This window comes from Cedecea davisae DSM 4568 (assembly GCF_000412335.2).
Lineage (GTDB): Bacteria > Pseudomonadota > Gammaproteobacteria > Enterobacterales > Enterobacteriaceae > Cedecea > Cedecea davisae.
In genome coordinates, this window is sequence record NZ_KE161030.1 from 4,731,725 (window position 1) to 4,787,674 (window position 55,950).

The 55,950-nt window shown below is 55.0% G+C and carries 52 protein-coding genes and 1 riboswitch (1 of these 53 running past the window's edge); of the genes, 27 read left to right on the forward strand and 25 right to left on the reverse strand.

The window, feature by feature from the left end; all coding sequences use genetic code 11:
- Window positions 1–846, forward strand: the 3' portion of a protein-coding gene (gene tdh / locus HMPREF0201_RS21565; RefSeq protein ID WP_016538899.1) for an L-threonine 3-dehydrogenase. 180 nt of this gene lie to the left of the window's left edge; 846 of the gene's 1,026 nt are visible here — the last part of the coding sequence; the start codon falls outside the window, past its left edge; its stop codon occupies window positions 844–846.
- Between the two features lie 42 nt (window positions 847–888).
- On the opposite strand, the gene HMPREF0201_RS21570 is transcribed toward tdh, so the two are convergent.
- Genes HMPREF0201_RS21570 through gpmM form a run of 3 tightly spaced genes read right to left on the reverse strand, consistent with a single transcriptional unit; the run spans window position 889 to window position 4,647 of the window.
- The gene (locus HMPREF0201_RS21570) at window positions 889–1,779 is read right to left on the reverse strand and encodes a divergent polysaccharide deacetylase family protein (protein WP_016538900.1); all 891 of its coding nucleotides are present in this window, start codon (window positions 1,777–1,779) and stop codon (window positions 889–891) included.
- Between the two features lie 48 nt (window positions 1,780–1,827).
- The gene (gene envC, locus HMPREF0201_RS21575) at window positions 1,828–3,090 is read right to left on the reverse strand and encodes a murein hydrolase activator EnvC (protein ID WP_016538901.1); all 1,263 of its coding nucleotides are present in this window, start codon (window positions 3,088–3,090) and stop codon (window positions 1,828–1,830) included.
- A gap of 9 nt (window positions 3,091–3,099) precedes the next feature.
- The gene (gpmM, locus tag HMPREF0201_RS21580) at window positions 3,100–4,647 is read right to left on the reverse strand and encodes a 2,3-bisphosphoglycerate-independent phosphoglycerate mutase (protein ID WP_016538902.1); all 1,548 of its coding nucleotides are present in this window, start codon (window positions 4,645–4,647) and stop codon (window positions 3,100–3,102) included.
- Window positions 4,648–4,896: 249 nt separating this feature from the next.
- Between gpmM and HMPREF0201_RS21585 the strand changes: the two genes are divergently transcribed.
- The 5 genes from HMPREF0201_RS21585 to cysE all read left to right on the forward strand — a co-directional run bounded on the left by HMPREF0201_RS21585 (window position 4,897) and on the right by cysE (window position 8,041).
- Window positions 4,897–5,328, forward strand: a complete 432-nt coding sequence (locus HMPREF0201_RS21585) for a rhodanese-like domain-containing protein (RefSeq protein WP_016538904.1) — start codon at window positions 4,897–4,899, stop codon at window positions 5,326–5,328.
- Window positions 5,329–5,351: 23 nt separating this feature from the next.
- A complete protein-coding gene (gene grxC / locus HMPREF0201_RS21590) occupies window positions 5,352–5,603 on the forward strand; it encodes a glutaredoxin 3 (protein WP_016538905.1) in 252 nt (83 codons plus the stop codon).
- A gap of 57 nt (window positions 5,604–5,660) precedes the next feature.
- Window positions 5,661–6,128 (forward strand): protein-export chaperone SecB, encoded by a 468-nt coding sequence (secB, locus tag HMPREF0201_RS21595; RefSeq protein ID WP_016538906.1) that lies wholly within the window; start codon window positions 5,661–5,663, stop codon window positions 6,126–6,128.
- Window positions 6,128–7,147, forward strand: coding sequence for an NAD(P)H-dependent glycerol-3-phosphate dehydrogenase (gpsA, locus tag HMPREF0201_RS21600; protein WP_016538907.1), 1,020 nt, complete (start codon window positions 6,128–6,130; stop codon window positions 7,145–7,147). Before secB ends, gpsA begins: the two co-directional genes overlap by 1 nt.
- Before the next feature lie 78 nt (window positions 7,148–7,225).
- Entirely contained in the window at window positions 7,226–8,041 is an 816-nt protein-coding gene (cysE, locus tag HMPREF0201_RS21605) for a serine O-acetyltransferase (RefSeq protein ID WP_016538908.1), read from the forward strand.
- On the opposite strand, the gene trmL is transcribed toward cysE, so the two are convergent.
- The 3 genes from trmL to cpxR all read right to left on the reverse strand — a co-directional run bounded on the left by trmL (window position 8,038) and on the right by cpxR (window position 10,658).
- Window positions 8,038–8,511, reverse strand: coding sequence for a tRNA (uridine(34)/cytosine(34)/5-carboxymethylaminomethyluridine(34)-2'-O)-methyltransferase TrmL (trmL, locus tag HMPREF0201_RS21610; protein WP_016538909.1), 474 nt, complete (start codon window positions 8,509–8,511; stop codon window positions 8,038–8,040). The two genes, cysE and trmL, sit on opposite strands and share 4 nt — an antisense overlap.
- Before the next feature lie 81 nt (window positions 8,512–8,592).
- Window positions 8,593–9,963: an envelope stress sensor histidine kinase CpxA gene (cpxA, locus tag HMPREF0201_RS21615; protein WP_016538910.1), complete on the reverse strand. Its 1,371-nt coding sequence runs from the start codon at window positions 9,961–9,963 to the stop codon at window positions 8,593–8,595.
- On the reverse strand, window positions 9,960–10,658 hold the full coding sequence (gene cpxR, locus HMPREF0201_RS21620; RefSeq protein WP_016538911.1) for an envelope stress response regulator transcription factor CpxR: 699 nt from the start codon (window positions 10,656–10,658) through the stop codon (window positions 9,960–9,962). Before cpxR ends, cpxA begins: the two co-directional genes overlap by 4 nt.
- A gap of 150 nt (window positions 10,659–10,808) precedes the next feature.
- Between cpxR and cpxP the strand changes: the two genes are divergently transcribed.
- From cpxP to HMPREF0201_RS21645, 5 genes are all read left to right on the forward strand, one after another.
- Window positions 10,809–11,318: a cell-envelope stress modulator CpxP gene (cpxP, locus tag HMPREF0201_RS21625; protein WP_016538912.1), complete on the forward strand. Its 510-nt coding sequence runs from the start codon at window positions 10,809–10,811 to the stop codon at window positions 11,316–11,318.
- A gap of 124 nt (window positions 11,319–11,442) precedes the next feature.
- Window positions 11,443–12,345 carry a CDF family cation-efflux transporter FieF gene (fieF, locus tag HMPREF0201_RS21630; protein WP_016538913.1) on the forward strand — a complete coding sequence of 301 codons (903 nt, stop codon included), beginning with the start codon at window positions 11,443–11,445 and terminating at the stop codon, window positions 12,343–12,345.
- Window positions 12,346–12,528: 183 nt separating this feature from the next.
- A complete protein-coding gene (pfkA, locus tag HMPREF0201_RS21635; RefSeq protein WP_016538914.1) occupies window positions 12,529–13,491 on the forward strand; it encodes a 6-phosphofructokinase in 963 nt (320 codons plus the stop codon).
- Window positions 13,492–13,639: 148 nt separating this feature from the next.
- Complete coding sequence (locus HMPREF0201_RS21640; protein ID WP_016538916.1) at window positions 13,640–14,629, forward strand: sulfate ABC transporter substrate-binding protein; 990 nt, start codon at window positions 13,640–13,642, stop codon at window positions 14,627–14,629.
- Window positions 14,630–14,728: 99 nt separating this feature from the next.
- The gene (locus HMPREF0201_RS21645) at window positions 14,729–16,033 is read left to right on the forward strand and encodes an SLC13 family permease (protein WP_016538918.1); all 1,305 of its coding nucleotides are present in this window, start codon (window positions 14,729–14,731) and stop codon (window positions 16,031–16,033) included.
- A gap of 47 nt (window positions 16,034–16,080) precedes the next feature.
- On the opposite strand, the gene tpiA is transcribed toward HMPREF0201_RS21645, so the two are convergent.
- The gene (gene tpiA / locus HMPREF0201_RS21650) at window positions 16,081–16,848 is read right to left on the reverse strand and encodes a triose-phosphate isomerase (RefSeq protein ID WP_039899006.1); all 768 of its coding nucleotides are present in this window, start codon (window positions 16,846–16,848) and stop codon (window positions 16,081–16,083) included.
- Window positions 16,849–16,956: 108 nt separating this feature from the next.
- Window positions 16,957–17,556 carry a YiiQ family protein gene (locus tag HMPREF0201_RS21655; protein WP_039899007.1) on the reverse strand — a complete coding sequence of 200 codons (600 nt, stop codon included), beginning with the start codon at window positions 17,554–17,556 and terminating at the stop codon, window positions 16,957–16,959.
- A 115-nt stretch (window positions 17,557–17,671) separates the two neighbouring features.
- Here HMPREF0201_RS21655 and HMPREF0201_RS21660 point away from each other — a divergent pair, with 115 nt between their 5' ends.
- Window positions 17,672–18,091 carry a DUF805 domain-containing protein gene (locus HMPREF0201_RS21660; RefSeq protein WP_016538921.1) on the forward strand — a complete coding sequence of 140 codons (420 nt, stop codon included), beginning with the start codon at window positions 17,672–17,674 and terminating at the stop codon, window positions 18,089–18,091.
- 1 nt (window position 18,092) lies between these two features.
- On the opposite strand, the gene fpr is transcribed toward HMPREF0201_RS21660, so the two are convergent.
- The 4 genes from fpr to HMPREF0201_RS21680 all read right to left on the reverse strand — a co-directional run bounded on the left by fpr (window position 18,093) and on the right by HMPREF0201_RS21680 (window position 22,459).
- Window positions 18,093–18,839, reverse strand: coding sequence for a ferredoxin--NADP(+) reductase (fpr, locus tag HMPREF0201_RS21665; protein ID WP_039899009.1), 747 nt, complete (start codon window positions 18,837–18,839; stop codon window positions 18,093–18,095).
- A 99-nt stretch (window positions 18,840–18,938) separates the two neighbouring features.
- Complete coding sequence (gene glpX / locus HMPREF0201_RS21670; RefSeq protein ID WP_016538923.1) at window positions 18,939–19,949, reverse strand: class II fructose-bisphosphatase; 1,011 nt, start codon at window positions 19,947–19,949, stop codon at window positions 18,939–18,941.
- A 119-nt stretch (window positions 19,950–20,068) separates the two neighbouring features.
- Window positions 20,069–21,583: a glycerol kinase GlpK gene (gene glpK / locus HMPREF0201_RS21675; protein ID WP_039899011.1), complete on the reverse strand. Its 1,515-nt coding sequence runs from the start codon at window positions 21,581–21,583 to the stop codon at window positions 20,069–20,071.
- 21 nt (window positions 21,584–21,604) lie between these two features.
- Window positions 21,605–22,459: an MIP/aquaporin family protein gene (locus tag HMPREF0201_RS21680; RefSeq protein ID WP_016538925.1), complete on the reverse strand. Its 855-nt coding sequence runs from the start codon at window positions 22,457–22,459 to the stop codon at window positions 21,605–21,607.
- Between the two features lie 436 nt (window positions 22,460–22,895).
- On the opposite strand from HMPREF0201_RS21680, the gene zapB reads away from it, so the two are divergent.
- On the forward strand, window positions 22,896–23,135 hold the full coding sequence (gene zapB, locus HMPREF0201_RS21685) for a septal ring assembly protein ZapB (RefSeq protein WP_016538926.1): 240 nt from the start codon (window positions 22,896–22,898) through the stop codon (window positions 23,133–23,135).
- Between the two features lie 64 nt (window positions 23,136–23,199).
- Here the strand turns inward: zapB and rraA are convergent, their stop codons facing one another.
- The 7 genes from rraA to priA form a co-directional block, all read right to left on the reverse strand.
- Window positions 23,200–23,685 carry a ribonuclease E activity regulator RraA gene (gene rraA / locus HMPREF0201_RS21690; protein WP_008457535.1) on the reverse strand — a complete coding sequence of 162 codons (486 nt, stop codon included), beginning with the start codon at window positions 23,683–23,685 and terminating at the stop codon, window positions 23,200–23,202.
- Between the two features lie 95 nt (window positions 23,686–23,780).
- A complete protein-coding gene (menA, locus tag HMPREF0201_RS21695) occupies window positions 23,781–24,707 on the reverse strand; it encodes a 1,4-dihydroxy-2-naphthoate polyprenyltransferase (protein WP_039899481.1) in 927 nt (308 codons plus the stop codon).
- A 78-nt stretch (window positions 24,708–24,785) separates the two neighbouring features.
- Window positions 24,786–26,120, reverse strand: a complete 1,335-nt coding sequence (hslU, locus tag HMPREF0201_RS21700) for an ATP-dependent protease ATPase subunit HslU (protein WP_016538928.1) — start codon at window positions 26,118–26,120, stop codon at window positions 24,786–24,788.
- A 9-nt stretch (window positions 26,121–26,129) separates the two neighbouring features.
- Window positions 26,130–26,660 (reverse strand): ATP-dependent protease subunit HslV, encoded by a 531-nt coding sequence (hslV, locus tag HMPREF0201_RS21705; RefSeq protein ID WP_039899013.1) that lies wholly within the window; start codon window positions 26,658–26,660, stop codon window positions 26,130–26,132.
- Window positions 26,661–26,749: 89 nt separating this feature from the next.
- Window positions 26,750–27,799: a cell division protein FtsN gene (ftsN, locus tag HMPREF0201_RS21710; RefSeq protein ID WP_071704123.1), complete on the reverse strand. Its 1,050-nt coding sequence runs from the start codon at window positions 27,797–27,799 to the stop codon at window positions 26,750–26,752.
- An 88-nt stretch (window positions 27,800–27,887) separates the two neighbouring features.
- Window positions 27,888–28,922 carry a DNA-binding transcriptional regulator CytR gene (cytR, locus tag HMPREF0201_RS21715; RefSeq protein ID WP_016538931.1) on the reverse strand — a complete coding sequence of 345 codons (1,035 nt, stop codon included), beginning with the start codon at window positions 28,920–28,922 and terminating at the stop codon, window positions 27,888–27,890.
- A gap of 148 nt (window positions 28,923–29,070) precedes the next feature.
- Window positions 29,071–31,269 (reverse strand): primosomal protein N', encoded by a 2,199-nt coding sequence (gene priA / locus HMPREF0201_RS21720; RefSeq protein ID WP_039899015.1) that lies wholly within the window; start codon window positions 31,267–31,269, stop codon window positions 29,071–29,073.
- Window positions 31,270–31,475: 206 nt separating this feature from the next.
- On the opposite strand from priA, the gene rpmE reads away from it, so the two are divergent.
- Window positions 31,476–31,691, forward strand: a complete 216-nt coding sequence (gene rpmE / locus HMPREF0201_RS21725) for a 50S ribosomal protein L31 (protein WP_016538934.1) — start codon at window positions 31,476–31,478, stop codon at window positions 31,689–31,691.
- Between the two features lie 106 nt (window positions 31,692–31,797).
- Here the strand turns inward: rpmE and metJ are convergent, their stop codons facing one another.
- Complete coding sequence (gene metJ, locus HMPREF0201_RS21730; RefSeq protein ID WP_008457553.1) at window positions 31,798–32,115, reverse strand: met regulon transcriptional regulator MetJ; 318 nt, start codon at window positions 32,113–32,115, stop codon at window positions 31,798–31,800.
- Between the two features lie 275 nt (window positions 32,116–32,390).
- On the opposite strand from metJ, the gene metB reads away from it, so the two are divergent.
- The 3 genes from metB (at window position 32,391) to metF (ending at window position 37,110) form a co-directional block, all read left to right on the forward strand.
- Window positions 32,391–33,551, forward strand: a complete 1,161-nt coding sequence (gene metB, locus HMPREF0201_RS21735) for a cystathionine gamma-synthase (RefSeq protein ID WP_016538935.1) — start codon at window positions 32,391–32,393, stop codon at window positions 33,549–33,551.
- A 2-nt stretch (window positions 33,552–33,553) separates the two neighbouring features.
- A complete protein-coding gene (locus HMPREF0201_RS21740; protein ID WP_016538936.1) occupies window positions 33,554–35,986 on the forward strand; it encodes a bifunctional aspartate kinase/homoserine dehydrogenase II in 2,433 nt (810 codons plus the stop codon).
- A gap of 233 nt (window positions 35,987–36,219) precedes the next feature.
- A complete protein-coding gene (gene metF, locus HMPREF0201_RS21745) occupies window positions 36,220–37,110 on the forward strand; it encodes a methylenetetrahydrofolate reductase (protein WP_016538937.1) in 891 nt (296 codons plus the stop codon).
- A gap of 64 nt (window positions 37,111–37,174) precedes the next feature.
- Here the strand turns inward: metF and HMPREF0201_RS21750 are convergent, their stop codons facing one another.
- The 3 genes from HMPREF0201_RS21750 to argE all read right to left on the reverse strand — a co-directional run bounded on the left by HMPREF0201_RS21750 (window position 37,175) and on the right by argE (window position 43,279).
- Window positions 37,175–38,908 (reverse strand): phosphoethanolamine transferase CptA, encoded by a 1,734-nt coding sequence (locus tag HMPREF0201_RS21750; RefSeq protein ID WP_016538938.1) that lies wholly within the window; start codon window positions 38,906–38,908, stop codon window positions 37,175–37,177.
- Window positions 38,909–39,241: 333 nt separating this feature from the next.
- Complete coding sequence (ppc, locus tag HMPREF0201_RS21755; RefSeq protein ID WP_039899018.1) at window positions 39,242–41,893, reverse strand: phosphoenolpyruvate carboxylase; 2,652 nt, start codon at window positions 41,891–41,893, stop codon at window positions 39,242–39,244.
- Between the two features lie 234 nt (window positions 41,894–42,127).
- On the reverse strand, window positions 42,128–43,279 hold the full coding sequence (gene argE / locus HMPREF0201_RS21760; protein WP_039899019.1) for an acetylornithine deacetylase: 1,152 nt from the start codon (window positions 43,277–43,279) through the stop codon (window positions 42,128–42,130).
- A 48-nt stretch (window positions 43,280–43,327) separates the two neighbouring features.
- Between argE and HMPREF0201_RS23475 the strand changes: the two genes are divergently transcribed.
- The 6 genes from HMPREF0201_RS23475 (at window position 43,328) to oxyR (ending at window position 49,134) form a co-directional block, all read left to right on the forward strand.
- Entirely contained in the window at window positions 43,328–43,453 is a 126-nt protein-coding gene (locus tag HMPREF0201_RS23475; protein WP_016538941.1) for a hypothetical protein, read from the forward strand.
- Window positions 43,454–43,462: 9 nt separating this feature from the next.
- The gene (gene argC, locus HMPREF0201_RS21765; RefSeq protein WP_016538942.1) at window positions 43,463–44,467 is read left to right on the forward strand and encodes an N-acetyl-gamma-glutamyl-phosphate reductase; all 1,005 of its coding nucleotides are present in this window, start codon (window positions 43,463–43,465) and stop codon (window positions 44,465–44,467) included.
- 16 nt (window positions 44,468–44,483) lie between these two features.
- On the forward strand, window positions 44,484–45,260 hold the full coding sequence (argB, locus tag HMPREF0201_RS21770; protein WP_016538943.1) for an acetylglutamate kinase: 777 nt from the start codon (window positions 44,484–44,486) through the stop codon (window positions 45,258–45,260).
- Between the two features lie 30 nt (window positions 45,261–45,290).
- Window positions 45,291–46,508: an argininosuccinate synthase gene (locus HMPREF0201_RS21775; RefSeq protein WP_016538944.1), complete on the forward strand. Its 1,218-nt coding sequence runs from the start codon at window positions 45,291–45,293 to the stop codon at window positions 46,506–46,508.
- 78 nt (window positions 46,509–46,586) lie between these two features.
- Window positions 46,587–47,960 (forward strand): argininosuccinate lyase, encoded by a 1,374-nt coding sequence (argH, locus tag HMPREF0201_RS21780; protein ID WP_039899024.1) that lies wholly within the window; start codon window positions 46,587–46,589, stop codon window positions 47,958–47,960.
- A 256-nt stretch (window positions 47,961–48,216) separates the two neighbouring features.
- The gene (oxyR, locus tag HMPREF0201_RS21785; RefSeq protein WP_039899026.1) at window positions 48,217–49,134 is read left to right on the forward strand and encodes a DNA-binding transcriptional regulator OxyR; all 918 of its coding nucleotides are present in this window, start codon (window positions 48,217–48,219) and stop codon (window positions 49,132–49,134) included.
- Here the strand turns inward: oxyR and sthA are convergent.
- A complete protein-coding gene (gene sthA / locus HMPREF0201_RS21790) occupies window positions 49,117–50,517 on the reverse strand; it encodes a Si-specific NAD(P)(+) transhydrogenase (protein ID WP_016538947.1) in 1,401 nt (466 codons plus the stop codon). The genes oxyR and sthA overlap by 18 nt on opposite strands.
- Before the next feature lie 196 nt (window positions 50,518–50,713).
- Here sthA and fabR point away from each other — a divergent pair, with 196 nt between their 5' ends.
- Both fabR and HMPREF0201_RS21800 read left to right on the forward strand, forming a co-directional pair.
- Window positions 50,714–51,355 carry an HTH-type transcriptional repressor FabR gene (gene fabR, locus HMPREF0201_RS21795; protein WP_039899028.1) on the forward strand — a complete coding sequence of 214 codons (642 nt, stop codon included), beginning with the start codon at window positions 50,714–50,716 and terminating at the stop codon, window positions 51,353–51,355.
- Between the two features lie 10 nt (window positions 51,356–51,365).
- Window positions 51,366–51,722, forward strand: coding sequence for a YijD family membrane protein (locus tag HMPREF0201_RS21800; protein WP_016538949.1), 357 nt, complete (start codon window positions 51,366–51,368; stop codon window positions 51,720–51,722).
- A 42-nt stretch (window positions 51,723–51,764) separates the two neighbouring features.
- Here HMPREF0201_RS21800 and trmA read toward each other — a convergent pair whose 3' ends face one another.
- Window positions 51,765–52,865, reverse strand: a complete 1,101-nt coding sequence (trmA, locus tag HMPREF0201_RS21805; RefSeq protein WP_016538950.1) for a tRNA (uridine(54)-C5)-methyltransferase TrmA — start codon at window positions 52,863–52,865, stop codon at window positions 51,765–51,767.
- Between the two features lie 132 nt (window positions 52,866–52,997).
- Window positions 52,998–53,186: riboswitch (cobalamin riboswitch) on the forward strand.
- 69 nt (window positions 53,187–53,255) lie between these two features.
- On the opposite strand from trmA, the gene btuB reads away from it, so the two are divergent.
- Window positions 53,256–55,103 carry a TonB-dependent vitamin B12 receptor BtuB gene (gene btuB / locus HMPREF0201_RS21810; protein WP_039899482.1) on the forward strand — a complete coding sequence of 616 codons (1,848 nt, stop codon included), beginning with the start codon at window positions 53,256–53,258 and terminating at the stop codon, window positions 55,101–55,103.
- Entirely contained in the window at window positions 55,048–55,929 is an 882-nt protein-coding gene (murI, locus tag HMPREF0201_RS21815) for a glutamate racemase (protein ID WP_071704125.1), read from the forward strand. The genes btuB and murI overlap by 56 nt, the downstream gene beginning before the upstream one ends.
- The last annotated feature ends 21 nt before the right edge of the window (window positions 55,930–55,950 follow it).

The window sequence follows — 55,950 nt, forward strand, 5'->3', positions numbered from 1 at the left end:
GTCGGCCACGAATACGTGGGCGAAGTGGTGGGTATTGGCCAGGAAGTGAAAGGTTTTAAAATTGGCGACCGCGTTTCTGGCGAAGGGCACATCACCTGCGGCCACTGCCGTAACTGCCGCGGCGGGCGTACCCACCTGTGCCGCAACACCACTGGCGTTGGCGTCAACCGCCCTGGCTGTTTTGCCGAGTATTTGGTTATCCCGGCGTTTAATGCGTTCAAAATTCCGGACAATATCTCCGATGACCTGGCCTCTATCTTTGACCCATTCGGCAACGCAGTGCATACCGCACTTTCGTTCGATCTGGTGGGCGAAGATGTGCTGGTGTCCGGAGCTGGCCCAATTGGTATCATGGCGGCTGCGGTAGCAAAACACGTTGGGGCGCGTAACGTTGTCATTACCGACGTGAACGAATATCGCCTGGAGCTGGCTCGTGAGATGGGTATTACCCGCGCGGTTAACGTCAGCAAAGAAAGCCTGCAGGACGTGATGAGCGAGCTGGGGATGACCGAAGGATTTGACGTCGGTCTGGAGATGTCCGGTGCACCTCCTGCGTTCCGCGCCATGCTGGACACTATGAACCACGGCGGCCGCATTGCGATGCTGGGTATTCCGCCGTCCGATATGTCTATCGACTGGACAAAAGTTATCTTTAAAGGGCTGTTTATTAAAGGTATCTACGGGCGGGAAATGTTTGAAACCTGGTATAAAATGGCGGCTCTGATTCAGTCCGGTCTGGATCTTTCGCCAATCATTACCCACCGCTTCTCAATTGATGAGTTCCAGAAAGGCTTTGATGCGATGCGTTCCGGGCAATCCGGTAAAGTCATCCTGAGCTGGGATTAATCGTGCAGCCAGAGGACATAAGTCCTCTGGCTTCTTCCGCAATCAGACCTGCTTTCCCCAGCCCTGCCACTGATGCTGTAAATACTTCACCAGCGAACTTTCGCTAATACTCTCGCTCAATACTTTGAAGTAGGTCGTCGCATACACCGGCTCAAGCGGCTTTTTCGGCTTACAAATTTTCACGCCCCGGAACGGGTTACGTGGTGGCTGTTGCTTGCCCGGCTGCGCGGTATTCGGCGTGGAGGTGTCAATTTGAGGCTCGTTCAGCAGGCTGCTCGGCCGCACCAGAGTGATGTCCGGCGGCAGGTTATAAATCATCTGCTGCAATACACGAACGGTCGCTGGATGCGGGTGGCCGATAGCAATGGCCGAGCCGGTTTTACGGGCCAGCTGAATCGCCCGATTAAACTGGAAGCGAATATCCGCTTCGTTCTGGGTATCGTCGAGAAACACTTTACGCTTAATCACTTTCACCCGGGTTCCGGCCGCGGCGCGCGTGGCCTGGCTGTTGCCGATGGTCATGCTATCGAGGAAGTAGAGATTATATTGCTCCAGGGACTGCATGACCTTTTGCATGCCGAACAGGCTGGAGGTCATAGCGCTGCCCATATGGTTGTTCATCCCGACCGCGTAAGGCACTTTATTCACCGCATCACGAATAATGCGTTCTATCTCCTCGCTGCTCATATCCGGGCGCAGCGTATCTTTCTCCAGAGGCTGCTTGCTCAGCGGAGCCATTGGCAGATGGATAAGCACTTCATGACCGGCATTATGAGCTTTGGTGGCCATTTCACGGGAGTGAGGAGCGTTGGGCAGGACGGCGACGGAGACATTGGTCGGCAGAGCCAGAACCAGATTTTCCTGCTGAGGGCGATAGCCAAAATCATCGATAACTATCGAGAGCTTACCGGCCCAGGCGGTTGTTGCCAGCATTAGCCCGCTGGCGGCGGCGAAAAAAAAGGTGCGAAACTGAGGCAAAACTTATCTTCCCAACCACGGTTGTGGATTCACTGCCTGGCCCTGGCGACGAATTTCGAAATAGAGTGACGGACGGCCCTGGCCGCCACTGCTACCCACGAGCGCGATAGCCTGGCCCGCGCGCACCTGGGTGCCCACGCTGACCAATGCGCTCTGGTTGTAGCCGTAGAGACTCATATCGCCTTTACCATGCTCGATTACCACCACAAGGCCGTAGCCCTGCAGCCAGTCGGCAAGAATAACGCGCCCGTCAGCAATGGCTTTAACTTCCGTTCCCTCTGACGCGCCGATAACGATACCTTTCCAACGTAGTTCACCTTGCAGCTGTTCGCCATAACGATGAAGTAACGAACCGCGAACCGGCCAGTACGCCTGGCCGCGAGGGGAGCCCAGCCCGCCGGTTCTGGACATCAGCGAACGCTCGCTTTCGGTCGGCTTGTAGGTGGTGCCTTTGTTCGACGCCTGCTGCTGTTTGTCGCGAACCTGCTCTGCTTCTCGCGCTTCGCGTTCGGCACGTGCTTTGGCTGCGGCTTCCGCGCGGGCAATCTGGTTTTGCAGGCGGCTCTGGTTTTGGCGCATCTCGCTCAGTTTCTGCTGATCTTGCTGGATGGATGACTCCAGCCCGGCGAGGGTTTTCTTGCGTTCGTTGCGTGCGCTTTCTAGTTTGGCCTGCTGCGCCTGTTGCTCATAAAGCAGCGTTTGCTGTTCGCTTTGTTTGCCTTCCAGCTCGGACTTTTGCTGCGCAGCTTCCGCTTTGGTTTGCTTTAACTCTTCGATTGTCTGCTGGCGTGCGGCATTGAGATAGCCAAAATAGGCCTGCAGGCGCTGGCCACGCTGGCTTTCCTCACCGCTGAGGATCAGTTGAAGACCGGTATGCTGTCCCTGACGGAATGCGGCATCCAGCTGGGCCGCCAGGTTGCGTTCCTGGGTTGCCTGCTGTTTTTGCAGCTTTGCGAGAGAGTTATTCAGGGTGGCAATTTGATTATTTAAATCAGCGAGCGTGTTTTGCGTCTCGCGCAGCTTACGGCTGGCGGCAGAAATCGCTTCTTCCTGAGTCTTCAACTGAGCCAGCAGAACCGATCGCTGTTGCTGCTGCTGGCGTACCGCGCGCTCTTTGGCGGCGATATCCTGCTGAATAGACTGTAGCTGCTGTTTGTCATCGGCGTGACTGGAAAAAGAGCATAACAAGACGCCAGCGCTGAGCACGCTGGCGTAGATAACGGGCTTCACAGCCCAGGTGTTTGAAAAAATCGCCTTTCCCCTCATGGGGAGGGATTATTCCACGATGAACAGCGGCTTGCCAGTCATCTCTTGCGGGATTTCCATGCCCATCAGGCTCAGCATGGTTGGCGCGATGTCGGACAGCTTGCCGCCTTCTACCGCTTTCAGATTTTTCTCGCCAATATAAATCAGCGGAACCGGCAGGCTGGTGTGGGCGGTGTGCGCCTGGCCGGTAGCCGGATCGCGCATTTGTTCGGCGTTGCCGTGGTCTGCGGTGATCAGCAACTGGCCGCCAACGGCTTCAACGGCTTTAACCACCTGAGCAACGCAGTTATCCAGCGCTTCGACCGCAGAAATAGCCGCTTCATAAACGCCGGTGTGGCCAACCATATCGCCATTCGGGTAGTTACAGATGATGGTATCGTACTTACCGCTGTTGATGGCGCTAAGCAGCTTGTCGGTCAGTTCTACCGAGCTCATTTCCGGCTGCAAATCGTAGGTTGCTACTTTCGGTGAGTTCACCAGCACGCGGTCTTCACCGGCAAACGGCTCTTCCACACCGCCGTTATAGAAGAAGGTAACGTGAGCATATTTCTCGGTTTCGGAAATACGCAGCTGGGTTTTGTTGTGCTTCGCCATCCACTCGCCGAAGGTATTGCTCAGGGAGGCTGGTGGATAAGCACAGGCAGTTTTAATATCCGCAGCGTATTCAGTCAGCATCACGAAATCACCAAACTGAACGACTTTTTTACGGCTGAAGCCGTCAAAGTCGGTGTTAACGAAGGCGCGGGTAATCTGGCGGGCGCGGTCGGCACGGAAGTTCATGAAGATCAGTGCATCGCCGTCGTTCATGATGGACTCGGCTTCACCGGCGGCGCGGATAACGGTTGGTTTGACGAATTCGTCATTCTCATCACGCGCGTAGGCGGCTTCCAGAGCGGCGACCGCCGTTTCGGCCTGGTATTCACCTTTGGCCTGAGTCATCAGGTCATAAGCCAGCTCAACACGATCCCAGCGGTTATCCCTGTCCATCGCGTAGTAGCGGCCAATCACGGTGGCGACACGGCCTTTGCCCAGAGCGGCAAATTTATCAGCAAATTTTTTCAGCGAAGATTCAGCGCTGCGCGGCGGCGTATCGCGGCCGTCGAGGAAAGCGTGCAGATAGATAGCTTCGGCCCCGCGCTCGGCCGCCAGCTCGATCATCGCAAGGATGTGATCTTCGTGGCTATGAACGCCGCCTGCGGAAGTCAGCCCCATAATGTGAACGGCTTTTCCTGCGGCAACTGCTTTGTCTACGGCAGCGGTAAGCACCTGATTAGCAAAGAAAGTACGTTCTTTAATTTCAACGTCCAGGCGAGTCAGGTCCTGGTAAACAATACGCCCTGCGCCCAGGTTTACGTGGCCAACTTCGGAGTTACCCATTTGCCCGTCAGGCAGGCCAACTTCAAGCCCTGAAGCGTTGATCAGGGTATGCGGGCGTTGAGCCCACAGGCTATCCATCACCGGAGTTTTAGCATTAAGAATGGCATTATCCTGCTGCTCTTCACGGTGGCCGTAGCCATCGAGAATCACCAGAACCATAGGTTTTTTAGTAACCGACATTGCAACAACCTCTGAGTCAAAGACAAAAAATTTGCGTAATTTTACTACAGGCGATCCCGGCAAATAGCCGCAGAAGATCAAAGAAAGGGGTTGGATGGCGATCGGATTGCTTCAGTCCGGTTCTTTTTTTCCGTAACAGCACGCAGAATCCACATAACATTATTCAGACTGGCTGTAATTGCCACAACGCGAAGGTATACTCCCCACCTGGTTTTCTCATCATTACTTAGTCGGGAGTTACTACCCCCCATGCAAGAAATTATGCAATTCGTTGGCCGTCACCCCATACTTAGTCTGGCGTGGGTCGGTTTGCTGGCCGCGGTACTTTTCATGACCTTTAAGGGGTTAACCTCCAAAGTTAAAGTCATTACCCGTGGTGAAGCTACCCGCTTAATTAACAAAGAAGACGCGGTAGTTGTTGATGTGCGCCAGCGTGACGATTTCCGTAAAGGCCACATTGCTAACTCGCTGAACGTGCTGCCAACTGAAATCAAAAGCGGCAATTTCGGTGAGCTGGAAAAACACAAAGCGAAGCCGGTGATTGTGGTGTGCGCCAACGGCGTCTCTTCACAAGAGTCTGCCGCACTGTTAAATAAAGCAGGTTTTGAGCAGGTATCACTGCTGAAAGAAGGCATCGCCGGCTGGAGCGGGGAAAACCTGCCGCTGGTTCGCGGTAAATAATCTGGAACAGACTGAGGTAAACCATGGCGAATATTGAACTCTACACTAAAGCGACCTGCCCGTTTTGCCACCGCGCAAAAGCCCTGCTCAATAGCAAAGGGGTGACGTTCCAGGAATTGCCTATCGACGGCGATGCCGCTAAGCGTGAAGAGATGATCAAGCGCAGTGGCCGCACCACGGTTCCGCAGATTTTTATTGATGCACAGCACATTGGCGGTTGCGATGACTTGTACGCACTGGATGCGCGTGGTGGACTCGATCCCCTGCTGAGCTAGTGCGGTTTGTCTGCCGTGTATCGCAGATTAAGGACGTTTAAATTTTAAGGGTTAACAATGTCAGAACAAAATAATGCAGAAATGGCTTTCCAGATTCAGCGTGTTTACACCAAGGATGTTTCTTTTGAAGCACCAAATGCGCCGCACGTTTTCCAAAAAGACTGGCAGCCGGAAGTTAAACTGGATCTCGATACCGCGTCCAGCCAGCTGGCTGATAACGTGTATGAAGTGGTGCTGCGCGTAACCGTGACCGCAACGCTTGGCGAAGACACCGCTTTCCTGTGCGAAGTGCAGCAGGCCGGTATTTTCTCTGTTGAAGGTATCGACGGGAATCAGCTGGCGCATTGCCTGGGTGCATACTGCCCGAACATCCTGTTCCCGTATGCGCGTGAATGTATCACTAGCCTGGTTTCTCGCGGTACTTTCCCTCAGCTGAACCTTGCACCGGTTAACTTTGATGCGCTGTTCATGAGCTATCTGCAGCAGCAAGCTGGCGAAGGTGCTGAAAACCATCAGGATGCCTGATGAACAGCCTTAATGCTTCAATGACTGTGATCGGTGCCGGTTCTTACGGCACCGCTCTCGCCATCACCCTGGCGAGAAACGGCCACCACGTTGTGTTGTGGGGGCACGATGCTCAACATATCGCAACGCTGCAGGCCGATCGCTGTAATGTTGCGTTCCTGCCGGATGTTCCTTTCCCCGATACGCTCCATCTGGAGAGTGATTTAGCCACTGCCCTGGCGGCCAGCCGCAATATTCTGGTTGTTGTCCCGAGTCATGTGTTCGGGCAGGTGCTGCGCCAAATCAAACCTCTGATGCGCCACGATGCGCGTATTGTCTGGGCAACTAAAGGCCTTGAGGCAGAAACGGGCCGCTTATTGCAGGATGTTGCTCGCGAAGCGCTGGGCGATGATGTGCCACTGGCCGTTATCTCCGGGCCGACTTTTGCTAAAGAGCTGGCCGCAGGTTTGCCGACGGCTATTGCTCTTGCGGCGACAGACGACCAGTTTGCCGACGACCTCCAGCATCTGCTGCACTGTGGTAAAAGCTTCCGCGTCTACAGCAATCCCGATTTTATCGGCGTACAGCTGGGCGGGGCGGTGAAGAACGTTATTGCCATCGGCGCAGGGATGTCTGACGGCATCGGCTTTGGCGCTAACGCTCGTACCGCGCTCATTACCCGTGGTCTTGCAGAGATGACGCGTCTGGGCAGCGCGCTTGGCGCTTCGCCTGAAACCTTTATGGGGATGGCGGGCCTGGGTGACCTGGTGTTGACCTGTACCGATAACCAATCCCGCAACCGTCGCTTTGGCATGATGCTGGGTCAGGGTATGGATGTGGACGGTGCGCAGCAGAAAATCGGCCAGGTGGTTGAAGGGTATCGCAACACCAAAGAAGTTCGCGAGCTGGCAGCGCGGGTAGGTGTTGAAATGCCAATAACCGAGGAAATTTATCAGGTATTGTATTGCGGAAAAAACGCGCGCGAGGCAGCATTAACGTTGCTTGGTCGTACCCGTAAGGATGAACGAAGCGGCAACTGACGGATCGTTTAATTCACCGCAATAACTGAAACGTCCCGACCCTGGTGTCGGGCGTTGTTTTTCTGTCTGGAGAGAGCAATGTCATCTGAAGAACTGGATTTGGTGTGGAGCAATATTAAAGCCGAAGCGCGCGCGCTAGCGGATTGTGAACCCATGTTGGCCAGTTTTTATCACGCGACGCTGCTCAAGCATGAAAATCTCGGGAATGCGCTGAGCTATATGCTTGCCAACAAACTGGCTTCGCCCATCATGCCGGCGATTGCGATTCGTGAAGTGGTTGAAGAGGCTTATGCGGCCGACCCGCAAATGATAGCCTCTGCGGCCTGTGATATTCAGGCGGTGCGCACCCGTGACCCGGCGGTGGATAAATACTCCACGCCGCTGCTTTACCTCAAAGGCTTCCATGCGCTGCAGGCTTACCGCATCGGGCACTGGCTCTGGCTGGAAGGGCGCCAGGCGCTGGCGATTTTCTTGCAGAATCAGGTTTCCGTCTCTTTCCAGGTGGATATTCATCCGGCGGCAAAAATTGGCTGCGGGATTATGCTCGACCACGCTACCGGCATTGTGATCGGTGAAACGGCGGTAGTAGAAAATGACGTCTCGATTCTGCAATCTGTGACGCTGGGCGGCACCGGGAAAACCAGCGGCGACCGCCATCCGAAGATCCGTGAAGGCGTGATGATTGGCGCCGGGGCGAAGATCCTCGGCAATATTGAAGTGGGAACGGGCGCTAAAATTGGCGCGGGTTCCGTCGTGTTACAGCCGGTTCCACCGCATACCACTGCCGCTGGCGTACCGGCAAGAATCGTCGGCACGCCGGAAAGCGACAAGCCGTCGATGGATATGGATCAGCACTTCAACAGCATCGGCTTCGAGTTCGGAGACGGTATCTAGCTTCTGAGAACGGCGCCGCGGTATCCCAGCTGGCGCCAGGCTTCATACACTACAACAGAAACCGAGTTCGACAGGTTCATGCTGCGGCTGTCGGGCATCATCGGGATGCGAATTTTTTGCTCCGGCGGCATCGCATTCAGGATCTCGGCAGGTAGCCCGCGGGTTTCCGGGCCAAACATCAGATAATCCCCTTCTTGATAACTCACCGCGCTGTGGGCTGGCGTTCCCTTGGTGGTTAAAGCAAACAGGCGCTGGGGCTTTTCTGCCTCCAGAAACGCGCTGTAGTCGCGATGGCGCAGAACGGTAGTAAATTCGTGGTAATCCAGTCCGGCGCGACGCAGGCGCTTATCATCCCAGGGAAATCCCATTGGCTCAATGATGTGCAACCGAAACCCGGTATTTGCGCACAGGCGAATAATGTTCCCGGTATTGGGCGGAATTTCTGGCTCAAACAAAACGATATTTAACATACAACCCCCATCGACAAGGGGCGCAGAATAGCAAAATTGCTGCTAAGCAGAAATGAAAACAGGCTCCGTAGAGCCTGCTTGTTAACGGTGATAAAGCGGCAGCCAGAGCGTCAGGCGCAGGCCGCCTAGCGGGCTGTCATCTGCTTTGACCCAGCCGCGATGCTGCTGTACCGCAGTCTCAACGATAGCGAGGCCAAGGCCGGTGCCGCCGGATTCGCGGTCGCGTGCTTCATCGGTGCGGTAGAACGGGCGGAAAATTTGCTCGCGATCTTCCGGGCTGACGCCCGGGCCATCATCGTCAACCGTCACCGTAATGCCCTGGTTATCCACGGAGAAGTTAACGGCAATTTTAGTATGCGAGTAGCGCAGCGCGTTGCGAATGATATTCTCAAGCGCACTTTCCAGCGCATTTGGGTTGCCGTACATCAGCCACGGACCGGGTGGATAGGTAATTTCCAGAGATTTACCCATCTGTTCGGCTTCGAAAGCGGCGTTATCCAGCATTTCCGTCCAGATCTGGTTTGCCTTCATGGTTTCGCTAACCAGCGCATTTTTCTGCTGATTACGCGACATAACCAGTAAATCGTTGATCATGCCATCCAGCCGCTGAGCTTCGGTTTCTATACGCCCCAGCTCCTTACTCTCACCGCTGCGGCGGCGAAGCAGGGCAGTACCAAGCTGCAGTCGAGTGAGCGGAGTACGAAGCTCATGAGAGATGTCGGACAGCAGCCGCTGCTGCGCCGTCATCATTCTTTCCAGCGCGGTCACCATCTGGTTAAAGCTGGCGCCTGCGGCCTGGAACTCCTGCGGCCCGGCTTCCAGCTCAGGATGCTGACGCAAATTCCCCTGCGCAACCTCATCCGCCGCGTTTTTCAGCTTACGAGCCGGTTTTGCCAGGCTCCATGCCAGCCACAGCAGCAGCGGAGAGCTCACCAGCATGGTGACAATCAGCAACAGCAGAGGCCGGTCGAACAGCAGGTTGATAAAGTCGGACTGTGAGCTGCTGGCGGGGCGAATTAGATAAAGTTGGTAGTTATCTTCGCCATCTCGTACCGAAAATGGGCCAACAAGCTCAACCCGGCCATATTTCTTTTTCTGGGGATGATCGGCGTTATCGGACTGGCCGATAAAGTTACGGATGATCTGCATTTCGTTGCGTTGGGCGCCAATGACTCGCCCTTCGCTGGTGACCAGCAGCAGGCGCTGGCCAGGAGGTGCCCATTTGTCGATGGCGCGAAACAGACGCCGCCACCACATTAAATCATTGGGCGGATCGGTCGCCAGCTCGGCTTCGACGTGCTGCTCAATCATGTAGCCCTGACGTTGCTCATTCTCCATCAGCTCGGTCATCTGGCGTGAATCCAGCTTTGGCAGCATTAAAACTAACATCAGTACCAGAGCCAGCGTCAGCCAGAAGATGGCAAAAATGCGCGCGGTAAGGCTACTTATCATGAAGCGGAAACCATCAGATAGCCGCGACCACGTAATGTTTTAAACCACGGGTGACCGTCTTTGCGATCCGGCAATTTGCGGCGCAGGTTGGAAATATGCATATCGATTGCGCGATCGAATGGCGTCAGGCGTTTACCGAGGACTTCCTGGCTAAGATGTTCACGTGAAACTACCTGACCAAGATGCTGGGCCAGAAGATAGAGCAGGGTGAACTCGGTGCCGGTTAAATCCAGCGCCTGGCCATCGAAGCTCGCTTCCTGACGGCCCGGGTTCAGGCTCAGCCCGTCCACCTCTACCGTTGGAGAACTGCTGTCGCTGTTTTGTTGTTGCTCGCTCCAGTGTGAGCGACGCAGGATGGCGCGAATACGCGCAACCAGCTCGCGGTCGTTAAAGGGTTTTGGCAAATAGTCATCGGCACCCAGCTCAAGGCCGAGTACGCGGTCAAGTTCGCTCCCGCGTGCGGTAAGCATAATGACTGGTGTCTGGTGTGTCTGGCGAAGCTCTTTCAAGGTATCGATACCGTTTTTCTTCGGCATCATTACGTCGAGCAATAACAGGTCGATGCTGTCGTCCAGAAGGGCCAACGCTTGCTCGCCGTCGTGGGCGACAGTTACGTCAAAACCTTCCATGTCGAGCAATTCCTTTAGCAGGGAAGTCAGCTCTCGGTCATCATCAACTAACAGGATTTTATTCATTGTGAAATTACCTCCGAGGCAGAAATTACGTCATCAAGCGGCGCTAATCCATGACTTTACGTTGTTTTACACCCCCTGACGCTAGTTTGCAGCGGGAATCGTAGACTGGCTCTCGTTGAATCGCAGCACAAAAGATTTTGGGAGCAAGTGATGCGCAATGTTACCGCTGCCGTCATGGCCTCAACGCTGGCGTTTATCTCTTTAGCCAGCCAGGCCGCTGATTTACAGACCGGCGTTAACTGGCCGCAAAGCGACAATCTGGCAAAGCGCAGTAACGCTCAGAATCATATGTTTGACGGCATAAGTTTGACCGAACAGCAGCGCCAACAGATGCGCGATCTTATGCAACGGGCAAGGCATGATAGCCCACCCGTTAATGTTAGCGAAATGGAGATCATGCATAGGCTGATCACCGCAGATAAATTTGATGAAGCGGCAGTAAAAGCCCAGGCTGAAAAAATGGCACAAGAACAGGTTGCCCGCCAGGTAGAGATGGCAAAAGTACGCAACCAAATGTACCACTTGTTAAGCCCGGAACAGCAGTCCGCTTTAAATGAGAAACACCAGCAGCGCATGGATAATCTCCGTGAACTGTCGGACCAGCAGCAGGGCATTTCGCTGCAGGCAATGAGTAGTAGCAGTAACCGTAGTAACCAGTAACAAACCCTGTTTTCCTTGCCATAGACACCATCCCTGTCTTCCCCGCCTACCCAGGCGGGTTTTTTTTGCCCAAAGCCCAGAGCGGGATCCGCTATACTAGCCGCATTCACCTGCGGGAGCCTCCATGAATCAACAATATGGGCAGTTGGTTAGCCGGGCCGCGATAGCAGCGACCGCCATGGCCTTGCTGCTGCTGATCATTAAAATTTTTGCCTGGTGGTACACCGGTTCGGTCAGTATTCTGGCGGCGCTGGTGGACTCGCTGGTCGATATTGCCGCCTCGCTGACCAATCTGCTGGTGGTGCGCTATTCGCTGCAACCGGCAGATGAAGAACACACGTTCGGTCATGGCAAAGCAGAGTCGCTTGCCGCGCTTGCGCAAAGCATGTTTATCTCAGGGTCGGCATTATTCCTGTTTTTGACAGGTATTCAGCATCTTGCCGACCCTTCCCCAATGAAGGATCCCGGTATCGGCATCGCCGTGACGGTCGTTGCGCTGTTAAGTACCTTAATTCTGGTGACCTTTCAGCGCTGGGTGGTGCGAAAAACTCAAAGCCAGGCCGTCCGGGCAGATATGCTTCATTATCAGTCTGATGTTATGATGAATGGCGCAATTCTTATTGCGCTGGCTCTGTCCTGGTACGGCTGGCACCGCGCGGATTCGCTGTTTGCATTGGGCATTGGCGTCTACATTTTATATAGCGCGTTGCAAATGGGTTATGAAGCCGTGCAATCGCTGCTTGATCGGGCGTTACCGGATGAGGAGCGCCAGGCTATTATCGATATCGTGAATACGTGGCCCGGGGTAAGAGGGGCACACGATCTTCGAACGCGGCAGTCAGGGCCGACCCGCTTTATACAGCTTCATATTGAAATGGAAGATAATTTGCCGCTGGTTCAGGCGCATATTATCGCCGAACAGGTGGAACAGGCGATCCTTCATCATTTTCCGGGGTCGGATGTCATTATCCACCAGGATCCTTGCTCGGTCGTACCGACCGGGCGACAGGGACATTTCGAGCTTTAGTTTTACGTTGGAAGGTTGGTGCTAACGGGCAGTTTTTGCACAAAGTACCGCCAGTTGGCCTGACCTGAATCAATTCAGCAGGAAGCCGTTGTTATACTATTTGCTGCAGAGTCGAGGCTTCGGATTGCCCGCAGCGGTTTCCGGCACCAGGATTAATTTTGCTTTCAAAGTTCAGAGGTAGTCATGATCAAAAAAATTGGTGTGTTGACGAGTGGCGGTGATGCGCCGGGCATGAATGCGGCAATTCGCGGCGTAGTGCGTGCGGCATTGTCAGAAGGTCTGGAAGTCATGGGCGTCTATGACGGCTACCTGGGCCTGTATGAAGACCGTATGGTGCAGCTGGACCGCTATAGCGTGTCCGACATGATCAACCGTGGCGGCACATTCCTGGGTTCAGCTCGCTTCCCGGAATTCCGCGACGAAAATGTTCGTGCAGTGGCTATCGATAACCTGAAAAAGCGCGGTATCGATGCGTTGGTTGTTATCGGCGGCGACGGTTCCTACCTGGGCGCGATGCGCCTGACCGAAATGGGCTTCCCGTGCATCGGCTTACCTGGCACCATTGATAACGATATCAAAGGCACCGACTACACCATCGGCTACTTCACCGCGCTGGAAACCGTCGTTGAAGCCATTGACCGCCTGCGTGACACCTCTTCTTCCCACCAGCGTATCTCCATTGTGGAAGTGATGGGCCGTTATTGTGGCGACCTGACTCTGGCTGCGGCTATCGCCGGTGGCTGCGAGTTTGTGGTACTGCCAGAAGTAGAATTCAGCCGTGAAGATCTGGTGGCAGAAATTAAAGCCGGGATTGCCAAAGGTAAGAAACACGCGATTGTGGCTATCACCGAGCACATCTGCGACGTGGACGAGCTGGCGAAATATATCGAAACCGAAACCAAGCGTGAAACCCGCGCGACCGTTCTGGGCCACATTCAGCGTGGCGGTTCTCCGGTAGCTTACGATCGCATTCTGGCTTCCCGCATGGGTGCCTACTCTATCGAGCTGCTTTTGCAGGGCTTCGGTGGTCGTTGCGTCGGCATCCAGAATGAAAAACTGGTTCACCATGACATTATTGACGCCATCGAAAATATGAAGCGTCCATTCAAAGGTGACTGGCTGGACTGCGCTAAGAAGCTGTACTAAGAGTATTTTTCTCAGAAACCGGGCCTGGCCCGGTTTTTTTATGGGTTGTTATATCTCCAAAAGTTATAGCCAATCTTTTTTTATTCTTTAATGTCAGAAATAGTTTCTGGCACGCTGGGTTCATCAAACTTCATAAAGAGAACGAGCGATGAATAAGTGGGGCGTGGGTTTAACATTACTTTTGGCTTCTGGCGGCGTGCTGGCAAAGGATATTCAGCTACTTAACGTGTCTTACGATCCGACTCGTGAACTGTATGAAGAATATAACAAAGCGTTTAGCGCTCACTGGAAGCAGCAGACCGGCGATACCGTGACCGTGCGCCAGTCTCACGGCGGCTCCGGCAAGCAGGCGACTTCGGTTATCAACGGCATTGAGGCGGACGTTGTCACCCTCGCGCTGGCCTATGATGTTGATGCGATTGCCGAGCGTGGCCGTATCGACAAAAATTGGATCAAGCGGCTGCCGGACAACTCCGCGCCGTACACTTCCACCATCGTTTTCCTGGTGCGTAAAGGCAACCCGAAACAAATCCATGACTGGAACGACCTGATAAAACCGGGCGTCTCGGTTATTACGCCTAACCCGAAAAGCTCCGGTGGCGCACGCTGGAACTATTTAGCCGCATGGGGTTACGCCTTGCATCACAACAATAACGATCAGGCAAAGGCTCAGGACTTCGTAAAAGCGCTGTTTAAGAACGTTGAGGTGCTGGACTCCGGCGCCCGTGGCTCGACCAATACCTTTGTAGAACGCGGGATTGGCGACGTGCTGATTGCGTGGGAAAACGAAGCGCTGTTGGCAACCAATGAACTGGGCAAAGATAAATTCGAAATCGTGACGCCAAGTGAATCGATTCTGGCGGAGCCGACCGTCTCGGTAGTTGATAAAGTGGTTGAGAAGAAAGGCACTCAGGCGGTGGCGGAAGCCTACCTGAAGTATCTCTACTCTCCGGAAGGGCAGGAAATTGCCGCGAAAAACTACTATCGCCCGCGCGATCCTGATGTAGCGAAGAAATACGAAAAAGCGTTCCCTAAACTCAAGCTGTATACCATCGACGAAGAGTTCGGCGGCTGGACTAAGGCCCAGCAGGAACACTTCTCCAACGGCGGCAGCTTCGACCAAATCAGTAAACGTTAATCAGAATGGCCCTGCGGGGCCATTTTTGTTTCCATCGCCTTACATTTACTCGCTGAATATCTTCCCGTAGAGTGCTGAAAAACTCTACAGGAGACAGGTATGTCACTCTGGTTTTCAGACCCACTTTTCCTGCCCGGAATGATTGTGCTGGTGACTATCATCCTTTGGGCGACATCGGCCCTGCCTGAATACCTCACTGCTCTGCTGTTTTTTGCCGCCGCGATGGTGGCAAAGATTGCTCCTGCCGGGGTTATCTTTAGCGGCTTTGCCTCTTCCGCTTTCTGGCTGGTATTCAGCGGTTTTGTGTTGGGAATTGCGATTCGTAAAACCGGCCTTGCCGACAGGGTCGCCCGTGCGCTTTCCGCCCGGCTTACCGACTCCTGGCTCCATATGGTTGGCAGCGTGGTACTGCTTAGCTACGCGCTGGCTTTTGTCATGCCTTCTAATATGGGGCGAATTGCCCTGCTGATGCCGATTGTTGCCGCCATGGCCAGGCGAGCCGCTATTGGTGAGGGGACCCGAGCCTGGTACGGTCTGGCGCTGGCCGTGGGGTTTGGGACATTCCAGCTTTCAGCAACGATTTTGCCCGCTAACGTCCCTAATCTGGTAATGAGCGGCGCCGCAGAGGGCTCTTACGGTCTGCATCTCAATTATCTGCCTTACCTGCTGCTGCATACGCCGGTGCTGGGCATTATTAAAGGACTAATACTGATTGGCCTTATCTGCTGGCTATTTCCCGGCAGGCCTCAGCCGCCGCAGCATATTGAGCATCCGGAGCCGATGAGCTTTGATGAGAAGCGTCTGGCGTGGCTGCTCGCCATAGTTCTTGGTCTGTGGGTAACGGAAAGCTGGCACGGCATTGGTCCGGCATGGATAGGGCTGGTGGCCGCCTGTATTACCCTGCTGCCGCGTATCGGGTTTATTACAAGTGAGGAGTTTGCCAGCGGGGTAAATGTGCGGACCTGTTTCTATGTGGCGGGCATTCTGGCTCTGGCAACTACGGTTACGCATATCGGGCTTGGCGCTATCGTGGGTGAAAAACTGATGGCGATAATGCCGCTGGATGCGGATAAACCTTTTACCAGTTTTGCCGCGCTGACCGGCATTACCAGCCTGCTCAACTTTATCGTTACCGCCAACGGGGTGCCTGCGCTGTACACCACTTTTGCCGAAAGTTTCTCTCAGGCAACCGGGTTCCCGCTGCTGTCGGTCATTATGATTCAGGTTCTGGGATATTCCACGCCGCTGCTGCCGTATATGGCCTCGCCGATTGTGGTGGCGATGGGGCTGGGGAAGGTTCCTGCGAAAGAGGGAATGAAGCTGTGCCTGGCGCTGGCCGTCGTGACATTTCTGCTGCTTTTGCCGCTGGACTACGGTTGGTTCCGGCTGTTGCATAAGCTATAAAAAAACGGCTCCGCAAGCGGAGCCGTTTCGTTTAATCGAGTGCGGGATTACGCTTTTTTCGCTTCAGCCGCAGCTTTAACGATAACGGCGAAGGCGTCGGCTTTCAGAGAAGCACCGCCAACCAGCGCGCCGTCGATATCCGGCTGAGCGAACAGCTCGGCTGCGTTTTTATCGTTAACGGAACCGCCGTACTGGATGATCACTTGCTCAGCCACTTTAGCGTCAGCTTTAGCAATGTGGTCACGAATGAATTTGTGTACCGCCTGAGCCTGAGCTGGGGTAGCAGATTTGCCGGTACCGATTGCCCAAATTGGTTCGTAAGCGATAACCGCGCCTTCGAAAGCAGCCGCGCCCTGAGTCTTCAGAACGGCGTCAATCTGGCGAGCACAAACTTCTTCAGTTTTGCCGGCTTCGTTTTCTGCTTCGGTTTCACCGATGCACAGAACCGGAGTCAGGCCAGCTTCTTTCAGCACGGCGAATTTCTTCGCGATGAACTCATCAGACTCTGCGTGGTAAGTACGACGCTCGGAGTGGCCGATGATGATGTATTTAGCGCCGATATCTTTCAGCATTTCTGCGGAAACTTCACCGGTGAACGCGCCGGACAGGTTCACGTCAACGTTCTGCGCGCCAAGAATGATGTGGCTACCGGAAGCAGCGTGTTTTGCCAGGTCCAGATACATAGTTGGTGGGGCAATAGCTACGCCACAGCCGTCAACGCCGGACAGCTCTTTACGCAGGTTGGCGATAAGCTCGTGAACCATGTGTTTGCTGCCGTTCAGTTTCCAGTTACCCATCACTAAAGGATGTCGCATTTTAATTCTCCACGCGGTAAGCAATAAAAAGAATCACTGCCCTATGGGCAGCTTGGTCTGTGAAACAGTATAGAGATCCAACGGGCGAAAGGCTTTGCTTTTTGTCATTTATTCGCCGTTGTTTAGCGCCTCAGATAGCGCCAGCTTAATCGGTTCAACCGCGAAGGTAAGCCCCTTTTCGCCGTTATCCGCTACAACATAGCGAATGGCGCCGTCGTTCTGCGAAAAATAGCGTTTATTCTTGCCGTCGCTCAGTAATTTGGTCAGTTTTTGCTGGCTCTGTGCTTTTGAAAGCGAAGGCGTGAAGCTACGAATAATCGCGGCCATATACTCCAGCGCTTTGCCGCGAGCGGCCTTTTGTTCCGGGCCCTGAATCGGCAGCCAGGTTATCTGTATCGATTTAACCTTAAGCGTTCCGCGCTCCAGCGCCGCCGAGGCGTAGAGGTTTTCGTTGATCTTGGTCGCGGCTCGCGTCAGGTTAGCTTTATCGCGGCTGTTTTCAACGGCGCGAAACTCGTTTAACGGCAACGAAGGATTATCGATATTGAATTTGCCGCGAAACTGGGTAATGGTCAGATCGAACGTTGGGGCGCCCGGCAGCAGGTAAGGCGCGGCCGGGAGCTGAGAAGCCGTATCTGACGGAGGATCCGCCCGGCTCACCGCCAGAGGCAGCGCCAGCAGCACGAGGGCAGGTAGCAGATATTTCATCGACACACTTCTCCTGTAATTTGTCTTCCCGATTAAATCGGCAATCCGTTGGCTTGTCAAAACGGGTCGCGACCAGGGTACACTACGCCGCGATAAAATAATAAGGACCTTACCCATGACCATACAGCAATGGTTGTTCTCTTTTAAAGGGCGCATTGGGCGCCGCGATTTTTGGATCTGGATTGGGGCCTGGATTATCGGCCTGATTATTCTGTTTACCCTGGCAGGGGCGGAAATCATGCCTTACTCCACGGCGGGCTTCTTCCTCACCGGTTCGCTTATTCCGACTGCCGCGGTTATCGTCAAGCGGCTGCACGACAGGGATAAAAAAGGCTGGTGGGCGCTGCTGTTCATTCCTGCGTGGCTTCTGCTGGCAGGGAACTGGGAGACCTTTGGTACTTTGTGGCAGTGGGGGCTTGGGCGCTTCATCCCGACGTTGATTCTGGTGATGGTCATCATGGACCTGGGCGCGTTTATTGGCACCCAGGGCGAGAATCGCTTTGGTAAAGAGACCAGCGAAGTTAAATTCCGCTGAATTACCAGTAATGCTCCGCAGTCATATGGCCCGGTCGGCGACGCAGATGTTTGCTCATCTGCCGGGTATCTTTCAGTAGTTGCTGGGTATCACGCACCATCTGCGGGTTACCGCACAGCATCACATGGCTGGTTTCGGTATCCATCGGCAGGCCGACAGCCTTTTCAAGCTCCCCGCTTTCAATCAGCGCCGGTACGCGTCCGGTGAGAGAGCCGGATACCGTTTCGCGGCTAACCACGGTCTGAACACGTACTTTGCCCTGATAACGTTCCTGTAGCTCCAGCATTAGCGGCAGATAGCTTAAATCGCTGGCGTAGCGCACGGCGTGAAGCAGCACGATATTTTCAAAGCGCTCAAGGTCTTTGCCTTCCTGGAGAATAGACAGATAGGGGCCGAGCGCGGTGCCGGTCGCCAGCATCCACAGCGTTTTGCAGTCGGGAATTTCTTCGAGGACGAAGAACCCGGCGGCCTCGCTTACCAGCTGAACTTCATCGCCGGGCCGCAGGGCGTGCAGGCGTGGGCTGAGTTTACCCTCCGGCACGGTGACCAGATAGAATTCGAGGTCGGGATTACTCGGGGCGTTGACGTAGGAGTAGGCACGCTGCACGCGCTCGCCGTCTATCTCTAACCCAAGCTTGGTAAACTGCCCGGCCGTAAACGGGGGGACCGGGGCGTGAACCGTCAGGCTAAAGAGAGAATCTGTCCAGTTTTGAACCCGGGTGACTTTACCTGTAACCCAATCCGCCATGTTGCTCTCCAGTCGTTGCTTTTTGCCTATCTTCACCAGGTTGCAGAGACATTTCCAGCCCAAACGAGCCGGAAAGCTCGAACCAACAAATGAGAAGCGTTACAGAATATGCTTCTGTACTTCGGTATCTTTACGATCGAGATAATGAATCGACTGAATGCGGCGGATGGTACGGGATTTGCCGCGGATCAGCAGGGTTTCGGTGGTTGCCATGTTGCCTTTGCGGGTGATCCCGTCCAGCAGGTCGCCTTTGGTGATACCGGTGGCGGAGAAGATAACGTTGTCATTGCGAGCCATTTCGTCGAGCGCTAATACCCGTCCGGCCTCAATGCCCATTGCTTTGCAGCGCGCCAGCTCCTTTTCGCCGATGCGGCGATTCTCTTCGCTGTCGCCTTTTACGTGATGGCGAGCCAGCAGGCGGCCCTGCATGTCGCCGTCCAGCGCGCGGATCACCGCCGCGGAAACAACACCTTCCGGTGCGCCGCCGACGCCATACAGCACGTCCACTTCGCTATCCGGCATGCAGGTCAAAATGGATGCGGCTACGTCGCCGTCGGGAATGGCAAATACGCGCACGCCCAGTTGCTGCATTTCTTTAATCGTCGCATCGTGGCGAGGTTTAGCCAGAATGGTGACCGTCAGTTCGCTAAGCGGCTTGTTCAGCGCGGCGGCAATATTGCGCAGGTTGTCGCTAAGGCTGAGATTAAGGTCGATAGCGCCTTTGGCTCCCGGGCCGACAATCAGCTTCTCCATATACATATCGGGCGCGTTGAGGAAGGTGCCCTTATCGCCGACGGCTAGTACGGCCAGAGCGTTGGCCTGGCCCATTGCCGTCATGCGTGTGCCTTCAATTGGGTCTACGGCAATATCTACCGCGTCGCCTTTTCCGGTGCCGACTTTCTCGCCGATGTAGAGCATTGGCGCTTCGTCGATTTCCCCTTCGCCGATGACAATCTCACCGTCGATATTGATTTGGTTTAACACGATACGCATTGCTTTTACGGCCGCGCCGTCGGCGACGTTTTTATCGCCCCGGCCAAGCCATTTGTAGCCAGCAAGCGCTGCGGCTTCGGTCACGCGGGAAAATTCGATGGCAAGTTCTCGTTTCATAGCAGACTCATTTAGCAAACAGAATTGCCGGGGAGTTTAGCACAGGCGGGGAAGGGGGCGGGAAACCGCCGGGCAGGGCAGCTAATGAAAAAGGCCCCTGAGAGGGGCCTTTTGAGAGATTACTGTTCTTCGTGATCTTCCCAGGCAAGGGCGCGTTTAACCGCTTTTTTCCAGCCTGCATAGCGATAGTTACGCTCGGTAGTTTCAATCCCCGGACGGAACTCTTTCTCGATGACCGATTTTTCCTGCAGTTCGTCGAGATTCTGCCAGAAACCGACTGCCAGACCGGCGAGGTAGGCCGCACCCAGGGCGGTAACTTCGCGTACTTCAGGGCGCTCAACACGCGTGCCGAGAATATCGGACTGGAACTGCATCAGGAAGTTGTTTGCTACCGCACCGCCGTCCACGCGCAGGGCGTGCAGACGAATACCGGAGTCAGCCTGCATGGCTTCCAGCACATCGCGGGTTTGGTAAGCGATAGACTCAAGCGTTGCGCGAATGATGTGGTTGGAGTTCACGCCACGGGTCAGGCCGAAAATCGCGCCGCGGGCATACGGGTCCCAGTAAGGTGCGCCGAGGCCGGTAAACGCGGGAACCACGTACACGCCGTTAGTATCTTTCACCTTGTTAGCGAAATATTCGGAGTCAAATGCATCGCCAATCAGTTTCATCTCATCACGCAGCCACTGAATTGACGCCCCGGCCATAAACACCGCGCCTTCCAGCGCATAGTTCACTTCGCCTTTAGGGCCGCAGGCGATGGTAGTCAGCAGGCCGTTGGTGGAGGCTACCGCTTTTTCACCGGTGTTCATCAGCATGAAGCAGCCGGTGCCGTAGGTGTTCTTCGCCATACCTTCTTTGACACACAGCTGGCCAAACAGGGCCGCCTGTTGGTCACCGGCGATACCGGCGATAGGAATACGCGTGCCGCCTTTACCGCCGATGTTGGTCTGGCCATAAACTTCTGACGACTTACGGACTTCAGGCAGCATTTCGCGCGGGATATCCAGCGCTTCCAGCATACGGTCGTCCCAGTCCAGCTCGTGAATGTTGAACAGCATAGTACGAGAGGCATTCGTGTAGTCGGTAACGTGAACGCGTCCCTGGGTCATTTTCCAGATAAGCCAGGTATCCACGGTACCGAACAGCAGTTCGCCGCGGCGAGCGCGCTCGCGTGAACCTTCTACGTGGTCGAGGATCCACTTCACCTTGGTGCCGGAGAAATACGGGTCAACGACCAGGCCGGTATTGTGGCGAACATACTCTTCCATGCCGTTGCGCTTCAGCTCTTCACAGATATCTGCGGTACGGCGGCACTGCCAGACAATCGCATTGTAAATCGGCTTACCTGTTTCACGCTCCCAGACCACGGTCGTTTCGCGCTGGTTAGTGATACCGATAGCGGCAATTTCGTCAGAGTTAATATCGGCTTTGGCCAACACTTCTACCAGCGTGGAGCTTTGGGTGGCCCAGATTTCCATCGGGTCATGCTCTACCCAGCCTGGCTTAGGATAGATTTGCTCAAATTCACGCTGCGCAACGCTGATGATGTTGGCGTCATGATCCAGGACAACGGCACGCGAGCTGGTGGTTCCCTGGTCGAGAGCGACGATGTATTTTTTCTCTGTAGTCATAATCATGTCCTGAAGTCAGTATTACAGTGCTTTTTGCTGAGTGGTCGCCTTGCTGTCCGGTTTATCTTCTTCGACAACGCAGACATCGCAAGGAAGGTGGCGGCCAATCAATTTACGGTAACCGAATGCGCCAAGCGACGCGCCGACGATTGGAGCAAACAGCGGCACCAGGAAGTAAGGAATATCTTTCCCGCCGGTGAAGGCTACGTCGCCCCAGCCTGCCAGCCATGCGAAGGTTTTCGGCCCAAGGTCACGAGCCGGGTTCATCGCAAACCCCGTCAGTGGCCCCATAGAGGCGCCGATAACCGCAATCAGCAGGCCAATCAGTAGCGGAGCCAGCGGGCCACGCGGCACGCCGTTGCCGTCATCGGTCAGGGCGAGGATCACGCCCATCAGAATAGCGGTAATCACCATCTCTACGGCAAACGCCTGCACAAAGTTAATGTGCGGGTTTGGATAGGTGGAGAAGATACCGGCTAAATCCAGGCTTTCTACGCTGCCGCGAACCATATGATGCGTCTGCTCATAATCGAAGAACAGATTGTAATACAAGCCATAAACCAACGCTGCGGCGCAAAACGCGCCAAGGAATTGTGAAATAATAAACGGCACGACTTTGCGTCCGTCAAAACAGGCGAACAGCCATAGTGCAATCGTCACCGCCGGGTTAAGATGTGCGCCAGATACCCCTGCGGTCATATAGATAGCCATCGCTACCCCTAAGCCCCAGATGATACTGATTTCCCACTGCCCGAAGGTGGCTCCTGCCACTTTCAATGCAGCAACACATCCCACACCGAAGAAAATCAACAACGCGGTACCCATGAATTCGGCGATGCACTGGCCTTTTAAGGTTGTTGTAGCTGTCTGACTCATAGTCGGGTCCTGAAGGCAAATTGATGATTATTGTTAGTCGAGCGTCCTTGCCACCCTTTATGCCATGTAGGCACGGTGTTAATTTATCGTTAACGAACACAAACGAGAAATATCGAACTTAAAATGTGCGTGGTGCGTCAAGAAAATGAGCGTTTTCGCGCTAAAAAGTGAGCACATCCTCACGTGTGACGGGCCGAAATTCCCCGTGAGCACAACGATTTTTTTAACAATTCAGGCTAGCAACCCGGCCATGCTTTCGGCATAGACTGAAAAACGTCATGTTACGCAAAGAGCGCCGTAAGCCGCTGGACACGGGCATCCGCGCTACTTACAATCGAGTTACGCTACGTGTGCGCATACGTTCATAAAGGCGTCGCCGAAGAATCGGGACGAGGATAGCCATCCATCTACGCCTTGCAATTCAGGAGAGTTCGAAATGTCATTTGAAGTGTTTGAGAAACTGGAAGCAAAAGTTCAGCAGGCGGTTGACACGATTACGCTGTTACAGATGGAAATCGAAGAGCTGAAAGAGAAAAATAACAGCCTGGCTCAGGAAGTACAGCAGGCGCAGAGCAATCAGGAAGAGCTGGTGCGTGAAAACGGCAGCCTGAAAGAACAACAGCACGTCTGGCAGGAGCGTTTGCATGCGCTGCTGGGCAAAATGGAAGAAGTGTAATTACTCCCTGCGGGTAAAAAAGAACGGGCGCCTCAGGCGCCCGTTTTGCTATGCATCAGCTGGACTATTCGATATCCAGCGGATCTTCGGAGAGAATAATTCCGGTGTTGTCGGCATACAGATGGTCGCCGGAGAAGAAGGTTACGCCGCCGAAATTAACGCGTACGTCACTCTCGCCGATGCCTTCGCCAGCGGAACCCGCCGGAATAGCCGCAATGGCCTGAATGCCAATATCCAGCTCTTCAAGGTCGTCCACCTGGCGTACCGCGCCGTAAACCACAATGCCTTCCCACTCGTTTTGCAGGGCAAGGCGAGCCAGTTCAGCATCGATCAGCGCGCGACGTACTGAACCGCCGCCGTCTACCAGCAATACGCGTCCACGGCCATTCTCTTCGAGCAGATCGTACAGCAACCCGTTGTCCTCGAAACATTTCACCGTGATGATTTGCCCACCGAATGACGAGCGGCCACCAAAATTGGAGAACAACGGCTCAACGACGTTGACCTCTTCCTGGTAGATGTCACAAAGCTCAGAAGTATCGTATTTCATAGGATTAAGGTTCTTTTGCTGCAGGAGCTGTCAGTATATCGCGTTCTGTTAACTGTTGGCAAAATCATCAATTGTTAATTGATATTTGTCAGTCATCAGCCAAAGGTGCTGAGCACCACGCCAAGCGCGAACAGCAGGTTAGTCAGCAGCGCCGCTTTGACGGTACGTTCCAGCATCGGGCGCATTGCAACGGGTTCCCGCTCGCGCAGCACGTAGGCGACTTGTTTTATCAGCAGCGGTGCCGCCAGCACAAACAGCCAGCCCCACAGGCTTTTGAGCCAGATGAGGTTAAACAATGCGAGGCAGACCAGCGCGCCAACCAGCAGGCAGGCATGGTAGCGGCGGGCGATAACCGGACCAAGGCGAACCGCCAGCGTGTTTTTACCGTTCTCACGGTCGCTGTCGATATCGCGCAGGTTATTAATATTCAGCACCGCCGTTGCCAGCAGGCCGCACGCGGTTGCGGGCAGAATAACTAAAGGTGCCAGCGAATGAGCCTGCAAATACCAGGTCCCGGCCACGCTAATCCAGCCGAAGAATACCAGCACTGAAATATCCCCCAGGCCCATATAGCCATAAGGGCGGGTGCCAACGGTATAGCTGATGGCGGCAACGATAGACAGCACGCCGAGCAGCAAGAAGCCCATAAAATCAGCAAAGGTGTTGCAGGCAAGCGCCACCAGAGACAGACCGGAGAGGCAAATAAGCACCACCGTTATCACCAGCGCGCGTTTCATCTGGGCCTGGGTAATCACTCCTTTCTGCATGCCGCGCAGAGGCCCGATGCGGTCTTCGGTGTCGCTACCCTTAACGGCATCGCCATAGTCGTTGGCGAGGTTTGACAGAATTTGCAGCAGCCCGGCGGTTAACAATGCCAGCAGCGCAACGGCGGGATCGAATACGCTCTGCCACCAGGTCAGCGCAGAGCCACAGACTATTGAAGCAAATGCCAGAGGCAGCGTGCGTGGGCGCAGGCTTTCCAGCCAGGCCTGGGTGACACTAATAGGTTGCGAATTGCTCATAGTTTTGGTTGCCAGTTTAGATAAAAAAATGGAGGGCATAAGCCCTCCATTTCAAATGAAGAAAATGCGTTAGCCGGATTATAGGATAAAACGGCTCAGGTCTTCATCTGCAACCAACTCATCCAGATGCTTACCAACATATTCCGCATCAATCACGATAGACTGGCCGTTCAAATCGCTGGCGTCATAGGAGATATCTTCCATCAGGCGCTCAAGTACGGTGTGCAGACGGCGTGCACCGATATTTTCGGTAGACTCGTTCACCTGCCATGCGGCCTGGGCAATACGGCGAATACCGTCTTCGGTGAAGTCGATATTCACGCCTTCGGTCGCCATCAGCGCTTTGTACTGAACGGTCACGGAGGCATTTGGCTCGGTCAGGATGCGCTCAAAATCGTCAACCGTCAGCGCCTGCAGCTCTACGCGGATCGGCAGGCGACCCTGCAGCTCGGGGATCAAGTCTGACGGGCTGGCGACCTGGAATGCGCCGGAAGCGATAAACAGAATGTGGTCGGTTTTCACCATCCCGTGCTTGGTCGAAACGGTGCAGCCTTCCACCAGCGGCAGCAGGTCACGCTGTACGCCCTCGCGGGACACGTCCGGGCCGGAGCTGTTGCCGCCGCGCTTACAGATTTTGTCAATTTCGTCGATGAACACGATACCGTGCTGCTCAACCGCATCGATAGCGTCCTGCTTCAGCTCTTCCGGATTCACCAGCTTCGCGGCTTCTTCTTCCACCAGCAGCTTCAGTGCATCTTTGATTTTCAGCTTACGCGGCTTCTGCTTCTGGCCGCCGAGGTTCTGGAACATGGACTGCAACTGGCTGGTCATCTCTTCCATGCCAGGAGGAGCCATAATCTCTACGCCCATTGGCGCAGCGGCGAGATCGATTTCAATCTCTTTGTCATCCAGCTGGCCTTCGCGCAGCTTTTTACGGAACGACTGGCGTGCCGCAGACGGCTCTGGCTGGGTTTCGGATTGGCCCCAGTTATTCTTCGCCGGCGGGATCAGCACGTCGAGAATGCGTTCCTCGGCCATTTCTTCGGCGCGATAACGGTTTTTCTCGATGGACTGCATGCGCACCATTTTTATGGCCGAATCGGTCAAATCGCGGATGATAGAATCCACTTCTTTACCAACATAGCCAACTTCGGTGAACTTAGTCGCTTCAACTTTGATGAATGGCGCATTAGCCAGTTTTGCCAGGCGACGGGCGATTTCGGTTTTACCTACGCCGGTTGGGCCAATCATCAGAATATTTTTTGGAGTCACTTCGTGACGCAGCTCTTCATCAAGCTGCATGCGGCGCCAGCGGTTACGCAGGGCGATTGCAACGGAACGTTTGGCGTTATCCTGGCCGATAATGTGTTTGTTCAGTTCGCTGACAATTTCGCGTGGGGTCATTTCAGACATGGGAGATCCTTACGCTTTAGACGGTAATTCTTCGATGGTATGGAAGTGGTTGGTATAAATGCAGATATCGCCTGCAATATCCAACGCCTTGACAGCGATATCGCGCGCGTTCATGTCGGTGTTTTCCAGCATGGCGCGGGCTGCGGCCTGGGCGTACGGGCCGCCGGAGCCGATAGCAATCAGGTCGTTTTCCGGCTGAACGACATCGCCGTTGCCGGTGATAATCAGAGAGGCGTTTTCGTCGGCCACCGCCAGCAGCGCTTCGAGCTTGCGCAACATTCGGTCGGTACGCCAGTCTTTCGCCAGCTCAACGGCCGCTTTCACCAGATGGCCCTGGTGCATCTCAAGCTTACGTTCAAACAGCTCGAACAGCGTGAAGGCATCCGCCGTACCACCGGCAAAACCGGCGATCACTTTGTCGTTGTACAGGCGGCGGACTTTTTTGACGTTGCCCTTCATTACGGTGTTACCCAGTGTGGCCTGGCCATCACCGGCAATCACCACCTGGCCGTTACGGCGTACGCTTACTATTGTTGTCACGGGTAGACCCCTTTTGCATCAGCTAAACACGAGCCCTGCACGTTACGCAGGGCCTAATGCCAATATAAATGGGGGGCAATTTTGGGGTTTCAACCCCCGGAAGCAAGACGAATGCAGCTGGTGTGGCCGGCCATCTTCAGGCGGTTGATAGTGATATCGGCATTATCTTTACCTTTGATTGGGCCAATCACTACGCGGTTCCAGCCGTTATTGGTGGTAATGCGGGAGTCAAAGCCTTCAAACGCCAGCTGCGCACGAACGGTTTCCGCCTGCTCGCTGCCTTTGAATGAGCCGCACTGAACCATCCAGCGCTTCTCATCCTTCTTCTCCTGGGTCGCAGGAGCGGCCTGCTTCGCCACTTCCGGCTCGCGCGTTATTGGTGCGGCCTGCTGCGTCTCACGCTGGGCCGGTTTTGGCTGCTGAGGCGCCTTTTGCTGGCTGTGCGGCGGCGTTTGCAACAGATCCTGATAAGGCTGCTGATTGCTGCTGGCGGCGGCCTTCGGCTGTTGCTGCTGCACGGTACGCGGCTGTTGGTAAGGCTGGGTAGTTTGCTGTGCGCTGCGTGGCTGCTGGTAAGGCTGCTCGGCTACGCGTTGCTGAACGCGCGGTTGCTGCTGCGTTTGCGTATTCCACTGCTGCTGTACCGGCTGAGTTTGCTGTATCTGCTGCTTTTGGCGCTGCAGCGTTTGCTGGCGCTGGGCAGGCGTCTGCTCGTTCCACGGCACTTCATTCAGCTGCGTTGGCTGCTGGCGCATATCCGCCTGCATCTGCTCAAGCAACTGACGTTGTTCGTTGGTTAACTGGCTCTGGTTTTGTACTTCGCCACCGGCGGTCGGTTCCGTAGGCGTGCGCACGCCCGGTTGGCGGTTCTCCAGCTCTTTAATATAACGCCAGCGTTCTTCCGGTTTTGGCGGCAGGCCGTTTCCGGTCACTTTATGGCCGGGAAGCGTGTCGCTCTCTTCTTTTTTATGGTGAGTAATAAAGTAAAGGGCGCCGACGAAGGCCACCACGACAGCCGCCGCAATGGCTACCATTGTCGGAGAGACGGATGGCAGACTACGTTGCTTTTTGCGGGATGTACTTTTCTTGCGCCGCGTCCCTGCCGACTGCCCGCGGCTTACATAATCTCGTTGTGCCACTATCGTTTCGCTGTCTTTATTCGTTTATCAGTCCGCCATGTTACTTAAGGGGCGGGGCTTTGACCAGTTTATGGAGTCCTAAAACGGCTCATTTTCTGCTGCCGGGAGCAGCGGTGCTGCCGCGCTCAATAAGGTCACAGTCCAGCAGCCGGGATCCGCTGTTAACATCTTCGCCGTTCATGTTGTCCAGCAGTAGCAGCATAGCTTCCCTGCCTATATCGAAGCGGGGTTGTGCCACTGTGGTGAGGGGCGGGTCACAAAACTGCGATAGAGCGATATCGTCGAAGCCCATGATCGATAAATCTTCCGGTACTTTCAGGCCGCTACGCTTAGCCTGAGAAAGCGCGCCCAGCGCCATGACGTCGCTGTGGCAGAAAATGGCGGTCGGCGGTTCCGGGAGTTCAATTAGCTGCGCCAGAGCCGCGGCGCCCGCTTCAAAGGTGAAGTCGCCGCGCGCAATATAGTGAGGATCGACCACAAGCCCGTTGCGGCGCAGCGCCTGGACATAGCCCTGTAGGCGATAGTGGCACAGCGGCATCTCTTCCGGACCGGCAATGCAGGCGATGCGTTTGTGGCCCAGCTCCTGGAGGTAATAAACGGCGTTGAAGGCTGCGGTGAGGTTGTCGATATGCACCGTCGGTAATTCCAGCTCCGGGGCAAATTCGTTCGCCATTACCATCGGCGGCAGGTTGCGCTGCTCTTCCTTGCTGGCATCAAACGGCAGGCGGGATCCGAGCAGCAGCATGCCATCAATCTGTTTGGTGATAATCAGGTCGATAAAGGTTTTTTCTTGCTGATTCTGGTGGGCGCAGTCGCCAATCAGCACCAGATAACCCTGCGAAGCGGCGGTCACTTCAATGCCGCGAATGATTTCGCTAAAAAACGGATCGCAGATATCAGGCACGATGACGAGGATAGTGCGCGACTCACTGCGTTTGATACTGCGGCCTAAAGAGCTGGGTAAATAGCCCACTTCAATCGCCGCCTGCTCCACGCGGTTACGGGTGCTTTGAGAGACTTTATCAGGGTTCATTAAGGCGCGGGACACCGTCGCAGTAGACACTTTCGCCTGCACGGCCACATCTTTCATGGTGGCATTGGCCACCTGTTTCTTCGGCTTCACTTCTTCTCCTCACATGCACACCGCCGTCGTCAACGCATCCTGTGTATCTGACAGTCATCACATTCTTAGCAGAAGTTGGCTGTAAGCGGTTACAATTTTTTCACAAGAAATGTGATGAGCATTAGATTTTTCGATCCGCTTCTCATAACTAGCCGTCGATAGGGTCGACATCCAGCATCCATTTCACCTTGCGCGCCTCGGGCAGCGTATTAACCAAAGCCAGCGAGTGGCTAACCAGCTTTTGCAGGCGCGCTCGGGAAGGATGCTGGAGCAAAATTTGCCAGCGGAAACGGCCGCCGCGTTTAGCCTGCAACGACGGAACGGGTCCCATAATCCAGAGCTGTTCATCCCGCAGCGGGCTGGCTTCCAGCAGGTTGCGAAGCTGCTGTAAAAACAGCGGTGCCTGCTGGTTATTCTGATCCTCAGCGCGGATGAGCACATGGCTGGTGTACGGCGGTAAGAACACCGTCTTACGTTCGCCGAGCGCCTGGCTGGAGAAAGCGTCATAACCTTTTGTGAGCAGCGTTTGTAGCAGAGGGTGGTCGGGGTGATGCGTTTGCAGCAGCACCTCACCCTGTTTTCCCGCACGCCCGGCGCGGCCGGAAACCTGAACGTAAAGCTGAGCAAAACGCTCGGCGGCGCGGAAGTCAGCCGAAAACAGCGCTCCGTCTACGTCCAGCAACGCAACCAGCGTGACGTCAGGGAAGTGGTGTCCCTTGGCCAGCATCTGGGTGCCGATTAGGATACGCGCCCCGCCGCGATGCACTTCTGCAAGCTGCTGCTCGAGGGCCCCTTTGCGGCTGGTGGTATCGCGATCGATACGGGAGATCGGTACGTTCGGGAACAGCGGCTCAAGGCTATGCTCAAGCTGTTCCGTACCCATCCCCACGGGGACCAGGTTCGTTGAACCGCACTGAGGACACTGGTGCGGAATGGCCCGCTGGCTATCGCAGTGGTGGCAGCGCAGATGCCGCTGCCCCTGGTGCAGCGTGTAATAGTGATCGCAGCGCGTGCATTCTGCTATCCACCCGCACTCATGGCACAGCAGTGCAGGAGCAAAGCCCCGGCGGTTAAGAAACAGAATCACCTGGTTGTCGGCGGCCAGGTGCTCACCTATCTTTTTGATCAGCGCCGGAGCCAGCCCTGATTTCAGCTGCTGGCCTTTCAGGTCAACTACCTGCTGATGTGCAGGCCGCGCGTTTCCGGCTCGTTTGGTGAGCCGCAGCTGGCGATATTTCCCCAACTCTACGTTATGTAACGTTTCCAGCGCTGGCGTAGCGGAACCGAGGATGATGGGGATATCTTCTGCGTGAGCGCGATAGACGGCGAGATCGCGAGCGTGATAGCGCCAGCCTTCCTGTTGCTTGTAGGAGCTGTCGTGCTCTTCATCGATAACGATAACGCCGAGGCGGCAGAAAGGGGTAAACAGCGAAGAGCGCGTACCAATAACGATTGCCGCCTCGCCGCTGCGTGCTTTCAGCCAGACGTTTAATCTTTCGCTGTCATTTAGCCCGGAATGCAGCACTTCAACCGGGGCGTTAAAACGCTCGCGGAAGCGGGCAATAGTTTGCGGCGTCAGGCCAATTTCGGGAACCAGAACCAGCGCCTGCTTGCCCTGGGCCAGCACGTTCTCCAGTACGCTAAGGTAAACCTCGGTTTTCCCCGAGCCGGTGATACCTGCCAGCAACCAGGCGGAAAAATGGTCGGACTCGCTGTGGATGGCTCCAACGGCGGTGGCCTGCTCGGTATTCAGCCTTAAACGCTCTCCGGCAACGGAATAGTTTTTACGCCAGTCCTCTTCTTCCGGGGCCGCACTTTTCAGGTCGCACAGCCCTTTGGTCCGCAGCGCCTGCAGGCCGGGTTCGTTTATCTCCAGCTCGCCAATTTGATGCCGCCAGATGATATTGTGACGCAGCGCCGCCAGCGCCTGCTGCTGTTTGGGCGCACGTTTCAGGCTATTGAGATCGACTGCTTTTCCTTCTTCGGTCGCAAACCAATACCAGAGCGGAGCGTGGTGGGCGGGTTTGCCCTGGCGAAGCAATATCGGCAGAGCGTGAAACAGCACTTCGCCAATCGGGTGATGATAATACTCCGCCGACCACAGCAGAACGCGCCACAGAGAAGGGGTGAACAGCGAAACGCCGTCGAGTACATCGGCGACCGGCTTGAGCTTCTCAAGAGGAAGATCGCTGTTATCGCTGACGGCCATAACTATGCCGACAGCCTGGCGCTGCTTGCCAAATGGCACCTGCACGCGGCAGCCGACATTGACCTGCATGCCCGTGGGAAGCAGATAATCGAAGGTGCGGGCCAGAGGAACCGGCAGGGCGACATGGGCTACGGGCATGAAAGCGTCCAGGCTGAAAAAAATGACGTATTAGTGTACACTGTGTGCTTGCAAAAATGCGGATCAGTTTGCACCGGCAGGTTAATCTCTGTATGATTCGCCGCCTTTGATGCGCAGTTTTGGTATCGAAAAAACCTAATTATTAACATCGCGTGGTGTCTGGCGTTAGGGCTGGAAGAGCGACGCGGCCTTTACCGAGGTTTACCATGAAAAAAGATATCCATCCTAAATACGAAGAAATTACTGCAAACTGCTCTTGCGGTAACGTTATCAAAATCCGCTCTACCGCGGGTCACGACCTGAACCTGGACGTATGTGGCGAATGCCACCCGTTCTACACTGGTAAACAACGTGATGTTGCTACCGGCGGCCGTGTTGATCGCTTCAACAAGCGCTTCAGCGTACCAGGCGCGAAAAAATAAGTTTCGCGAGCTGGAAAGAGAAAGGCACCCAAGGGTGCCTTTTTTGTGCCCGCAATCCGGCAAACGGATAAAGAAAAGGCGCCTTTCGGCGCCTTAACCATCGAGCTTAATATTCCCACGTATCCGGATCGATACCCAGTTCACGCATAATGACCTTGGCATCTTCCGGGATCTCATCGCTGCGTTCTTTACGCAGGTCAGCATCGTTCGGCAGCGGCTGGCCGGTGAATGCGTGCAGAAAAGCTTCGCACAGCAGTTCACTGTTGGTCGCATGACGCAGGTTATTCACCTGGCGACGAGTGCGCTCGTCGGTGAGGATCTTCAACACTTTCAGAGGAATGGAAACCGTAATTTTCTTTACTTGCTCACTCTTCTTACCGTGCTCAGCGTAGGGGCTGATATATTCGCCGCTCCATTCAGCCATGAGATACCTAATCCTCTTAATCTATGAAAATGTGCCAAAGCCGGGCATACCCGCGGCGCTGACGATTATCTCTTTTAGTGTACAGCGTAGGATAACCCTTTACCGAGCGCGAAACTCAGACACATACACTCTAAAACGCATAATTTTAACGGCTATTTGTCTTTTGCTCAATCTATACGCAAAGAGGTTTAGATGTCCAGATGTATTGACGTCTATATCGGGGTTGTTTACTCTGAGGCCTGACTTTTATTCGACCAGCAAGGATCGGGAACACCATGACGCGTAAACAGGCAACTATAGCAGTACGTAGCGGTTTGAATGATGACGAGCAGTACGGCTGCGTCGTTCCGCCTATCCATTTGTCCAGCACCTATAACTTCACCGGCTTCAACGAGCCGCGTGCCCATGACTATTCGCGCCGTGGCAACCCGACGCGTGATGTAGTGCAGCGCGCGCTGGCGGAACTGGAAGGTGGCGCGGGTGCGGTAATGACCAATACCGGCATGTCTGCGATTCACCTGGTGACGACGGTGTTCCTCAAGCCCGGCGATCTGCTGGTAGCGCCTCATGACTGCTATGGCGGCAGCTATCGCCTGTTTGATAGTCTTGCAAAACGTGGGGCTTATCGCGTTTTATTCGTCGATCAGGGTAACGAAGAAGCTTTAAAATCTGCGCTGGCGGAAAAACCCAGGCTGGTACTGGTAGAAAGTCCAAGTAATCCATTGTTGCGCGTCGTAGATATTGCGAAAATCTGCGCCGCCGCTCGCGAAGCGGGTGCGGTTAGCGTGGTGGATAACACGTTCCTGAGTCCGGCGCTGCAAAATCCGCTGGAGCTGGGAGCCGACCTGGTGCTGCATTCCTGCACCAAATACCTTAACGGCCACTCGGACGTGGTTGCTGGCGTAGTGATTGCGAAGGATCCTGAAATCGTCACCGAACTGGCATGGTGGGCGAATAATATCGGCGTAACCGGTAGCGCGTTTGACAGCTATTTGCTGCTGCGCGGCCTGCGTACCCTGTCGCCGCGTATGGAAGTGGCCCAGCGTAACGCCCAGGCGATTGTTGAGTTCCTTAAGCAGCAGCCGCTGGTGAAAAAGCTGTATCATCCTTCCCTGCCGGAAAACCAGGGCCACGAGATTGCCGCTCGCCAGCAAAAAGGCTTTGGGGCGATGCTGAGTTTTGAACTGGACGGCGATGAGCAAACGCTACGTCGTTTCCTGAGCGGCCTGTCGCTGTTTACCCTGGCGGAATCGCTGGGGGGCGTTGAGAGTCTGATTTCTCACGCCGCAACCATGACCCATGCGGGCATGGCTCCGGAGGCGCGTGCCGCCGCCGGTATTTCTGAGACGCTGCTACGTGTTTCAACGGGTATAGAAGATAGTGAAGATTTAATTGCCGATCTGGAAAATGCCTTCCGGGTCGCTGCCGAGGGGTAAGCATGAGTGTTTCAGCACCAGCAGGGACGCCGGTTCGTCAACTGCACAAGTTTGGTGGCAGCAGTCTCGCCGATGTGAAGTGTTACCTGCGCGTGGCGGGTATCATGACCGAGTATTCCAGACCGGGTGACATGATGGTGGTTTCGGCCGCCGGTAGTACTACTAACCAGTTGATTAACTGGCTCAAGTTGAGCCAGAGCGACAGGCTTTCCGCCCATCAGGTTCAGCAGACGCTGCGTCGCTATCAGAGCGACCTTATCGGCGGACTGCTGCCGCCGGATATTGCCGACGGCCTGATTAGCGATTTTGTCCACGATCTGGAGCGCCTCGCTGGCCTGCTGGATGGCAAAATGACCGATGCGGTCTACGCCGAAGTGGTTGGGCACGGTGAAGTCTGGTCTGCACGCCTGATGTCGGCGGTGTTGAATTTACAAGGCGTAGAAGCCGCATGGCTGGATGCGCGCGATTTTATGCGTGCCGAGCGTGCTGCGCAGCCGCAGGTCGATGAAGGGCGCTCCTGGCCGCTGCTGCAAAACCTGCTTGCCCAGCATCCGAATAAACGCCTGGTGGTGACCGGCTTTATCTGTAGCAACGAAGCCGGTGAAACCGTGCTGCTGGGCCGTAACGGCTCCGACTATTCCGCCACGCAAATTGGCGCGCTGGCCGGGGTTTCCCGCGTGACCATCTGGAGCGACGTAGCCGGCGTTTACAGCGCGGATCCACGCAAAGTGAAAGATGCCTGCCTGCTGCCGCTGCTGCGCCTTGACGAAGCCAGCGAGCTGGCTCGCCTTGCCGCTCCGGTGCTGCACGCCCGTACTTTGCAGCCGGTCTCCGGCAGCGATATCGATCTTCAATTGCGCTGCAGTTATTCCCCGGAACAGGGTTCCACACGCATTGAGCGTGTACTCGCTTCCGGTACCGGCGCACGTATTGTTACCAGCCACGACGACGTTTGCCTGATTGAGTACCAGGTGCCGTCGCATCAGGACTTCAAGCTGGCGCAAAAAGAGCTGGATCTGATTCTAAAACGCGCTCAGGTGCGGCCGCTCTCTATTGGCGTGCATCCTGACCGTAACCTGCTCCAGCTTTGCTATACCTCGGAAGTAGCCGGAAGTGCGCTGCACATTCTGCAGGATGCTGCTTTGCAGGGCGAACTGCGTCTGCGGGAAGGGCTGGCGCTGGTAGCGATGGTCGGGGCAGGTGTTTGCCGCAATCCGCTGCACAGCCACCGTTTCTGGCAGCAGTTAAAAGATCATCCGGTTGAGTTTATCTGGCAGTCCGAAGACGGCATCAGCCTGGTTGCGGTGCTGCGGGTTGGCCCGACCGAAAGCCTGATTCAGGGGCTGCACAAGTCGCTGTTCCGCGCCGAGAAGCGCATTGGCCTGATGCTGTTCGGAAAAGGCAACATCGGCTCCCGCTGGCTTGAGCTGTTTGCCCGCGAGCAGGAAATCCTCTCCGCGAGGACCGGCTTTGAATTTGTGCTGGCCGGGGTTGTGGACAGCAGCCGCAGCCTGCTGAATTATGAAGGGCTGGATGCCAGCCGCGCGCTGGCGTTCTTTAACGACGAGGCCGTTGAGCAGGATGAAGAATCACTATTCCTGTGGATGCGCGCCCACCCTTATGACGATTTAGTGGTGCTGGACGTGACCGCCAGCGAGCAGCTTGCCGATCAGTATCTTGATTTCGCCAGCCACGGCTTCCATGTGATCAGCGCCAATAAGCTGGCCGGGGCAGGGAACGGACATAAGTACCGCCAGATTCGTGATGCGTTTGAGAAAACGGGGCGTCACTGGCTGTACAACGCGACGGTAGGTGCAGGCCTGCCGGTTAACCACACGGTGCGTGACCTGCGCGACAGCGGTGACGCGATTCTTGCCATCAGCGGTATTTTCTCCGGCACGCTCTCCTGGCTGTTCCTGCAATTCGACGGCACGGTTCCGTTTACCGAGCTGGTGGATCAGGCCTGGCAGCAGGGGCTGACCGAGCCGGACCCGCGAGTTGATCTGTCCGGTAAAGATGTGATGCGTAAGCTGGTGATCCTTGCCCGCGAAGCGGGTTACGACATTGAGCCGGATCAGGTGCGCGTGGAGTCTTTAGTGCCTGCGGGTTGTGAAGGTGGCTCCATCGATCATTTCTTTGAAAACGGCGACGAGCTGAACGACCAGATGGTGCAGCGCCTGGAAGCGGCTCAGGAAATGGGGCTGGTGCTGCGTTATGTGGCGCGGTTCGATGCGAACGGCAAAGCGCGCGTTGGCGTTGAGGCTGTGCGCCCTGAGCATCCTTTGGCCGCTCTGCTGCCGTGCGATAACGTATTCGCCATCGAAAGCCGCTGGTATCGCGATAATCCGCTGGTTATCCGCGGGCCTGGCGCAGGCCGTGATGTGACGGCAGGCGCTATTCAGTCTGATTTAAACCGACTGGCGCAACTGCTGTAGCTATTTTGGCCCTCTTCTTCCGGGAGAGGGCCAGTTATCCTCCATTTTCGCTTCACACCTTCTCCCCGTCCTGAAAAAAATTCATCTTGAGTGAGAATTCCTCCACTCCCAGTAATGATATTTCTGTTGACGCCTTTGTTCTTTTCGGTCATCTTTCTATCTGGACGTCTAAACGTCTGGGTGGCAGTAGGCATAAAAACACACGATAACGATGCGATTGAAGAGGTAAGGGTATGAGCTTTTTTCACGCCAACCAGCGGGAAGCGCTGAACCAGAGTCTGGCCGAAGTTGCCGGGCAGATTAACGTTTCTTTTGAGTTTTTCCCGCCGCGTACCAGTGAAATGGAGCAGACTCTGTGGCGCTCAATTGACCGTCTTAGCAGCCTGAAGCCCAAATTTGTTTCCGTTACCTACGGCGCGAACTCCGGCGAGCGAGACCGCACCCACAGCATCATTAAAGGCATTAAAGAACGTACCGGCCTGGAAGCGGCACCGCATCTGACCTGCGTGGATGCTACTCGCGATGAGCTGCAAACCATTGCGAAGGACTACTGGGACAACGGCATTCGCCATATTGTTGCCCTGCGCGGCGACCTGCCCCCCGGCAGCGGCAAACCGGAGCTCTATGCCACCGACCTTGTGGCCTTGCTGAAGGACGTGGGCGACTTTGATATCTCCGTTGCCGCCTATCCTGAAGTGCACCCGGAAGCCAAAAGCGCCCAGTCAGACTTGTTGAATCTGAAGCGCAAAATCGAAGCCGGTGCTAACCGGGCGATTACCCAGTTCTTCTTTGATGTTGAAAGCTACCTGCGTTTTCGCGACCGCAGCGTGGCTGCCGGGATTGACGTCGAAATTATTCCTGGCATCCTGCCGGTGTCTAACTTCAGGCAGGCGAAGAAATTTGCCGACATGACCAACGTGAGAATTCCGGCGTGGATGGCGCAGATGTTTGAAGGGCTGGATAATGACGCGGAAACTCGCCAACTGGTCGGCGCGAATATCGCAATGGATATGGTGAAGATCCTGAGCCGCGAGGGCGTGAAGGACTTCCACTTCTACACCCTGAACCGCGCGGAAATGAGTTACGCTATTTGCCACACGCTCGGCGTTCGCCCCGCGCTTTGAGTGCAGTTCCAAAATAAAAAGCCCCGCTAATGAGCGGGGCTTTGTGTTTATATCGGCGAAATCATTACTGATTGCCAACCTCATTGCCGTAAGGCAGCGTGTCGTAATCTTTCAACGCACCCTTTTCATACGGGTTGCCAATCCAGCGGGTTGCTTCAACAAACTGCGGGCTGGTTATTGAGCGGGTCTCATCATAGCCGTCGTAGGATAAGCCAGCCAAATCAGACCAGGTATGAATAAGCTGTGAGCTGCTGTATTTGCGGTTCACATCAGTTGAGAAATCGCGCGGATGCGCCTGCTGCCAGGTCGGCGATGTCCAGACGATAAACGGCACGGTGTACATATGGCGCGTTGGGTTGCTTTCATTGCGCCCCTGGGTCTGGTGAGGCGTGGTGTCGTAAACCTCTTCCCCGTGGTCGGAGAAATAGAGCATAAAGCCATTAGGATCGCTGGCCTTAAAGTCTTTTATCAGGGTAGCAACCACATGGTCATTAAACAGGTTGGCGTTGTCGTAGCTGTTGTACGCTTCCTGCTGATCTTTGCTTAACCCTGCCGGTAAATCGTCGGTTTTACCGTCAAATTTGTTCCAGTTTTCCGGGTAGCGGAAATCGTAGCGGATATGGGTTCCCAGCAAATGCACGACGATGAATTTCTTCGGCGCCGGGTCGGCTAATACTTCTTTAAACGGTGCCAGCACGTTGGTGTCATATTCGCGTGCGCTCTGGGTGCGCTGCTGGTTCATGTAATATTGCTTGTCGGTCTGCTTCGAGAACACCGCCAGCATGGTGTTTCGCTCGGTCATCGTCTGCTGGTTGGTTATCCAGAAGGTTTTATACCCGGCCTGCTTCATCATGTTCATCAGCGACGGTTTGGTCAGGTAGAGGTCCGGATTTTTTTCGTCCGCGAACGTCAGCGCCTGCTGAAGAATTTCAATGGTGTAAGGACGCGAAGTCACTACGTCATTGAAGACGGTCATCTGCGGGTCGGTTTTATGTAACTCATCCAGCTCAGGCGTGGTCTGGCGATGATAGCCGTACAGGCTCATACGGCCGCGCTGCGTGGACTCGCCAATGACCAGAACCAGCGTGCGCGGCTCGTTGCCGGAAGCGTCTTTCATGTTTGCCAGCGGCGGCAGCGCATTGTTGGTGCTGAGCATGCTGTTCAGGCTGTCCAGCTGCTGGCGATATTCGGTATAAGCCACGATGAACTGCCACGGTGCCGCAGGCTCCAGGCGGTAGGAGATGCTGGAGAAAGCATCGGCCAGGCTGCTCTTTTTGATAAGCCACTCTTTGCCGACCGGATTGAGGATCAGGCCGAACAGGATCGCGAAGGAAACCAGCCAGCGCCATGGGTTTGGAATATAGACCGGGCGCAGGCGAGTCCACAGCAGTATCGCCACCAGGGTGTAGGCAAGCGTGATGAGCAGCAATTTCAGGCTGAAATACTGGCTGAGGTATTCGCTGGCTTCATTGGCGTTGGTTTCAAACATTACAAACAGAACGCTTTGCGAAAACTCCTGCCCGTAAACCACATAGTAGCCCAGTGCGGCAATTGAGGCCGCCCATAATACGACACCGATAACGGCGGCAATAATCCTGGTGCGCTGTGGGAAAAGAAATACAGGAATAAACCACAGCGAGCTGAACAGCAGGGAATCACGTAAGCCGGTTGTACCGCTGTATCCCGTGGCTAAAATGGCAACCTGAAGAACCGAAGAGAAGTACCAAAAATAGAGCAAAACCCATCCAAGGGCTTTTAAACTGAACTTTCGTTCAGAATGATTCTGTGTGAAGTGCATACTCTTGCCTGTGCTATAAAATAATCATTAACCGTAATGAGAAAACCTTAAGTAAGCCTTAGTTATGGACGCTACGGTGGCTTGTAATCACGAAAAAAGCCACCCATGAATGGGTGACTTTTGCGCACAATATAGAAAATGTGTCGGAACAATGACAGCGGAATTTAAGGCTCGTTCCACTGCGATTTACGGTGGCGATATTTTTGAGTGTTTATTGTCATTTTATTTAAGAAGAATAAGAAGTTAAGGTAAATTGAAATAATGATGAGCCTTTTAATTAGCCTGCAATAAAAAACCCCGCCGAAGCGGGGTTTGGGTGTGACGCAAAAACAATTAACCGGTATTACGCATCCCGGCGGCTACGCCAGCGATGGTCACCATCAATGCCTGCTCAACGCGCGCATCCGGTTCTTCACCTTTCTCTTCAGACTGGCGCGAACGATGCAACAGCTCGGCTTGCAGAACGTTAAGCGGGTCGGTGTAGATATTACGCAGGGTAATCGACTCGGCAATCCACGGTAAATCGGCCATCAGATGCGAGTCGTTGGCGATATCCAGCACCACTTTGATATCGGCTTCCAACTGGTCGCGAAGCTGCTTGCCCAGGGCCCACAGCTCGGGCTTCACCAGACGCTGATCGTAATATTCCGCCAGCCACAGGTCGGCTTTTGCGAAGACCATTTCCAGCATGCCCAGGCGAGTGGAGAAGAACGGCCAGTCGCGGCACATGGCTTCAAGCTCATCCTGCTTACCGTCTTCCACGACTTTTTGCAGCGCGGCGCCCGCGCCCAGCCAGGCCGGAAGCATCAGGCGGTTTTGCGTCCAGGCGAAGATCCACGGGATCGCACGCAGTGATTCTACGCCGCCGTTTGGACGGCGTTTGGCCGGGCGTGAACCCAGCGGGAGTTTACCTAATTCCAGCTCCGGCGTAGCGGAGCGGAAGTATGGAACGAAGTCTTTGTTTTCGCGGATATAGCCGCGATACATTTCGCACGATGTTGCTGAGAGCGACTCCATAATATGGATCCACTCTTTCTTCGGCTCCGGCGGCGGCAGCAGGTTCGCTTCAAGTATTGCGCTGGTATACAGCGACAGGCTGCTGATGGTGATTTCCGGCAGGCCGTATTTAAAGCGGATCATCTCGCCTTGTTCGGTTACACGCAGGCCGCCTTTCAGGCTTCCCGGCGGCTGGGAAAGCAGCGCGGCATGAGCCGGAGCGCCGCCACGGCCGATGGAGCCGCCACGACCGTGGAACAGCGTCAGGGCAATGCCGGCCTTCTCGCAGGTTTTAATCAGGGCATCCTGCGCTTCGTACTGCGCCCAGGATGCAGCCATTACGCCCGCGTCTTTTGCCGAGTCAGAATAGCCAATCATGACCATCTGTTTGCCCTGGATAAAACCGCGATACCAGTCGATGTTCAGCAACTGGGTCATTACATCGTCGGCGTTGTTCAGGTCGTCGAGGGTTTCAAACAGCGGGGCAACCGGCAGGGCGAAGGTGCAGCCAGCTTCTTTCAACAGCAGGTGGACGGCCAGCACGTCGGACGGCGTTTTGGCCATCGAAATCACATACGCTGCGATGGAGCCGCGAGGGGCTTCGGCCACCACTTTACAGGTGTCCAGCACTTCCCGGGTGTCTTCGCTTGGCTCCCACTGGCGCGGCAGAAGCGGGCGCTTGGAGTTCAGTTCGCGGATCAGGAATGCTTGTTTATCGGCTTCAGACCAGCTTTCGTAGTCGCCGATGCCGAGATAGCGGGTCATTTCACCCAGCGCCTCGCTGTGGCGGGTGCTTTCCTGGCGGATATCAATACGCACCAGCGGCACGCCGAAGCATTTCACGCGGCGCAGCGTATCCAACAGTTGGCCGTTGGCGATAATGCCCATGCCGCAGGCCTGCAGGGATTGGTAACAGGCGTAGAGCGGATCCCACAGCTGCTCGTTCTGGATCAGCAGACCTTCCGGTTTCGGCAGGCGCTGGCCTTTCAGGCGCGCTTCGAGCCAGGCCTGGGTGGCCAGCAGCTGCTGACGTAGGCCTTTCATGATGTGGCGGTAAGGTTCCTGCCCGGCGTCCGGCCCTGCCAGCTCGCTCAGTTCGTCGGTGCATTCCACCATCGAAAGTTCGGAAACCAGTACGGCGATATCACGCAGGAACAGATCGGTTGCTTTCCAGCGGCTAAGCAGCAGCACATGGCGCGTGATTTCTGAGGTGACGTTCGGGTTGCCGTCGCGGTCACCGCCCATCCAGGATGTGAAGCGCACCGGTACGAAATCCACCGGCAGCTTGTAGTTCAGGTTCTCTTCGAGCTGTTCGTTTAGCTCGCGCAGGTAGTTTGGCACCCCTTCCCAGAGGCTATTTTCCACCACCGCAAAGCCCCATTTGGCTTCGTCCACCGGTGAAGGGCGATGCTTACGAATCTCATCGGTATGCCAGGCCTGGGCAACCAGCTGGCGCAGGCGGCGCATGATTTGGTTGCGTTCGTAGTCCGCGAGGTCGCTGTGGTCGAGCTGCTTGAGACAGCTATTAACCTCAACCAGCTTGTGAATCAGGGTACGGCGGGTAATTTCCGTCGGGTGGGCGGTCAGAACCAGCTCAAGAGAGAGAGACTCAACGGCTTCGCGGATAGCGGCTTCGCTGATATCGGGCTGGTTCTTTAATTTTTGCAGCGTCTTAGCGATAACTTCCGGGTTGCTTGCTGCTTCACCCGTCGCGGAGATGCTGTGGTACTGCTCTGCGGTGTTGGCGAGATTAAGGAACTGGCTAAAGGCGCGGGCGACGGGCAGCAGTTCATCATTTGAGAGGTTCTGCAGCGTGCTCAGCAGCTCCTGACGATTCGCTTCGTTACCGGCGCGGGAGGACTTGGATAACTTACGGATAGTTTCAACGCGGTCGAGAATATTCTCTCCCAGCGCATCTTTGATGGTATCTCCGAGCAGTTTACCGAGCATGCTGACATTACTTCGCAAAGCAGAATAGCGTTCGTTCATATGACTCCAGCCCAATCTAATATGTAACTTAATTTCACCCGTGAAGGTTCAACACCGCCTTTTATAAAGCCACGTCGCTACCCATTCGTCAATTGCTACGAAATCGTTTCAGCAAACGAAGAAATGACGCGAATTTATGAAATTTAATTACCAACTTCGCTCATAAGCATTTCTTATAAGAATAGCGGTAAAACCAGATAAAAAGGGGGTAAAAACCCCCTTTCCCGCTATTTATCAATGCCAGCAAAAATGATGAACCACCTGGGTAATTAATTTTCTGGTCGGCTCAATAAAGCGCGTTTCGATGTATTCATCCGGCTGATGCGCCTGGTTGATGGAGCCGGGGCCGAGGACAAGCGTCGGGCAGACGGTCTGGATAAACGGCGCTTCGGTGCAGTAATTCACCACTTCGGTCTGCGCGCCCAGCAGTTTTTCGACGACCTGAACTAAATGATGATCCTGAGGGCATTCGTAACCCGGGATCGGCGGATGCAGTTCGGAAATCGTCAGGCGGCCCGGCCAGCGCTGGCTTACCGGCTCTAATGCTTCGCTCAGCAGACCGTTAAGGTCGTTTAATGTCATTCCCGGCAGCGGGCGAATGTCCATATGCAGGTCACAGCAGGCACAAATACGGTTGGCCGCGTCTCCGCCGCTGATATGGCCGAGGTTGAGGGTCGGATATGGCACGGTGAACGCATCGTGGTGATAACGGTCCTTCAGCGTATTCCTCAGCGTCAGGATGTGGCCAATGGCGTCATGCATCAGTTCGATGGCGTTTACGCCGCGAGCCGGGTCGCTGGAGTGGCCGGACTGGCCAAGAATGCGGATGGCATTCGAGATATGGCCTTTGTGCGCGCGAACCGGCTGCAGGGAGGTTGGTTCGCCAATAATTGCGCAGTCCGGGCGCAGGGCGGTGGTTTCAGAGAAGTAGCGTGCGCCCGCCATGGTGGTTTCTTCATCGGCGGTTGCCAGCACGTAGAGCGGCTTTTTCAGGGTTGTCACATCCACGTCGCGCAGCGCATCCAGAATAAAGGCGAAGAAGCCCTTCATGTCCGCGGTGCCCAGGCCGTAAAGCTTATTGTCGTGTTCGGTCAGGCTAAACGGGTCGCGCGTCCAGCGGCCGTCATCAAACGGAACGGTATCCGTATGCCCCGCCAGCAGCAGGCCGCCGGCGCCCTGGCCGGTACTCGCCAGCATATTAAATTTATTGCGCGTGCCGGGAACGGGCTGGATTTCGACGCTAAAACCGAGGTCGCGGAACCAACCTGCCAGTAAATTGATTAAAGACTCATTGCTCTGATCCAGCGCGCTATCGGTGGCGCTGATGGAGGGAGTCGCGATCAGAGCGCGGTAGATCTCGATAAAAGGCGGTAATTTCATCTTCACTGTTGACAGGCCTTAGGTTAGGATAGTATCAATATTCATGCAGTAATTATGAATAAAAATACAATAACGTTGAGCGTAAAGGAACAGTTAAGCGTTCCGGTGAATAAAACCACGCTTGCGGACGTGGGTGAAAGCTTCTGGCTGCACCCTGAATTGACCGACCAGACAAGGTGAACGACCCCGATGTTGAATACGCTGATTGTGGGTGCCAGCGGTTATGCAGGCGCAGAGCTTGTGAGCTACTTGAATCGCCATCCTGATATGAACATAACCGCTTTGACGGTTTCAGCGCAAAGTGCAGATGCAGGAAAATTGTTATCTGATTTGCACCCGCAATTAAAGGGCATCGTTGATCTGCCGCTGCAGCCGATGTCCGACATCAGCGAGTTTAGCAAAGGGGTGGACGTGGTGTTTCTCGCCACCGCTCACGAAGTCAGCCATGACCTTGCGCCGCAGTTCATCGCGGCGGGCTGCGTGGTTATCGACCTCTCCGGCGCGTTTCGTGTTAACGACGCCGAGTTTTATCAGCGCTATTACGGTTTCACTCATCAGCATCCTGAGCTGCTGGAACAGGCGGCATATGGCCTGGCCGAGTGGGAAAACAAAAAGATTAAGCAGAGCAAGCTGATTGCGGTGCCGGGCTGCTACCCAACGGCGTCACAGCTGGCGTTAAAACCGCTTATCGATGCAGGCCTGTTGGAGTTGAGCCAGTGGCCGGTTATCAATGCGACCAGCGGCGTCAGCGGCGCGGGCCGTAAAGCGGCAATAGCTAACAGCTTCTGTGAAGTTAGCTTGCAGCCGTACGGCATCTTTAATCACCGGCACCAGCCGGAAATTGCTGCCCATCTCGGGGCGCAGGTTATCTTTACTCCGCATCTGGGCAACTTCCCGCGCGGCATTCTGGCGACGATTACCTGCCGCCTGAAGCCCGGTGTAAGCCAGCAGCAGATTGTCGATGCTTTTACTCAAGCCTACGGCGATAAACCGCTGGTACGCCTTTACGAAAAGGGCGTTCCGGCGCTGAAAAATGTCGTTGGCCTGCCGTTCTGCGATATCGGCTTTGCCGTGCAGGATGAGCATCTGATTGTGGTCGCAACCGAGGATAACCTCCTGAAAGGTGCCGCGGCCCAGGCAGTACAGTGCCTGAATATTCGTTTTGGCTTCGCCGAAACGCAGTCTCTTATTTAACCGTCGGTCGGGTGAAATGATGAATCCTTTAATTATCAAATTAGGCGGCGTGCTGCTGGATAGCGAAGAGGCGCTGGAGCGCCTGTTTACCGCGCTGGTGAATTACCGTCAGGCGCATCAACGCCCGCTGGTTATCGTCCACGGCGGTGGCTGCCTGGTAGACGAGCTGATGAAAAAGCTGGCGCTGCCTGTAGAGAAGAAAAACGGCCTGCGCGTTACCCCGGCTGACCAGATAGACATTATCACCGGCGCTCTGGCCGGTACGGCCAACAAGACGCTGCTGGCGTGGGCGAAGAAGCACGGCATTAACGGTGTTGGGCTTAGCCTGGGTGACGGCGATAGCGTAACGGTGACTCAGCTTGATGAAGCATTAGGGCACGTAGGGCTGGCTAAGCCGGGTTCGCCAAAACTTATCAACACGCTGCTGGAAGGCGGCTTCCTGCCGATTGTTAGCTCTATCGGCGTGACCGCAGAAGGCGAGCTGATGAACGTTAACGCCGACCAGGCTGCGACGGCACTGGCGGCCACGTTGGGCGCAGACCTGATCCTGCTGTCTGATGTAAGCGGCATTCTTGACGGCAAAGGCCAGCGCATCGCCGAGATGACCGCCGCCAAAGCCGAGCAGCTGATTCAGCAGGGCATTATTACCGACGGCATGATAGTGAAAGTAAACGCGGCACTGGATGCGGCCCGCACCCTGGGACGCCCGGTTGATATCGCCTCCTGGCGTCACGCGGATCAGCTACCCTCTTTATTCAACGGCGTGGCTATAGGCACCCGGATTCTGGCATAGACAAAGAATAGATTTAACAAGGACAAGACAATGCAAAATCACGGCATCAAAAAAATCGTTCTCGCATACTCTGGCGGCCTCGACACTTCAGCCATCATTCCATGGCTTAAAGAAAACTACGGCGGCTGCGACGTTGTCGCCTGCGTAGTGGACATCGGCCAGGATCGTGAAGATCTGAAAGGCGTTGAGCAGAAGGCGCTGCGCTCCGGCGCTTCCGAGTGCTACGTGGTGGATGCGCGTGAAGAGTTCATCAGCGACTATGTTTATCCGGTATTGCAGACCGGTGCGCTGTATGAGGGAAGCTACCTGCTGGGCACTTCTATGGCTCGCCCGCTGATCGCCAGGGTGCTGGTGGATGTGGCAAACAAAGTCGGTGCTGATGCGCTGTGCCACGGCGCGACCGGCAAAGGTAATGACCAGGTACGTTTTGAGTCAACATGGGCGGCGCTGGCTCCGCACCTGAAAGTGGTAGCGCCGTGGCGTGAGTGGAACCTGCGTTCCCGTGAAGCGCTGCTCGACTACCTGAAAGAGCGCGATATTCCGACCACCGCGTCGCTGGAAAAAATCTACAGCCGTGACGAGAATGCGTGGCATATCTCCACCGAAGGCGGCGTGCTGGAAAGCCCGTGGAATGCCCCGAACAAAGATTGCTGGGTGTGGACCGTTGACCCGCAGGAAGCTCCGGACCAGGCCGAGCAGGTGACCGTTACCGTCAAGCAGGGCAAAGTTGTTGCCGTTAACGGCGAAGCCATGAGCCCGTTCAAGTGCCTGGAAACGCTGAATGCCATCGGTTCTAAACACGGCATTGGCCGTATCGATATCGTAGAAAACCGCCTGGTGGGGATTAAATCCCGCGGCTGCTATGAAACCCCAGGGGGCACTATCATGATGGCCGCTCTGCGCGGCGTTGAGCAGCTGGTGCTGGATCGTGATTCCTTCAAATGGCGTGAGCAGTTGGGCCTGGAAATGTCCTACGTGGTGTACGATGGCCGCTGGTTTGCGCCGCTGCGTAAATCTCTGCAGGCTTCTGCCGAGTCGCTGGCGGAAGAGGTGAATGGCGAAGTTGTGCTTCAGCTGTACAAAGGCCAGGTGACTGCGGTTCAGAAAAAATCTCAGAACAGCCTCTACAGCGAAGAGTTCGCTACCTTTGGCGAAGATGAAGTATACGATCACAGCCACGCTGGCGGCTTTATCCGCCTGTTCTCGCTCTCTTCACGTATCCGTGCGCTGAACGAACTTAAGAAGTAATTTTTTACCCTCACTCTTTCCCCGTATGGGGAGAGGGTGAGGGGCAAATGAACATCAATAATGTAATGGAGCATGACTATGGCACTTTGGGGTGGGCGTTTTACTCAGGCAGCAGACCAGCGGTTTAAGCAGTTCAATGACTCTTTACGCTTTGACTACCGCCTGGCTGAGCAAGACATCGTAGGTTCCGTCGCCTGGTCCAAAGCGTTGGTCACCGTGGGCGTGCTGACTGCGGCTGAGCAAGTTCAGCTTGAGCAGGCGCTGAACGTGCTGCTGGAAGAAGTGCAGTCCAATCCGCAGGTTATTCTCGAGAGCGATGCGGAAGATATTCATAGCTGGGTGGAAGGCAAGCTTATCGACAAGGTGGGCGCGCTGGGTAAAAAACTCCACACCGGCCGCAGCCGCAACGACCAGGTCGCGACCGACCTGAAGCTGTGGTGCAAAATGCAAATTAGCGAACTGCTGGCGGCAACTCGCCATCTGCAGCAGGCGCTGGTGGAAACTGCCGACGCAAACCAGGATGCCGTAATGCCGGGCTATACGCACCTGCAACGCGCGCAGCCGGTGACGTTTGCCCACTGGTGCCTGGCATACGTTGAGATGCTGGCGCGTGATGAAAGCCGCCTGCAAAGTACCCTGACCCGGCTCGACGTTAGCCCGCTGGGCAGCGGCGCGCTGGCGGGAACGGCCTATGAGATTGACCGCGAGCAGCTGGCCGGTTGGTTAGGTTTTGCTTCTGCGACCCGCAATAGCCTCGATAGCGTTTCCGACCGCGATCATGTTCTGGAGCTGCTGTCTGATGCTTCTATCGGCATGGTTCACCTGTCCCGTTTTGCAGAAGATCTTATTTTCTTCAACACCGGGGAAGCCGGTTTTGTTGAGCTGTCTGACCGCGTGACTTCCGGCTCTTCACTGATGCCGCAGAAGAAAAACCCGGATGCTTTGGAGCTTATCCGCGGCAAATGTGGCCGCGTGCAGGGCGCATTGACCGGCATGATGATGACCCTGAAAGGTCTGCCGCTGGCGTATAACAAAGATATGCAGGAAGACAAAGAAGGCCTGTTCGACGCGCTCGATACCTGGCTCGACTGCCTGCATATGTCGGTACTGGTGCTGGACGGCATTCAGGTGAAGCGCCCGCGTTGCAAAGAAGCCGCAGAGCAAGGCTATGCCAATGCGACGGAGCTGGCTGATTACCTGGTTGCTAAAGGCGTGCCGTTCCGTGAAGCTCACCATATCGTGGGTGAAGCGGTGGTTGAGGCCATTAAGCAGGGGAAAGCGCTGGAAGCTCTGACGCTGGCTGATTTACAGAAATTCAGCCCGGTGATTAGCGACGATGTTTATCCGATTCTGTCGCTTCAGTCCTGCCTGGATAAGCGAGCTGCAAAAGGCGGCGTTTCGCCGACTCAGGTTGCTCTGGCGATTGCCGAGGCTAAACAGCGTCTGGTGTAAGTTCCTTTCAAATCTCCCTTCAGATTTTGAACAAAAAAAAGCGGACATAATGTCCGCTAAAAGTTCACGTTGGCTTTAATAATTCGTCAGGTTCAGAGAACAGAGAGTCTCTGCAACAGGTGCTTCGTTTCCGGGTAAGGTAGAGTGAAGCACCTGCTGTTGCTGGCTATTATTCATCAACATCGCTTGATAGGGATAATCGTTCGTTGCTATGCTATCTATCGCCATGAACTATCGTGGCGCAGGAGGATGGATAATGAATATTCGAGATCTTGAATACCTGGTGGCGCTGGCCGAGCACCGCCACTTTCGCCGCGCGGCGGATTCTTGTCACGTTAGTCAGCCCACGCTGAGCGGCCAGATCCGCAAGCTGGAAGATGAGCTGGGCGTAATGCTGCTGGAGCGTACCAGCCGCAAAGTGTTATTCACCCAGGCAGGTTTATTGCTGGTTGATCAGGCGCGTACCGTTCTGCGTGAAGTTAAAGTGCTGAAGGAGATGGCGAGCCAGCAGGGCGAAGCGATGTCAGGTCCGCTGCATATCGGCCTGATCCCGACCGTCGGGCCTTATCTGCTGCCGCAAATTATTCCGATGCTGCACCAGACTTTCCCGAAGCTGGAAATGTATCTGCACGAAGCGCAGACCCATCAGCTGCTGGCGCAGCTCGATAGCGGCAAGCTCGACTGTGCGATTCTGGCGCTGGTGAAAGAGAGTGAAGCCTTTATTGAAGTGCCGCTGTTTGACGAGCCGATGGTACTGGCGGTTTATCAGGATCACCCGTGGGCGAACCGCGACCGCGTGCCGATGTCTGACCTGGCCGGTGAAAAACTGCTGATGCTGGAAGACGGCCACTGCCTGCGCGACCAGGCTATGGGCTTCTGTTTTGAAGCCGGAGCGGATGAAGATACCCATTTCCGGGCCACCAGTCTGGAAACGCTGCGCAACATGGTTGCCGCGGGGAGCGGTATCACGCTGCTGCCGGCGCTTGCCGTACCGCAGGAACGCCAGCGCGACGGCGTAGTCTATCTGCCATGTTATAAACCAGAACCACGGCGTACCGTTGGCCTGGTTTATCGTCCGGGTTCACCGCTGCGCGGCCGCTATGAGCAGCTGGCAGAGGCCATCCGCACGCAGATGGATGGCCATTTCGATTCGGCGTTAAAACAGGCGGTTTAAGCCGTTTAGCGCCGCTACCCGGTAGGCTTCCGCCATTGTCGGGTAGTTGAAGGTGGTGTTAACGAAGTATTCGATAGTGTTACCGCCACCTTTCTGCTCCATTATCGCCTGGCCGATGTGAATGATTTCGGCCGCGCGCTCGCCAAAGCAGTGGATCCCCAAAATCTCTTTTGTTTCACGGTGGAACAGGATCTTCAGCGTCCCCACGTTCATGCCGACAATTTGCGCTCGCGCTAAATGCTTGAACTGCGCGCGGCCCACTTCATAAGGCACTTTCATTGAGGTCAGCTGCTGTTCGGTTTTACCCACCGAGCTGATTTCAGGAATGGTGTAAATCCCGGTTGGGATATCTTCTACCAGATGGCCGGTCGCCTCACCTTTAACCAACGCCTGAGCCGCAATGCGCCCCTGGTCGTAGGCCGCAGAGGCCAGACTCGGGTAGCCAATAACGTCGCCCACCGCGTAAATGTGCGGCAGCGCGGTCTGGTACATGCTGTTGACCTTGATAAGCCCGCGGCTGTCGGCTTCGAGACCGATATTTTCCAGCGCCAGCGAATCCGTGTTCCCGGTACGCCCGTTCGCGTACAGCAGGCAATCTGCCTTCACTTTTTTGCCGGATTTCAGGGAGACAATTACGCCATCGTCCACGCCTTCAATCTTCTCGAACTCTTCGTTGTGGCGAATCACCACGCCGCTATTCCAGAAGTGGTAGGAGAGAGAGTCTGACATCTCCTGATCGAGGAAGGCGAGCAGGCGGTCACGGGTGTTGATCAAGTCAACTTTTACGTTCATTCCGCGGAAGATAGAAGCATATTCGCAGCCGATGACCCCCGCGCCATAAATGATCACATGGCGCGGTTCATGATGCAGGCTGAGAATGGAGTCGCTGTCGTAGATTCGCGGGTGGGTGAAATCGACTTCCGGCGGGCGGTATGGACGCGAGCCGCAGGCAATAACAAACTTCTCGGCGGTATAGGTTTCTACCGAACCATCGTGGCATTGCAACGCGATGGTGTGCTCATCTACAAAATGCGCATCGCCCTGCAACATCTCGCAGCGGTTGCGCTCGTAAAAGCCCTGGCGCATGCGGGTTTGCTGGTTAATCACGCTATCAGCGTGGTTGAGGATATCGGCAAAAGAGGAACGGAGAAGGTGAGTATGGTCGCTGTATAACGGGTTTTGATTGAATTCAATGATGCGGCTGACGGCGTGTCGGAGGGCTTTCGAAGGAATGGTGCCCCAGTGGGTGCAACCGCCGCCGACATTATGGTAGCGCTCAATCACCGCTACCCTGGCTCCCTGTTTCACCAGACCCATGGCGGCACCTTCGCCCCCGGGACCGGAACCAATCACTATTGCGTCATAATCGTAGGTTTGTGGCATGGTATGACTTACCTGTTTTTATACATAAAGGCAACACGATGGTAACATCAACCGGGGAATTACCCAATTACCGTTGTGCTTTTTACCGTTACAGCGCGTTAATATCGCGTAAACAATCATTCACAATACACTATAAAAGCGGTAGCTTGATTCTCTGATATAGTTCCAGCTCTGTTTGAAGGATTCAGGCAATATGATGGGTGTAAGAGCGCAACAAAAAGAGAGAACACGGCGTTCTTTGGTAGAAGCCGCGTTTAGCCAGCTAAGCGCCGAAAGAAGCTTTGCCAGCCTGAGCCTGCGAGAGGTTGCCCGCGAAGCCGGTATCGCTCCAACATCATTTTATCGCCATTTTCGCGATGTTGATGAACTCGGTCTTACCATGGTAGATGAGAGTGGCCTGATGCTGCGCCAGCTGATGCGGCAGGCACGTCAGCGCATCGCAAAAGGCGGCAGCGTTATCCGCACGTCGGTCTCAACCTTTATGGAATTCATCGGCAATAATCCCAACGCCTTCAGGCTGCTGCTGCGCGAGCGTTCGGGAACCTCGGCGGCTTTTCGTGCCGCGGTAGCGCGTGAAATTCAGCACTTCATTGCGGAACTTGCCGATTATTTAGAACTCGAAAACCGCATGCCCCGCAGCTTCACCGAAGCGCAGGCAGAAGCGATGGTCACGATTGTTTTTAGTGCGGGCGCCGAAGCGCTGGACGTTGATATCGATCAGCGTCGTCAGCTCGAAGAGCGACTGGTGCTCCAGCTGCGTATGATCTCGAAAGGGGCTTACTACTGGTATCGCCGGGAACAAGAAAAAATGGCGCTTGCTCAATTTTCCGAAGAGTGAAGGACGAGCAATGAAACAGTTACAAGATAGAGGTACGCTGGTGCTGGCGTTTGTCGCTGGCCTGTCGATTAACGGATCTTTTGCCGCGCTGTTTAGCTCGGTAGTGCCGTTCTCGATTTTCCCGATAATTGCGCTGGTGCTGACGGTTTATTGCCTGCATCACCGCTATCTTAACCGCACGATGCCGGTAGGCCTGCCAAGCCTTGCCGCCGCCTGTTTTGTGCTGGGCGTGCTGCTTTATAGCTCGGTTGTTCGCGTGGAGTACCCGGCTATTGGCTCAAACTTCCTGCCTTCGATTCTATCGGTGGTGGTGCTGTTCTGGATCATGTTTAAGCTGAGAACCCGCAAGCCGGAAACTTCTGAGTAATCAGAAAAACAAAAGAGAGAAGGACGCCGTGGCGTCCTTTTTTTATTTGCGAGTGAGCAGCACGCCGCACTCCATATGGTGCGTGTAGGGGAACTGATCGAACAGCGCAAGCCTTGCCACCTCGTGGGTTTGAGACAGCGTTTCGAGGTTCTCACAAAGCGTTTGCGGGTTGCAGGAGATGTAGAGAATATTTGGGTATGCCTGCACCATTTTCACCGTGTCCGCATCGAGGCCGCTGCGCGGCGGATCGACAAAAATGGTTTCACACTGATAGCCCTTCAGGTCGATGCCCTGCAGGCGATTAAATTCCCTGACGCCGTTCATCGCCTGGGTAAACTCTTCGGCTGCCATGCGGATAATCTGCACGTTGTCGATGTTATTGGCCGCAATATTGTACTGTGCTGCCGCCACCGATGGCTTAGCGATTTCCGTCGCCAGCACGCGATTAAAGTTACGCGCCAGCGCTAAAGAGAAGTTGCCGTTGCCGCAATACAGCTCGAGTAGGTCACCGCTGGAGTGTTGGGTGGCGTTCAGCGCCCATTCCAGCATTTGAATATTCATCGCCGCGTTTGGTTGGGTAAAGCTGTTTTCAACCTGACGATAAATCATCTCTTTGCCCGCGACGGGCAGGCGTTCATCGATGAAGTCCTGGTCCAGCTCAATCTTGGTTTTGGTCGCCCGACCAATCAAGTGCACGTTAAAACCGCGTGCACGGAGGCTGTCGCGTAGCGCCTGAGCATGCAGCTGCCACTCGTCGTCCAGCTTACGGTGGTAAAGCAGAGAAACTACCGCCTGATTGCTCAGGGTGGTGAGATAGTCAATCTGGAACAGTTTATGGCGCAGAGCCGGAATATCACGCACGCCGTCAAGCATGGCAGGCATCAGGGCATTAATGAGCTCGCTGGCGGCCGGGAAGCTGTTTACGCGGATGCGGCTTTTGGTCTGCTGGTCGAACATGATGTGGTAAAGGTCGTCGCCTTCATGCCAGATACGAAACTCGGCCCGCATGCGGTAGTGGCTCACCGGTGAACGGAATACCTCCGGGGCAGGCGCGGCAAAGGGTGCCATCATGCCTTGCAGGCGAGTGACTTTTTCCGCCAATTGCGCGTCGTACTGATCTGTCGGGAGGTGTTCAGGGGTCATGGCAAGCTATCCAGTCGGTCAATGAATACGTGAATATAAACTACGCGGCGATTGTAGGGATTCAACTCACGATGTCCAGCCCGATCGGTATAAGAAGTTCTGCGGGAAGTCTGGACATCTTTATAAGCCTAACGGTAGCATGGCTTTTCCGGCCTCCTGAGAGTTAAAAGGGAACCCAGTGTAATTCTGGGGCTGACGCGCAGCGGTAAGGAACGGCGAGATGAATGCATAACGCAGACACTGCTTTCTATATATAAGCGGGAAGTCCTCATCTCAATAAAGCCCCCAAGCCCGAAGACCTGCCGGAATGACGTCGCAAGTGATATGGCTATCGCGTGCTATCTGCCATATCTGCGGCATCCTATTCGAAAGCGGATGCTTATATAAATGATGATAAAGAAGGTTTCGCTGTTGACGGCTCTGTCCGCAACGGCTTTTTCAGTTTGGGCGCAGGACAGCAACAACGATAATACCCTGATGGTAACGGCTAACCGTTTTCAGCAGCCGGTGAACAGCGTGCTGGCGCCGAACTCCGTGGTGACGCGCGAAGACATCGACCGCTGGCAGTCAAAATCACTGACCGACGTGATGCGCCGCCTGCCTGGCGTTGATATTGCGCAGAGCGGCGGACTTGGCCAGTTTTCCTCCGTGTTTGTTCGCGGGACTAACTCCAGCCACGTGCTGGTGCTTATCGACGGTATCCGCCTCAATCAGGCCGGCGTGACCGGCTCTTCCGACCTCAGCCAAATCCCTGTTTCTCTGGTCCAGCGCGTGGAGTACATTCGCGGGCCTCGTTCAGCAGTCTATGGCTCTGATGCGATCGGCGGGGTTATCAACATTATTACCACGCGGGATAAAGACGGCACGACGCTGACTGCGGGAATGGGATCGAATGGCTACCAGAACTATGATGCCAGCACCCAGCAAAAGCTTGGAGAAAATACGCGAGTGACCCTGGCGGGTAACTATGAGTATACCAAAGGCTTTGATGTAGTTGCGGATGGCAATACCGGCGGCCTGCGCCAGCCTGACCGCGACGGCTTTATGAGCAAATCCCTGTACGGAGCGCTTGAGCATAATTTCTCTGAGCAGTGGAGCGGCTTTGTGCGCGGCTACGGCTACGATAACCGCACGGCTTATGACGGTTTCTACAGCAGCTTCACGCCAAATCAGCTGGTGGATACCCGACAGCTCTACAGCCAGACCTGGGATACCGGGCTGCGCTTTAATAACGATATATTCCATTCACAGCTGATCTCCAGCTACGGCCACAGCAAAGATTACAACTTCGACCCGCGCCTTGGCCGCTACGACTCCAGCGCCACTCTCGACGAAATTAAGCAGTACAACCTGCAGTGGACTAACTCCCTTGATGTCGGGGCCGGGAACGTAGGTGCGGGCGTTGACTGGCAGAAGCAGAGTACCGAACCGGGTACCAACTACGTTACCGACGGCTACGACCAGCGTAATACCGGTGTCTATCTGACCGCGCTGCAAAAACTGGGTGATTTCACCTTCGAAGGCGCTGCACGTAATGATGATAACTCTGAGTTTGGCAATCACGGGACCTGGCAGAGCAGCGCCGCATGGGAATTCGTAGAGGGCTATCGCTTTATTGCATCCTACGGTACCGCCTTTAAGGCGCCAAACCAGGGGCAGCTGTTTGGTTTCTACGGGAACAGAAATCTGAATCCAGAAGAAAGCCGCCAGTGGGAAGGGGCATTTGAAGGTCTGACCTCGGGTGTGAACTGGCGCGTTTCTGGTTATCGCAACCTTATTGATAACCTGATCGACTTCAACAATAACACGCTGAGCTATTACAACGTCGGCAAGGCCAATATTAAAGGGATTGAAGGTACCGCTTCCTTCGATACCGGGCCTGTACAGCATAGTATCAGCTATGACTATGTTGATGCCCGTAACGGCCTGACCGATGCACCGCTGGCCCGCCGCGCTAAGCAACAGGTGAAGTACCAGCTTGACTGGCAGCTTTACGATTTAGACTGGAGCGTAACGTATCATTACCTGGGGTCACGTTACGACACCGACTACAACACCGGTCAAACGGTGAAAATGGGCGGTGTGAGCCTGTGGGACGTTGCCTTGTCATATCCAGTCACGTCACAACTGACCGTTCGTGGTAGAATAGCTAACCTGTTCGATAAAGATTACGAGACGGTTTATGGCTACCATACTGCAGGACGGGAATACTACTTGTCTGGCAGCTACACCTTCTGATGCACATCCCACCGTGCTGGTTTTTGACTCCGGCGTCGGTGGGCTGTCCGTCTACAATGAGATTCGGCAGCTTTTGCCGAATCTCCATTACATCTACGCTTTCGACAATGTGGCGTTTCCTTACGGCGAAAAAAGCGAAGAGTTCATCGTCGAGCGAGTCGTATCGATAGTCACTGCCGTACAGCAACAATATCCTCTGGCTCTTGCCGTTATCGCCTGTAATACCGCAAGCACCGTATCTCTCCCTGCGCTACGTGAAAAGTTTGGCTTCCCGGTAGTTGGCGTTGTGCCTGCCATCAAACCGGCCGCCCGCCTGACGACGAATGGCGTTGTGGGGCTGCTTGCAACACGCGGCACGGTAAAGCGTCCTTATACTCATGAGCTAATTTCTCGGTTTGCCACAGAGTGCAAAATTGAAATGCTGGGTTCAGCGGAGCTGGTGGAGTTAGCCGAGGCGAAGCTGCACGGTGAGCCGGTATCGCTGGACGAGTTGCGCAGGATCTTGCGCCCGTGGCTGCGTATGGCCGAGCCGCCGGATACCGTCGTGCTGGGCTGCACCCACTTCCCTCTATTACAGGAAGAGCTGCTGGCAGTATTGCCGGAAGGTACAAGGATGATTGATTCCGGGGCCGCAATTGCAAGGCGCACCGTTTGGTTGTTGGAGCATGAAGCACCCGATGCTTCTTCAGCGGATCAGAATATTGCTTATTGTATGGCGTTTACGCCCGAGACTGCGCAATTAATGCCCGTTTTACAACGTTATGGCTTCGAAAAGCTCGAAAAACTGGCACTTCAGGGCGATTCTGAGCAAAAAAGCGACGCTTAAACATTTTTTTCAAATTAGGGG

Bases quoted from the DNA above. Each gene is read 5' to 3' on its own strand.
- rpmE (WP_016538934.1), top strand. From the start codon at position 31,476: ATGAAAAAAGATATCCATCCTAAATACGAAGAAATTACTGCAAACTGC.
- HMPREF0201_RS21800 (WP_016538949.1), top strand. From the start codon at position 51,366: ATGAAACAGTTACAAGATAGAGGTACGCTGGTGCTGGCGTTTGTCGCT.
- HMPREF0201_RS21740 (WP_016538936.1), top strand. From the start codon at position 33,554: ATGAGTGTTTCAGCACCAGCAGGGACGCCGGTTCGTCAACTGCACAAG.
- gpsA (WP_016538907.1), top strand. From the start codon at position 6,128: ATGAACAGCCTTAATGCTTCAATGACTGTGATCGGTGCCGGTTCTTAC.
- argC (WP_016538942.1), top strand. From the start codon at position 43,463: ATGTTGAATACGCTGATTGTGGGTGCCAGCGGTTATGCAGGCGCAGAG.
- HMPREF0201_RS21775 (WP_016538944.1), top strand. From the start codon at position 45,291: ATGCAAAATCACGGCATCAAAAAAATCGTTCTCGCATACTCTGGCGGC.
- menA (WP_039899481.1), bottom strand. From the start codon at position 24,707: ATGAGCAATTCGCAACCTATTAGTGTCACCCAGGCCTGGCTGGAAAGC.
- envC (WP_016538901.1), bottom strand. From the start codon at position 3,090: ATGAGGGGAAAGGCGATTTTTTCAAACACCTGGGCTGTGAAGCCCGTT.
- oxyR (WP_039899026.1), top strand. From the start codon at position 48,217: ATGAATATTCGAGATCTTGAATACCTGGTGGCGCTGGCCGAGCACCGC.
- HMPREF0201_RS21750 (WP_016538938.1), bottom strand. From the start codon at position 38,908: ATGCACTTCACACAGAATCATTCTGAACGAAAGTTCAGTTTAAAAGCC.
- ppc (WP_039899018.1), bottom strand. From the start codon at position 41,893: ATGAACGAACGCTATTCTGCTTTGCGAAGTAATGTCAGCATGCTCGGT.
- metF (WP_016538937.1), top strand. From the start codon at position 36,220: ATGAGCTTTTTTCACGCCAACCAGCGGGAAGCGCTGAACCAGAGTCTG.
- glpX (WP_016538923.1), bottom strand. From the start codon at position 19,949: ATGAAACGAGAACTTGCCATCGAATTTTCCCGCGTGACCGAAGCCGCA.
- sthA (WP_016538947.1), bottom strand. From the start codon at position 50,517: ATGCCACAAACCTACGATTATGACGCAATAGTGATTGGTTCCGGTCCC.
- trmL (WP_016538909.1), bottom strand. From the start codon at position 8,511: ATGTTAAATATCGTTTTGTTTGAGCCAGAAATTCCGCCCAATACCGGG.
- argH (WP_039899024.1), top strand. From the start codon at position 46,587: ATGGCACTTTGGGGTGGGCGTTTTACTCAGGCAGCAGACCAGCGGTTT.
- murI (WP_071704125.1), top strand. From the start codon at position 55,048: ATGGCTACCATACTGCAGGACGGGAATACTACTTGTCTGGCAGCTACA.
- fabR (WP_039899028.1), top strand. From the start codon at position 50,714: ATGGGTGTAAGAGCGCAACAAAAAGAGAGAACACGGCGTTCTTTGGTA.
- cysE (WP_016538908.1), top strand. From the start codon at position 7,226: ATGTCATCTGAAGAACTGGATTTGGTGTGGAGCAATATTAAAGCCGAA.
- argB (WP_016538943.1), top strand. From the start codon at position 44,484: ATGATGAATCCTTTAATTATCAAATTAGGCGGCGTGCTGCTGGATAGC.
- HMPREF0201_RS21570 (WP_016538900.1), bottom strand. From the start codon at position 1,779: ATGCTGGCAACAACCGCCTGGGCCGGTAAGCTCTCGATAGTTATCGAT.
- HMPREF0201_RS21660 (WP_016538921.1), top strand. From the start codon at position 17,672: ATGACCATACAGCAATGGTTGTTCTCTTTTAAAGGGCGCATTGGGCGC.
- btuB (WP_039899482.1), top strand. From the start codon at position 53,256: ATGATAAAGAAGGTTTCGCTGTTGACGGCTCTGTCCGCAACGGCTTTT.
- metJ (WP_008457553.1), bottom strand. From the start codon at position 32,115: ATGGCTGAATGGAGCGGCGAATATATCAGCCCCTACGCTGAGCACGGT.
- zapB (WP_016538926.1), top strand. From the start codon at position 22,896: ATGTCATTTGAAGTGTTTGAGAAACTGGAAGCAAAAGTTCAGCAGGCG.
- cpxA (WP_016538910.1), bottom strand. From the start codon at position 9,963: ATGATAAGTAGCCTTACCGCGCGCATTTTTGCCATCTTCTGGCTGACG.
- metB (WP_016538935.1), top strand. From the start codon at position 32,391: ATGACGCGTAAACAGGCAACTATAGCAGTACGTAGCGGTTTGAATGAT.
- tpiA (WP_039899006.1), bottom strand. From the start codon at position 16,848: ATGCGACATCCTTTAGTGATGGGTAACTGGAAACTGAACGGCAGCAAA.
- pfkA (WP_016538914.1), top strand. From the start codon at position 12,529: ATGATCAAAAAAATTGGTGTGTTGACGAGTGGCGGTGATGCGCCGGGC.
- HMPREF0201_RS21585 (WP_016538904.1), top strand. From the start codon at position 4,897: ATGCAAGAAATTATGCAATTCGTTGGCCGTCACCCCATACTTAGTCTG.
- gpmM (WP_016538902.1), bottom strand. From the start codon at position 4,647: ATGTCGGTTACTAAAAAACCTATGGTTCTGGTGATTCTCGATGGCTAC.
- priA (WP_039899015.1), bottom strand. From the start codon at position 31,269: ATGCCCGTAGCCCATGTCGCCCTGCCGGTTCCTCTGGCCCGCACCTTC.
- glpK (WP_039899011.1), bottom strand. From the start codon at position 21,583: ATGACTACAGAGAAAAAATACATCGTCGCTCTCGACCAGGGAACCACC.
- rraA (WP_008457535.1), bottom strand. From the start codon at position 23,685: ATGAAATACGATACTTCTGAGCTTTGTGACATCTACCAGGAAGAGGTC.
- cpxR (WP_016538911.1), bottom strand. From the start codon at position 10,658: ATGAATAAAATCCTGTTAGTTGATGATGACCGAGAGCTGACTTCCCTG.
- cpxP (WP_016538912.1), top strand. From the start codon at position 10,809: ATGCGCAATGTTACCGCTGCCGTCATGGCCTCAACGCTGGCGTTTATC.
- fpr (WP_039899009.1), bottom strand. From the start codon at position 18,839: ATGGCGGATTGGGTTACAGGTAAAGTCACCCGGGTTCAAAACTGGACA.
- fieF (WP_016538913.1), top strand. From the start codon at position 11,443: ATGAATCAACAATATGGGCAGTTGGTTAGCCGGGCCGCGATAGCAGCG.
- HMPREF0201_RS21640 (WP_016538916.1), top strand. From the start codon at position 13,640: ATGAATAAGTGGGGCGTGGGTTTAACATTACTTTTGGCTTCTGGCGGC.
- secB (WP_016538906.1), top strand. From the start codon at position 5,661: ATGTCAGAACAAAATAATGCAGAAATGGCTTTCCAGATTCAGCGTGTT.
- HMPREF0201_RS21655 (WP_039899007.1), bottom strand. From the start codon at position 17,556: ATGAAATATCTGCTACCTGCCCTCGTGCTGCTGGCGCTGCCTCTGGCG.
- grxC (WP_016538905.1), top strand. From the start codon at position 5,352: ATGGCGAATATTGAACTCTACACTAAAGCGACCTGCCCGTTTTGCCAC.
- HMPREF0201_RS23475 (WP_016538941.1), top strand. From the start codon at position 43,328: ATGAATAAAAATACAATAACGTTGAGCGTAAAGGAACAGTTAAGCGTT.
- hslU (WP_016538928.1), bottom strand. From the start codon at position 26,120: ATGTCTGAAATGACCCCACGCGAAATTGTCAGCGAACTGAACAAACAC.
- HMPREF0201_RS21680 (WP_016538925.1), bottom strand. From the start codon at position 22,459: ATGAGTCAGACAGCTACAACAACCTTAAAAGGCCAGTGCATCGCCGAA.
- HMPREF0201_RS21645 (WP_016538918.1), top strand. From the start codon at position 14,729: ATGTCACTCTGGTTTTCAGACCCACTTTTCCTGCCCGGAATGATTGTG.
- trmA (WP_016538950.1), bottom strand. From the start codon at position 52,865: ATGACCCCTGAACACCTCCCGACAGATCAGTACGACGCGCAATTGGCG.